This window comes from Bartonella sp. SL320, from assembly GCF_059687635.1.
In genome coordinates this window covers 288,357-346,027 of sequence record NZ_CM185143.1, presented here as the reverse complement: position 1 = coordinate 346,027, position 57,671 = coordinate 288,357, and the positions used below count along the sequence as shown (strand labels likewise).

The window sequence follows — 57,671 nt, the reverse complement described above, 5'->3', positions numbered from 1 at the left end:
ACTGTGGAAGAAGAGGTTTTTCTGGAAGTGCAATTTTAGGCTCTTGATGAACAACCTGCTCTGCTGGTTCCTTTTGTATCTTAGGCGCCTCTTCTGGCGCTGCCAAAGTCTCCTCAGGCGCGGGCTTAGGCGCCTCTTTCGGTGTTTCCAAAGTCTCCTCAAGCGCAGGCTTGGGCGCCTCTTTCGGTGTTTCCAAAGTCTCCTCAGGCGCAGGCTTAAGCGCCTCTTTCGGTGTTTCCAAAGTCTCCTCAAGCGCAGGCTTAAGCGCCTCTTCTGGCGTTTCCAAAGGCTCCTCAGGTGCAGGCTTGGGCGCCTTTTTCGGTGTTTCCAAAGGCTCCTCAGGTGCAGGCTTGGGCGCCTCTTCTGGTGTTTCCAAAGGTTCCTCAGGTGCAGGCTTGGGCGCCTCTTCTGTTTTTGTTTCCACTGGTTCTGTAAGTTTGGAGGTTTCTGACGTATTGCTTGGTGGCGATGATGTGGTCTCAACAAGACGCGGCTTTTCCTTTGGTTGAAAAGGTGCAAGACTATCTATTTTGCCCTCTCCAACATGGCGTGCATCCTCTATCTCTTGGGGGGCAGTCGTTGGTTTAACGGCAGGGATTGCACGAAGCGGCGCTTTCACAGCACCTTGTTGAGAAGAAAACTCTTCCATCAAAGGAGCAAGAGTGATGGGAATTGCTTCCAAGGGTTGTGGTAAAGAAACAGAGTTTGTAAACTGAACAGCACCCCAACTGAGAAAAATGACATGGACCACAAGGGATAAAGCCAAGCCTCGTTTCATGCTATGATAGGAGTCTTTGTTCATTCTTTATGCCTTAATTTATACCTTACATTTTTTCATTTTTAATCACTCTGTGCTATTAAAAAAACATAAAAAACAATAACTTATGAAAAAGTTTGTTATTGCGCAAGACTTGCCAACGCAACTTGAGAAAAGCCTGCTTTTTGAATATCTGCGAGCAATTTTAAGACTTGTTGATATTCAACAGTTTTAGCAACCCGCACAAAAATCCGTTGATCTTTTTGTGTTGCATCCGCTTCCAGAAGCGCTTTAAGCTGTGCAATTAGCTCTTGTGAAGTTTCATAATACTCTTGATGAATAGCAAAGCGTCCTTGTGCGTCAAGTGAAACCGTAAGAGGTGTTTTTTGCGCACGCACAGGGCCGGCTTGACTCCGTGGCAAATCCAGAGGAACACCATTCACCAAAAGGGGCGCAGAGACCATAAAAATAATAAGCAACACCAGCATGACATCCACAAAAGGAGTCACATTGATCTCACTCATCAGCTGTTTTTGTGAACGATTCCGTCTACGGGTATTTTTTCGAGAAGAAGAAGCAACAGAAATGCCCATAGGACAAGCTCCTTTTTATAAAGAGGACGTTGCAGCGTGTGTTTCATCAATACGCCGCGATACAATTGTTGAAAATTCATCAGCAAAGTTTTCTATTTGTGCAATGATGCGGGCACTTTCATGGATCAACTTATTATAGGCAATAACGGCTGGAATTGCCGCAAACAAACCAATAGCGGTTGCCAAAAGTGCTTCTGCAATCCCTGGTGCTACAATGGCAAGAGATGTATTTTGAGAAGCTGAAATAGAAAGAAAAGACTCCATAATACCAACCACTGTTCCAAAAAGACCGATAAAGGGTCCTGCGGATCCAAGGGTTGCAAGAAAACTTAATTTTGATTCTATTTTTTCACTTTCACGTCCCAGCGTCAAATCCATCGCCTTATCAATTCTGCTTTGCAAACTTGCCGATGTATGGGTTCCTTTTTCAAGAGATTTTTTCCATTCAGTCATTGCCGCCATAAAAACAGCAGATATGCTGTTGGTGCGTTGACTTTTACACGCAGCATAAAGATCTTCTAACGCCTTGCCGGACCAAAATGTACGTTCAAATTGCTTTATTTCACGCCGTATTCTACGATACGTAAAAATTTTATCAAAAATAATGGCCCAACTCCAAACGGAAGCAAGCAGCAACCCAATCATAACAGCTTTAACAACGAAACTTGCTTGCATAAACAAATGCAACATTCCCATTGTTTCCGGATTTGTTAGTTCACCATGCAGCATAATTTTTATCCCTCTAAATGAAAGGTGCATTTCTTAAAATTCTATAAAACAGATTATTTTACAGTTTCTAAATTTAATTAAAAAACTTTAGTCTCACATAAATCCATACGCTAAAACAAGACCCGTTTTTTAAATTTCTTTTAAAAATGATCATCAAAGACATCCACACCTCCCCCATTTCGCACCGGCATTAACGACAAGATAACCATAAAGCCTCCCCCTCCATAACGACATATAAAGCATGATATAAAATCTTATTCCACCATCTTTACATTTATAACTTTACGTTTATGAAAAGAACGCTACACCACTCTGACTTCCGCCCCTCACCTTAAAGAACAAAAACTCCACCCAGCGCCAGTCTCGTGTGAACAGTCCGGCTTCTCTGAAGAAAATTCCACCTGCTGAGCACTCATGCGGTTTACTTGCATAAGGCTCTACAGGCAAATTCTGCCCAAAATATTTTTAATCTCTCCCTTTCAAAGAAAGAAAGTTTCTCCAATCCTATTTCTAAAGCCCCCACAACCTCACTAAAGCCCCCACAACCTCAAAAGACAAAGTTTCTAACCCCGCACCGTTTTGCCAAAAATAATCTATCAACACACCAGCTTTCCTTAAAGAAAATTCCCTCTATTGGTTTCAGATCCTCGCCTCTCAAACAGCACTATTTTACAGCATAAGAGCATAGCCAATGCTTTAATGGGTCTTGCTAAAATTGGTCTTGCCAATCTCCTTAAAGTACTTCACTAATGAGGTAACTTTGAGCGTCTACGCAGTGATCAAGAGGAAGCCCTAAACCCGAGCATATAATTATGCCCACTCTTGTGGCTATTTTGGAATTCCGGGAGATTTTGCCATATCCAGGTGCATCTCAGCACTAAAAGCAAAAAAGCTGACTAGGGTTCAGTACTTTACTACTCCCGGAATACGCATAAGAGGCGCTCGCAACCGGCGGGAGGGAAAAATGCAATCCCAAAATCTTAATATCGATCTTTGTGTGGGTAAAAAAATTCGCTTAAAAAGCTCTCTTCATTTTTATTGCCAATCCTCTCCAATTACTTTATGAGTAAAAGGGTATTTTTGATCGTATACGCAACGATCAACGGGGATTAAAAACCCTAAGGTCCGATACATAAAAATAAACCCATTGATGTGGGTATCCCGGAATTCCGGGAGTTTTTGCTATGTCCAGGTGCTCGACCGCACTAAAAGCAAAAGGCTGACTGAACTCAGTACTTTACTACTCCCGGAATACTCATGCGAGGGCGCTCGCAACCGGAGGGGGCATAAAGTGCAATCTCAAAATCTTAATATTGATCTTTGTGTTGGCAAAAAAATTCGCTTGAGACGAAAAATGCTCAAAATGTCGCAAACAACTTTAGGAAATGCTTTAGGAATAAGTTTCCAACAAATTCAAAAATATGAAAACGGCTTAAATCGTGTAAGCGCGGGGCGTTTAATGGAAATTGCTGATATTTTGCATGTTCCGATTGCCTTTTTTTATGCAGATATTTCAAAAAAAGAATTTCCCACAAAAGAACATTGCTTACACACTGAGCAAGAAACCTATAGCAAAAAAGAACACGCCCTTTTGAAAACTTTTAGAGAACTTCACCCTAAAAAGCAGGAGGCAATTTGGTGGTTAATTTCACATTAGGCAAAAGCATGAAAAAAACCAAAACTTCCGTTCATTTTACGGATTCACGTTTTGGCGCTTTTGCATCTTGAAAGAAAGCAGCAAATGAAACGATCCTCCGCACCATTCTATAAACACTGGTCTGTCAACACGCCGGTTTCTGATTCTAGCGGATTTCTCAGTTGATTATTTCACAAGGTAATCACTGTCTCTCAAAGAAGAGTAGTCTCCAGCCTGCAAATCCTTCCCTAAAATATTCATCCCTCACTTTCACAAGAAGCCCCTTACATTACCCAACGATCAGAGCAGTGTTTTACGGCATGATAGGATAAACGTTTTAACGCAAAATTTGCAATCAGTCTTGACACTTAAAAAGCTAGGCACTTTATGCCTTTCTCAATCCTTTTTGTATCCACCCATCAGCCCTGCCTATGACAAGAAAAAATATGACATGCAAGAAAATGATTTTGATGAATTCACAAAAGAGTTGGAAATGAGAAAATTCTATGACACTTAAGGGATCCCATTCAAGTTGAATAAGGCGATTATCAATCAAAATCATTCCCTTACACGTCAAAAGCGGGATGAATGTGTGGATAAATTTGTATAAGAAAAGACTAAAAATGGCTCTTATGAACCATCTTAATGCAAGATCTGTTGCAACATTGGGGGCTGACAAATATAACGATGATGCCCGGCTTTGCACAAAACTTTTAACCCAGCATTTTTGTAAAAAGCTCTTTGGGTAAACGTCGCGGTTTTGCCTCCTCATTAATCAAAGCAATTTCAACTTTTGCTGTTACCAACGTAGTCGCCTCATGCACAATAGATTGCTCCATAAAAAAGCGCGCCCCTTGGATATGATCAACACGTGTTTTAACCACTAAAAGATTATCAATTTTGGCTGGTCTTAAAAAACTAATTTCCATATGACGCACAACAAAAAATAGTTTTTCCCCCTCAACCCCTGCAGCTAACATCTTATTATTAAAACCAGTATCCCTTAAAAACTCTGAACGTCCCCGTTCAAAAAATTCTAAATAACGGGCATGATAAACCACCCCGGAAAAATCTGTATCAGCCACATAAACGCGCACCTGAAAATTATGAAAAGCACTTGTATTATTGCTCTTTAAAGGCGTTATTTCTGTCATTAACTTTATGTCCCATAAGATCACTTAAGATAGCAAATTGTTTATCAATAAAAATATTGAACACATTTTTGTGTTGAAGTTATGAAAAGCAAAAAATACAAAAGCCTCACGCGTTCTAAACCCTTTCGATCAGAACACAGAGATAAGAAAAATGCCTCTTGTATTTTATGACCTTGCTATAAAATATTCACATAGTTTCTTTAAAAAGATGCCTTAGTCCTCTTCCCCATCCCATAAAGACGTCTGAAGTGAAGCGTTATCTTGAGCATCAGAAAGTTGAGCACGCTTTTGTATAGACGTTGAAGCAGGCGCGACAAGTCCTAAATGGCTCCAAGCCTTTTCCGTGAGAATGCGTCCACGCGCCGTTCTTTGAATAAAGCCTTGTTGAAGAAGATATGGCTCAACGATATCTTCAATCGCATCACGGGGTTCTGATAAAGCAGCAGCAATCGTTTCAATGCCCACTGGTCCCCCTAAAAAAGTCTCCGCAATCAGGAATAAATAACGCCGGTCCAGTGGATCAAGCCCAAGATGATCCACCTCAAGGCGAGAAAGCGCTTCATCAGCAATTTTTCGGTCAATTTGTTTTGCCTGTTTTACCAAAGCAAAATCACAAACGCGCCGTAAAAGCCGTCCAGCAATGCGTGGTGTCCCACGGGCGCGGCGTGCAATTTCATGCGCACCATCATCACTAATATTAACGGCAAAAAGCCGTGCATTGCGCTGCACAATATATTCTAATTCTTCTATCGTATAAAAATTAAGACGAATGGGGATACCAAAACGGTCTCTCAGCGGTGTGGTCAAAAGCCCCAACCGTGTGGTTGCTGCCACCAAAGTAAATTTAGCCAGATCAATTTTAACCGAGCGCGCCGCCGGCCCCTCTCCAATGATCAAATCGAGTTGATAATCTTCCATGGCGGGATACAGAATTTCTTCAATGGCTGGATTTAAGCGATGAATTTCATCAATAAACAAAACATCGCGTTCTTCAAGATTGGTCAAGAGAGCGGCTAAATCGCCTGCTTTAGCAATAACCGGTCCTGAAGTAGAGCGAAAATTAACACCTAATTCTTTGGCCATAATCTGTGAAAGCGTTGTTTTTCCCAGTCCCGGTGGTCCCACAAACAAAACGTGATCCAACGCTTCCTGCCGCGTTTTTGCCGCTTCAATAAATATTTTTAAATTAGCCCGCGCCGCTTCTTGGCCAATAAAGTCATCAAGAACTTGTGGTCTTAAAGAACGATCTGGATCGTTAGGAAGGGGCGCAGCCCCCAAAAGGCGTTGATCTTCATCTTTATGCATTGTGACCTTTTATTCAAGTAGGAGAAGAAAGCAATTTGAGACTATGACGGATAAGTAGAGCAGACGAAACGGTTTCCCCCTCCAAAGCATTCATCGCAAGAGCAAGAGCCCGCGCGGCTTTCTCACGTTCAAAGCCTAGCGTCATCAATGCGGAAAGCGCATCTTGTGCAGGTTGATTGGTCCTCTCGTTCTGAGAAACCGAAACAGTCTTGACCGCCTGTTCAAAGGGAAGTGTTTTACTTTTTAACTCACCCACAATTCTTTCACTGACTTTTTTACCAACGCCTGGTGCTCGACTAATCATCGCCCCATCGTTTAAAGCAATGGCTTGTGCGAGTTCATCAGGTGATAAAGTGCCCAAGATTGCCAAAGCAACCTTTGCCCCTACCCCTGGAACATTTTGGAGCATACAAAACCACTCCTGTTCAGCTCTTGTCGCAAAACCAAAAAGGCGGATTGCCTCTTCTCGCACATGGGTTTCAATAAAAAGACTTAATGCCTCCCCAACTTCAGGTAAAGAAGGACGCAACCGATTGGAGATAAAAACAACATACCCCACACCATGAACGTCCAGAACAATATGATCCTCAAAGATATGCTCAAGCGTGCCCTTTAATTTACCGATCATGTTTTTACCCCGATCATATCACCATCCTTGCCTGATAAGACCAGCCAATCCTCTCACATTGTATAAAACATATAAAACCAATGTGACACAACACTATACCCCACACCGTCAACATCCAAAAGGCTATAATCATCAAAGATAAAGATATGGGAGTGTTCTTTAATTTATCCATCATGTTACCACCCCAATCATATCGCTATCCTGGCTCATATCACCATCCTTGCCTGATAAGATTGGTTAATACTCTTACGGTGCATGCTATGACAAAGAGCAAGCGCAAGAGCATCAGCTGCATCATTGCTATCAAATTCAGCCCGTGGGAGCAAAACTTTTACCATCATATGGATTTGTTCTTTAGCACCATGCCCAACACCAATAACTGATTTTTTCACTTTGTTGGGTGCATATTCAAAAACAGGAAGATTGGCTTGCGCAGGAACCAACAACGCGATTGCACGTGCTTGCCCAAGTTTTAAAGTTGCTGTCGCATCCTTGTTGACAAACACATGTTCCACCGCCGCTTCATGGGGCATAAATTGATGTACAACCTCTGAAAGACCTTTATGGATCTGACAGAGTCTGGAGGCTAAATCACACTGCACATCAGAAGAAACCGTCCCTGCAGCAACAAACTGAAGACGATTACCCGCAAGATCGATAACGCCCCATCCAGTATAGCGTAATCCGGGATCAATGCCTATAATACGAATCGTCTCTGCCATAAATTTCAGTTTATACACATTTCCCCCTTTTGAATAAAGGCTCGCCCCCAAAGAAAACAGCAGCAAAACTAAAACCAGGAATCAAGACAGCCACGCATCATGCATTTATACAGTATGATACACGAACAAACAGCACCTTTATAGAACATACTTGATAAGACACAAATGTACTCGAACAAAACCATTCGCACCTTATAAGATAAGCCAAATAAAGCATAAAATTTTTCCTTTTATTTCATCTTCACCTCCTATCTCATCTTCAATGTCATAACGCTTAAACCATCACCAGTAAGCAAAGAGAAGATACCTACATTCATAAGTATTAAAGATGCTTCTCTATGGATGATATATATTTCCCACGGGATTTTCATCATCTCAAGTACAAGCAGCAGCTGCTTCCCACCACCCCGCACACCATAGATTTTATACGTGCCTCTCAAACGAGAGTGAATGCGCAACAAATTAGCGAAAAATTTCTGGGTGCTCATTCCAATGCGGGGTTTCAAATTCCAATGTCGGTATCTGAAGAGAAACTTTTACGATTTCTTTTTGTATGTGTTCCGCTGACATTTCCCCTTCGCGCAAAACAGAGAAAATATCTCCCCCGAAAAGCTGTTTTTTAGTCATTCAATTTTCCTTCCCAGCCAATTATCATCGTTCAAGATAAAAGCTGCCCTATCTTAACCAAAACACATAAACCGCAGCATCAAGCGCATAAACCAAAGCCACATATCCTAAACGAAAATGTGCATGCCTCTAAAATTAAGAGCAAATAGGTAAAAAAGCCCAAGAAAATATTCTCTAAGAACGCCCAAAGGCTGTTTTCAGCAATTCAATTTGCTTTGCTCTCGGATTTTCATCATCTCAAGTACAAGCAGCAGCAGCTTCCCACCCCGCACACATAGATTTTATACGTGCCTCTCAAACGAGAGTGAATGCGCAACAAATTAGCGGAAAATTTCTGGGTGCTCATTCCAATGCGGGGTTTCAAATTCCAATGTCGGGGTATGAGACAAGACTTTTACAATTTCTTTTTTTATTTGTTCCGCTGACATTTCCCCTTCGCGCAAAGCAAGAAAATATCTCCCCCGAAAGGCTGTTTTTTAGTCATTCTATTTGCCTTTCCAGCCAATTATCATCGTTCAAGATAAAAGCTGCCCTATCTTAACCAAAACACATAAACCGCAGCATCAAGCGCATAAACCACAGCCACATATCCTAAACGAAAATGTGCATGCCTCTAAAATTAAGAGCAAATAGGTAAAAAAGCCCAAGAAAATATTCTCTAAGAACGTCCAAAGGCTGTTTTCAGCAATTCAATTTGTTTGCCCTCGGATTTTCATCATCTCAAGTACAAGCAGCAGCAGCTTCCCACCACCCCGCACACCATAGATTTTATGCGTGCCTCTCAAACGAGAGTGAATGCGCAACAAATTGGCGGAAAATTTCTGGGTGTTCGTTCCAATGCGGGGTTTCAAATTCCAATGTCGGAGTATGAAGAGATACTTTTACAATTTCTTTTTGTATGTGTTCCGCTGACATTTCCCCTTCGCGCAAAGCAAGAAAATATCTCCCCCGCAAAGCTGTTTTTTAGTCATTCGATTTGTCTTCCCAGCCAATTATCATCGTTCAAGATAAAAGCTGCCCTATCTTAACCAAAACACATAAACCGCAGCATCAAGCGCATAAACCACAGCAACATATCCTAAACGAAAATGTGCATACCTCTAAAATTAAGAGTGAATGAACAAAAACTAAGGAAATATTTTTTAAGAACGTCCAAAGGCTGTTTTCAGCAATTCAATTTGTTTTCCCACGGGATTTTCATCCTCTAAGGAACAAGCAGCAGCAGCTTCCCACCCTGCACACATATATTTTATACGTGCCTCTAAACGCAGTGAATGCGCAACAAATTGGCGAAAAATTTCTGGTAGTTCGTTCCAATGCGGGGTTTCAAATTCCAATGTCGGAGTATGAAGAGATACTTTTACGATTTCTTTTTTTATTTGTTCTGGTGACATTTCCCCTTCACGCTCTGCCCGAAGGAGAAGGAGTTGAGAGGCAATTTGCATAAGTCGTGTACTTAAATACATCGCCTCTTTTGCATAGATTGCAGAAATTTCTGCCGAAAGGGAACGTGCCACGACTTTCCCTTCTGAATCGATATAGGCTGCTGTTTTTTCAATCAGTGCCATTGTCTCTTCATAAAGACGATTAAAAGCATTTTCAAAAGCATTATGCTCAATCATGATAATGGGTTCATCATAGGGACGTTTATGTACGCTCACGCTTTTATACTCCAAATATCAGCACAAAACCACACCACTCAACACTACCCCACTCAACGAATAGAGTCCTAAAAAGTTTCTTTTGTTACTGTATAGAATGCTTTTTTTAATTGACTACCTCTTTTACATTTTTTGCGCAACGCACTTTTTATACTAAGGTTAACGCAGCACAATAGCCACCATGAAACCGTTTTTTTACAAACGGATCAGTTTCCTTGGAAACGAGCCCTGCAAAAATCGACGTTTTTCACAATAATAAGCGACGCCAAATTGCAAAACAATACCCGTTATTATTAAGAGGCTATCGGAAAAAAACGTTCCTGTCATCACTGTTTTTACAACTTGTCCAAACATCGCAAAAATAGTTCCCGTTATAAAGACCGGTAAACTATGTTTTCCTAAGATTGCTAAAGGATGTTGCTCTGAAACATAAAACCATTTATTGACACGCGGCAAGCATACAATAAGAAAAGCTAATGCAAGAACATGGAGCAAACGTGGTAAGCTTAAAAAAGTTTTATTAAAATTGATCAACGGAGAAGACCAGCCCAACCACCCCAAAATGCCCCACCAGTTTAAGCGAACCCATAACAGTGCTAACAAGAGATATCCTGCCGCACAAACCACCCAAAAGGACTGAAAAGCGATTGTTTTTCCTTGTTTATGCGCTAAAGTGCTGGTCAAGCCTATGACAAATAAAAGTTGCCAAGACAAAGGGTTAAAAAACCATTTTCCCTCTATAGGATAAGAAGGAGGAGCAATTTTATAAACTCCGCAAATAAGATAAAGTATCAATGAACCTAAAAGCAACCACTTTGTCTGTTTACAACTCCAATATAGGATAAAAGGTGCAAAAAACATCAAAACCATATAAAGCGGAAGAATATTATTATAGCCTAGTTGATGCCCCAAGCTAAAACTATGCAAAAATGCCGTAAGTGGCTGTGTGACAAAAAGCCCCACATTGTTCATCATTAACAGTTTTTCTGTTTTCCATAAGAAAAAGGCGCCTAAAAAAAGGCTTAAAGTTACAAAGGTTGTAAAAAGATAGGCCCCATAAAGTTGCAAAGCCCTATACCAAAGTTTTTGGATAATAAAAATAAAAGGCTTGTTCTGTAACTGCCCCTGAAAGCTTAGGCCCAGCGAAACACCTGAAAGCAAAACAAAAATTTCAGCAGAATCAGAAAAACCAAAATTTTTATGGGTTATATGCTCATAGAGCGTTCCAGGAATATGGTTGATGAAAATTGTCAATAAGGCTAAAGCACGAAAAACGTCAATGCGTGTATCACGATGGAAATGTTGTGTATTATGCTCAAGAATACTTTGGTGCTTCATCAGCTGACTCCCACACACCCTACCCCTTTAAATTACCTAAAAACGGTGGTGATCCTCATCGCAAAAAAAACAATAAAAACAATGTAAGAATAAACTTTAATTTTGAAGAGTCAAGTTGCTTTATAAGCATCATTTTTTTAAAGAAAAAGAATAAAAAACCACCCTGCATCGCGCACAACAAAAGGCAACATTTTATACTCAAATTATACTCAAAAAAACGCTCATTACTCAATTAAATGGATTTATTCATAAATGGATTTCCACGCACCACAAATTTCCACGCACCATAAAAAGTTAGATAAAATGATGGTGCCCTTTATCGCAAACAAGATAGGATGAAATTTTAATTTTTAAATGTTATTTAAAAAGAAACAGGAATTTGACATGACACAACAAAAAAACAAACCGATTGAATCGCCTTTGTTTCCTCAGTTGGTTTTAACACTTGATGTTCGACGCAATACCCCAGACAGTTTTTTGCGTCCGATTTTGCAAACCAAATCTTTTGCCTGTGTCATTCTTTATGATTCTGAAAAGCAAAAAGATGATGGTTCTTTTTTACAACGACAAGCTCAAACTTACGCAGAAGATATTCAAAACAATGATGCTGCTCTTGTTATTGCTGGTGACAGCCGCATTGCCGGACGCATAAAAGCTGATGGTTTGCACATAGAAGATGATCTGAACACCCTTGAAAGCTTTAAAAATCAGCAAAAGGAACAAAAAATCATCGGCTTTGGCAATTTACGCAATCGCCATAGTGCTATGCTTGCCGCAGAAACAGGGGTTGATTATCTTCTCTTTGGCAAATTAGGAGCTGATAAAAAACCCCAACCGCACCCCCGCAATCTTCAGTTAGCCACATGGTGGGCAGAGATTATGGAAACCCCCGCCATTATTCAAGCAGGAAGCGATTTTGCAACCTTTGATGAAGCCTTAAAGACGGGATGCGAGTTCGTTGCCGTAGAAGAAATTATTTTTGCCAACGACACCCCCTTAGCTTTGCTTGAAATTTGCCAAGAAAAATGTAAAAATTTCCCCTTGTAAAGCTCTTCTTTTTTTCATTGACTCTTGTAAAGGAAAAAACAAACTAAAGCATACTCTTGAACACGCACCCCACCCCGCCACATCTTGCAGACACACACATTCTATAGTCTAAAAAGAAACAATTACTCTTCTTCAATCATCAAATGTTTGTGCAACATTTGATGAAGAGACCGCCTGTAAATTCATTGCCGTTAAAGATATCATCTTTGCCAACGACATCCCCTTTCCCCTGCTTAAAACAACGCAAAAGCGCCCCCCTTTTAATACGGGAAGAATTTATAAAGAAAGCGTTAAAAACAACACTACAGCGACCACTATATTACCTATGGTGGACACACGGTAACAGATAAAGAGAATAAAAATACGTTTTGCGTACCTTAAAACTCAATAAAATTGCTTCATAATTCCAATCAAACGAGCTGAAAAAGCTAGCGAATTTTTTTGACATAATATCATAATATATAGAAAGAAGGATCATAAAAGCTTTCTAATTCAATGCTTATAAAAAAAACCATTACGATTGGGGGATAATCATCATTTTCTCATATCAATAGTGAATACAAACAACTGATGATAAAAATATAAAGGGGATATAAAAATGGAATATAAATACAGAGGAACGTTTGAAGATCTTCAAAAGATAGTTTGCAATGCTGGATATTGCATTCTAGACGCTAAACCTCTCTTACATAATTCTTCTGGAAGATATCAGATCAAAACCTCGTGTGGAGGAATTATTAATTGGTATGAAAGTACAGGAACACTTAACTTTCAAGGTAAAGCATCCGCTGCAAGAAAGTTAAAAGAAGATTTAACTCCAAAGATTGCTTCCAATACATCAAATAAAAAAATTTTTATCGTTCATGGTCATGATCATGTCTCCTTAACAAAGCTTGAAAATGCTCTTCTCAAACTTAGGCTCGATCCATACATTCTACAAAATACGAGTGGTAATGGTTTACCCATCATTGAAACTTTGAAACAAGAAATTTGTAATGGTTCTATAGGGTTTGGTATTGTACTGCTAACACCTGATGACGTGGGTTATGCGAAGACTGACGGTGAAACAAAGGCCAAAGATCGTGCACGACAAAACACTGTTTTCGAAATGGGTATGTTAGTCGGCGTGCTTCCTCTTGATAGAATTGCTATTTTATACAAAGAAGGTGTTGAAATACCTTCAGATGTTAATGGAGTTCACTACCTTTCTTTTAAAGAAGACATAAAAGAAACATTTCCTAAACTTATGAAGCGGTTAAAAAAAGCAGGCTTCTCTTTAGATGCAGATGCAATTGATGCATTATAAATTTAAACAACACTCATCTTTAATTTTGAAAGTATACTTTATTCACTCGTAATTTACTTTAAGCAAGCACTATCCCATACGCAAAATAACTCTATTTTTTTCCTGCTTTTTAACTCTCTCCACAAACACGGGGTTGATATCATGGCTTTGGTCATCGTTCCAGAGAAGTTGAGAAGCAAGAATAGCCTCTCATTCAATTAAAGAGAAGTAGGCAATTAAAGAGAAGTAGGAACTTCACGTCGCGCATGTACGACAGCGATAATTTCGCTTTGATTTGCAGCAACTCGATACAATATAAGGTAATTTGGATGCGCTATAATTTCTCGCAATCCGAGCACCTTCTCACTCTGTCTGTACAGGTAGGGATGTTCAGCCAATGGCAGTACAGATTCTTTCAATAACCTTTTCATTCAGCGTGCAGCGAAGGGATTCTCGCGAGCAATGTAAGTTAAAATCTAACGCAAATCATTACGAGCCGAAGGCAACCAAACAATCAGAAGCATCACTGTTTCTGTTCAGCTTCAAGTTGATCTATGATAACTTCCATTTCAGCCATAACCTCATCGTGCGGAATAGAAGGAGATGGATTTGCAAGACTTATCGCGACCTTATCATGCAACCATGTCGTGTAGCTTTTTTCCTGCTCAACGGTTTCGAACTCTGAAATGAACGGAGAAAGGGTGGTCTTCATAGCTCTATGTCCTTATCCTTTCCTTAATATTGAAGATAATGGCTATGGTTTATGGTATCAATATTAGAGTATTGAAAACGTTTAATTTTTTAAGCATCAAAAGTTTTTTTGATCTTAAAACTTAAGTTTTTTTATCCCTCTCCACAAACACGCGGCTGATATCATCATTTTGGTCATCGTTCTAGAAAAGTTGAGAAACCGATAACCTCTCATTAAAAAACAAATTTTGATCTTAAGAACTTATTTTTATTGTAAAATTTCTGAAATGGCTTTAGGGATTAAAAAGTGTTTTGATCGCATACGCAATAATCAAAAGAGCTCTGAAAAATCTAAGCTTTAGCGTAAAAGTACACCCGTTTTTCGAGTGTGTGAAATTCCGGGAGATTTTGCCATGTCCAAGTGCTTTTTAAGCACTAAAAGCAAAATGCTGAGTCAAGTCAGTGTTTTTAACTCCCGGAATACTTCATGCGAGAGTGCTCGAAATCCTAGCGGGAGAAGCCAAACCAGAAATTCTCAAAATCACGTTCCCATTGGCAAAAAAATTCGCTTAAAAAGCTCTCTTTATTTTTATTGTAAAGTTTCTGAAATGGCTTTAGGGATTAAAAAGTGTTTTGATCGCATACGCAATAATCAAGAGAACTCTGAAAAATCTAAGCTTTAGCGTAAAAATACACCCGCTTTTCGAGTGTGTGAAATTCCGGGAGATTTTGCTATGTCCAGGTGCTTACCAGCACTAAAAGCAAAATGCTGATTCGAGGTCAGTGTTTTTAACTCCCGGAATACGCATGGCGCTCGCACAAGGTAGGAGAAGCCAAACCAGAAACTCTCAAAATCACGTTCCCATTGGCAAAAAAATTCGCTTAAAAAGCTCTCTTCATTTTTATTGCCAATCCCCTCAAATTACTTTATGAATAAAAAGGTGTTTTGGTCGCATACGCAACGACCAAGAGGGCTCTAAAACCCTGAAACCTACGCGTGAATCTACCCTACTTTGTGGGTATCCCGGAATTCCGGGAGTTTTTGCTATGTCCAGGTGCGTTTTACGCACTAAAAGCAAAAAGGCTGATTAGGTTTCAGTATTTTAGACTCCCGGAATACTTATGCGAGGGCGCTCGCAACCGGCGGGAGGGAAAAATGCAATCCCAAAATCTTAATATCGATCTTTGTGTTGGCAAAAAAATTCGCTTGAGACGAAAAATGCTCAACATGTCTCAAACAACTTTAGGAAATGCTTTAGGAATAAGCTTCCAACAAATTCAAAAATATGAAAACGGCTTAAATCGTGTAAGCGCAGGGCGTTTAATGGAAATTGCTGATATTTTGAAGGTTCCGATTTCCTTTTTTTACGCGGATATCATCACAAAAAAACAGCCCCCCTACCATCACGATGAAATCATCTCGGATACAGAAGAATATCTGCTTCTTAAAAGATTTAGAACGCTCACTACTGTAAAAAAGAAAGCCTTTTTACAGCTCATCTCTGATGAGAATGCAAGCTAACATCATGCGATAGCGCACACCACGCTCTCCATAACGCGATACGCACTATAAGGCGTACCACGCGTTGTTCAAAGCCTCTCTCAATGTGGTTATTTTATTGCCTTCATGCAAAACACATCACCTCTCATTCAAAAAGCTGTTTTTTATTGTAAAGTTCCTCAAATTACTTTACACACTAAAAGGTGTTTTGGTCGCATACGCAACGACCAAGAGGGCTCTAAAACCCTGAAACCTACGCGTGAATCTACCCTACTTTGTGGGTATCCCGGAATTCCGGGAGTTTTTGCTATGTCCAGGTGCGTTTTACGCACTAAAAGCAAAAAGGCTGATTAGGTTTCAGTATTTTAGACTCCCGGAATACTTATGCGAGGGCGCTCGCAACCGGCGGGAGGGAAAAATGCAATCCCAAAATCTTAATATCGATCTTTGTGTTGGCAAAAAAATTCGCTTGAGACGAAAAATGCTCAACATGTCTCAAACAACTTTAGGAAATGCTTTAGGAATAAGCTTCCAACAAATTCAAAAATATGAAAACGGCTTAAATCGTGTAAGCGCAGGGCGTTTAATGGAAATTGCTGATATTTTGAAGGTTCCGATTTCCTTTTTTTACGCGGATATCATCACAAAAAAACAGCCCCCCTACCATCACGATGAAATCATCTCAAATACAGAAGAATACCTGCTGCTTCAAGATTTAGAATGCTCACTTCGATAAAACAAAAAGCTATTTTACAGCTCATCTCTGATGAACATGCAAACTAAAATGATGCGATAGCATACACCACACGCTCTATAACGCGATACGCACGCATAAAGCCTACACACTCTCTAATATTCTGCTCTCTTCATTGAATCAAAATGAAACCCAGCATCATGATATAGAGCGCTATACGCTCTCACACGCTCCGTTATTGACGTACCATCACAAGCCGGCACCATCGTTATATTTGCCAACCTTTGAGTGTTGCGGACCAACCCTTGGGCTTGTAAGACGGTTCATGAAAAACCATTTTTAGTCCTTTCTTTAGCAATTTTTACCGACACACTAGCCGCACTTTTGACGTACAAGCAAGTGATATGAATTGATTTAATATAAGAGGGATTGTGATGAGAAAATCTTACAATATTCAGAGTTATGATTCAAACTAAAAAAAGATAGTTTATCATTATAAATCAATGCATTAAATATACATAAAAAGGAAAAGTCTCCTACAATTTTTCAATCTGTAAAAAGTTTAATATCTTTTGGAGCTCGTTTCCACTACTTGACCACTCATGCGGTTCACTTGCATCAGCTCTAGGAACAAGTGCTTCCTTAAAGACTAACCACACACACTAAAAACACTTCAATATGGCTTACTTTGTCAGTTTACGATGCTTGTATTACTGCCCTAAATAACCCGTGTTTTGACGAAAAAATAGGCTATGCAGCCTCTTAAACCTTAATTAAATCATGGGAATAAAGCGCATTAAAAAAAACCACACGCTTACCACCACAATTTTCAGTGAGCCAAATATTGCCATAAGCATGGGTGGAGACAGAAATTATAAAAGTCCATACTGTTGTTCAAGCAGGGAATAATTTTGCAACCTTTTAAAACTTTTGATGCGAAAGAAAAAAACACATATAAATCTATACCCTTGAAGAGAAGTATTTTGACGCAAGATAATTCTTTTTCTCATACTTGATATCATAAAAGAAAAATGTGAAAATCCCGATTGGTAATGAGGAGGAGACATTGATGATCAAGAAAAGCGTTAAAGTGCTGATGGTCGCCCTGATAGGATTGACAAGTTCTGTTGTCAATTCTGCTGGCAACACTGAAGAACTCTCAAATTTTGAACGCTCTTTCAATACGATTCAAGAATCTTCACCCCCAGAAGAACCTTTTCAACCCTTAAAAGCTGGAGATTATGACCAAGCCTATGACTATTACATTCAAGGCTATTATTTAAAAGCTTTTCGAGAAGCCCTCCGGCGTGCTGAAAAAAATGATCCTTTTGCTCAAACGCTTCTTGCGCGAATTTATATGGAAGGATGCGCTGTTCCTATTGACGGTGCGCGGGCTGCTTTATGGTTTGAACGCGCTGCAAAACAAGGGGAACCCCAAGCCCAGCTTCGCTATGGACTGATGTTATTTGATGGCCATTTTGTAAAACAAAACCAAGAACTTGGTGAACAATTTATTCGAAAAGCTGTCAACGCAGGCGTTAAGGAAGCCTATTTTTATTATGGACAACTGCTTCTTTATAAAGCCTCACAGGAAAAACAAAATCTCCCCGGCGTCTCTTCCTCAAGCCGTGAAAATAAAGCCATTGAACAAGCCTTAAAATGGCATTTAAAAGGAGCTGCTCTTGGAGATGCTGAAGCGGCTTTTGCAGCGGCAAAAATTCTTTCCTTAGGCACTTTAAATCAACCAAAAGATGATCGTAACGCCCGCAGGCTCATGGAAGTCGCTGCTCAAAACAACCACTTAAAAGCTCAACTTCATTTAGCACAATGGCTTATACAAGGCCGTGGAGGAAAAAAAGACTTTAACCGTGCTTTTCATTTACTGCTTCACAATGCGACCAAAATGATCGCCCCAGCACAAATTTCTCTTGCAAGACTTTACCGCGACGGCATCGGAACAAAAGGCGATATGATCATGGCAGCAGCATGGTATATGCTTGCAAAGGAGGCAAAAATGCAAGCCCCTGATCTTGAAATAATGCTCCAAGGCATGAACAAAAAACAACAAGAAAAAGCGCGCAAAGAAGCCATAAAGCTCCTTCCTGTTTTTTAAAACACACTGAACAAGACTTAAAATTTTGCTTGGCACAAATTTTCTTCGAAAGGCTTTAGCCAAAGAATAAACAAAATGATGCTTCAAAGCGTATAATAAATTGATTTATAATGATAATCTAGCGTTATTCATATTGAATGAGAGTCCCGAATAATGTAACATTCCTTTATTTCAAACCTGCTTATATTGAATCAATCAAAACCACTCATTTGCACATAACAAGCGGGATGAGTGTGTGGATAAAATTTGTATAAGACAAGGATTTTAAATGGTTTTTCATGAACCGTCTTACGTGCCAAGATCTGTCGCAACATTGGGGGCATAGTGTGATAGTGCCGGCTTATTACTTCATAAGCATGAAAGACAGCACAATAACAACGCGCCACGCTCTAACAGGCCCCGTGCGCTCTATTGGCTAAAACAGACAGAAAGCGCCTGATCTAAAATGCCCCCCCTCCCATAATTGACCAGCCATTCTCATCAAAACATCACATGTGCAAAGTCTTATGCCTTACAACACAACAATTCAAACGATAACATTTTACAGCAAACAGCATAAGTACTTATGTATATTTTAAAAAAGGTAACCTTCAAAAAGCCGTGTTTAAAAATTTATTTGGTCAATCTAGAGCAACACCGAACACATCATTTTATCATGGTGCATTTTATCATGGTGCCAAAAGACACACTCTTAACATGCAAACGCAAAAGATTGCTTTCGTATCGCAATCCCCAACGCAGCAGTTTATTTAAAAGACACGCTGCAAAAAGCATTTCAAACAACTTTAAATTAAAGTAAAAACCATTATTCATGAATGAATTACCGCTTGATTGAAAATCAATATATTGTTAACGTAAGTTATGAGCGAAGTTATTCTTATTCCTAATGGAGGAGCTTCGCAGGAAAGCTTGATAATCAAGGTATAGAACTAAAAGAGGGGGAATAAGCGTGTTAAAATATTTATTTCTGTCGCCTATTGTGGTGGTGGCCGGCTGCGCATCTGTAGGGGTTTATTCATCAAATTATGTGGATCAAAATCTTACAAATAAACAGGCAAAATTCGTCGCTAACGATTTTATTAGCAGTATCAAAAGACCTTTACCACCAGCAACAACAACAATTCTTATAAAGAAAAGTAATACAGTAGACAACTTTACACCTTTATTTATCAAGCTATTGCGGCGGAATGGATATCGCGTGATTTATACAGATCAACCCCAAAAGTTGCAAAACATGGGGGTGAGTTTGAGTTATAGAATACAATTAAATAGTACAACTATAGTGTCTTTACTTCAGTATAATGTGAACGGAGAGCCGCGTGCTCGTATAAGTACGCATCCTAAATAAACCCGCTCTTTGAGGACATTATTTTAAACGGAAAGACTTAAAAGTTCTTGCGAAAAACGAAGAGATTTGCACCTCAATAAAAACCTTTGTTTTTTAGCAAGAATAGATGAGTTTTATTCCATATAAATTTCATTCCATATTGTAACGATACAAAATAGTGTAAGTTATAGCTTTAGGATTTAAGGACAGTAGAGGACTAAAAACAATGAAAAGTGCTCTACACCCTAGCAAATGATTACACGAAGATATTAATGCAAAGCTCGGCTTATCTGTGATTGAAGCACCTCAATAGCTTGCTATAGCTCGTGTAGCGCTTTCTAAAGTATCGGTAAAAATCTTCATAACGACATTTTCCCTCATAACAATATTTTTATTGACACATTCATTGGCAAGAAAACGTCCTGTATCATTTTCTTTAAGCAAGCGCTGTTCAATAAACAAGCATTCTCCAACAAACAAGAGAGCGAGGCTATCCGCGACACTATATTGTCCTTAAAGATATGGAAAGATCAGAGGGATCAAAAGAGCGATACTTTCTTGATCAATGGCATGAAAAACACCCCGCCTCTCGTTAAAAAACTTATTTTTATTGCCAATCTTTTGAAAGAGCTTTAGGAATTAACAAGTGTTTTGATCGCATACTCAATCATCAAGAGAGCTCTGAAAAATCTAAGCTTTAACGTAAAAATAAACCCGCTTTTCGAGTATGTGGAATTCTGGGAGATTTTGCCATGTCCAAGTGTTCCCAAGCACTAAAAGAAAAATGCTGATTTGAGTTCAGTGTTTTAGACTCCCAGAATACGCATGGCGCTCGCACGAGGTGGGAGAAGCCAAACCAGAAATTCTCAAGCTCACGTTCCCATTGGCACAAAAAATCGCTTAAAAAGCTCTCTTCATTTTTATTGCCAATCCTCTCAAATTACTTTATGAATAAAAAGGTGTCTTGGTCGCACACGCAACGACCAATAGGGATTAAAAGCCTGAAACCTAAACATGAATTTATCCCACTGATGTGGGTATCCCGGAATTCCGGGAGATTTTGCTATGTCCAAGTGCGTCTTCGCACTAAAAGCAGAATGCTGATTTAGGTTCAGTACTTTTAACTCCCGGAATACTTCATGCGAGGGCGCTCGCAACCGGAGGGGGAGGAGAAAATGCAATCCCAAAATCTTAATATTGATCTTTGTGTGGGCAAAAAAATTCGCTTGAGACGAAAAATGCTCAAAATGTCTCAAACAACTTTAGGGCATGCTTTAGGAATAAGCTTCCAACAAATTCAAAAATATGAAAACGGCTTAAATCGTGTAAGCGCAGGGCGTTTAATGCACATTGCTCATATTTTGCATGTTCCGATTTCCTTTTTTTACGCGGAGGTCATGTCAAAACAACAGCCCCCCTACTCTCACGATGAAATCATCTCCAGCACAGAGGAATATCTGCTGCTTCAAAGATTCAGAACGCTCACCACAGTGAAACAAAGGGCTATTTTACAACTCATCATGGATGAACATGCAAACTAAAATGATGCAGATAACATGACACGCTCTCTAAACATAACAGGCACTCATAGAGCTTACATGCACTGTTCATCAACAGCCCGCTCTCTTCATCTAATCAAAATGAAAGCTTTTAACACCACACGCGCCCCCACAATCTCTATGCACAGCAGTCATACCTATAGCTCTTTCCTGACCTGTGCTCTTATAATTTGAGACAATCAACACTCAAAAAAACGCGGCTCAAAACCCAACTTTTTATTATGTATTAAAGCCCAAAACACAAAAAGAAGATATAGAAAAAAACTCAAGCTCCCCACATGCTCTTCTCTTTTATACAACCTTCAAGATTATTTTTATTCATCGTTTGGAAGATTTTCTTGAGACGCAGATAATTTTAGTTCATATGTTCGTATGAATGCGACAGATTGATCACCTTTGAAAAAAAGTGCAGGATTAACCCAATACTGATTACGCAATTTTGGTTGTAAAAAACCTTTAGCTATAAGTTCTTTTAAGCCATTGTGAAATGTTCTGTCAGTCATATCAGACTTTTCACCATTTAAACCACCATTAAGCCAAGCTAAAGTAATGCTATCTGTTAATTGAGTAGATCGGTATATTTGAAAAACCTCTATGAAAATACGATATCCCGTACGGGTTAGGTTAAAAGTTTTTCGAACATTTTCAATAAATGTTTCCACAAAATATTTCTCATCTGTTTTTATAATTTCTTCAGCTTCTTCCTCAGCAATATGAGACAAATGTATGCGAACAACTTCATGTGTATTGGGATTGTTAAATTCTTGGTGTTTAACATTTGTTGTAACAGTTTTACCACAAATGCGTATTTGATGTTTATTAAGAAATGGATTTTTTATAGGTGAGTACTCTAACTTTCGCAAATTAATATTGTTCATTATAACTGTCCACCAAGAATTTTTAGGCAGCAATTTCACTCTTGTAACAAGTCATTAAATACAAAAGAAATAATTTCTATATTTTTTCTTCTTTTTAAAGAAGAAAATATTTGACATAACTTTCGCTAAATGTTACATCTTATTAAAACTCACTACCAAACTGACAATTGTATTATCATAAATGACAATTCATACATTAGCTCCACAAAGAAAGCAAACCATCAGGTGTGCAAAAAATCCATTTGAACGACAAAAACCATTTGAAGATGCGCATCCTTCTATTAAAAGAGAATCCATACTGACAGAAAAACCCCATAATTCAGCAGATGAAAAAACTGTTCCTACGATTCAAGAAGATCTTGAATATAGACAATTTACAAAACAACGCATTTCTCACATTGGGCTATTTTATAAGCTTGGTTCATCTGGTGTGAAGGTTTTTGAAATATTAGCATGGATATTTAAAAATAAGACTATCTGTAAAAACCCCATACCTTTGGATCGTTTTGTTTTGCGTGATTTTCTCAACCAGAAAAAAGTTGACCTTCAAAAGCACGCCCCTCAAAAACATGCCTCTCAAAAGAACACATTATCCCTATCATCATCAACATTTTCACGCGGCTTGGCAGAGTTAGAAGAAGCTAAGATAATTGCCAAACATATCCGCAAAGGTTGGTATTTTATCATCCAAATTTTGTTTTTAATGGACAATATGTGATATTCTCACACCACGTTAATCATAAAGAAAAAGCTAACAAAAGCGCTGTTTCATACAGCGAATAATATTTTCTTCAACGATGTATGTCTCTTTTTGCACTGAGATGAATTTGAAATAAACTATTGTAAGAGAAAAAAGCACACCATGACAAGAAAAATATCCCCCATGCTGTTCTTTAAATTTCATGCTATTCATTAAATTTAAAGAACATTGATCAATGCAACATTTGGCTTGCCGCCCCACGCTTTAAAGGACACAAGCCCCTTCCCAATCCAATGGATCAACACTCCAGCGTCTTCAAACAAGACTGAACTTTCCATTTCATGGGGTTCATATCACGAAGATTATAAGGACAATCACCCTCTCCCATATTCACCACTCATTCTCATAAAAAAGATCTCATGATTTTACATGAATTTTTACCATCAACCTTAAGAAGGTTTTATGACACAATAGAATGATTTTCTCCCAAAATCCCCAAAAAATTTCCCCAAAGTCCTAAAAAATTTTGTGCAAATTTTTAAAAAGCTTGCGTCTTTGTCCTTTTTATGGTCTTGCAAAGAACTGAAAAGTAAAAATACATCAAGGTCCTTGTTTGTACTTAAGCCTTTCTCTGCAAAGCTCATGAGAAAATTTATGAGAAAACGCCATGAACCAATCCATGGCAAGACAGATGAAAAGCACACAAAGAGACCATGAAAGAGCAGCAAGACTAACAAGAGAGTTTGAACCCAAACACAAGATAAAGAGTTTATTGTTAAAGGCAGCAAAGAAAAGCGCCATCAAAGCGACAAGAGAGCTCTTTTTGCAAGAATAGAATTGGATAGAAACGATGAAAATTAATGGCAATGAAATTCGTCCTGGTAATGTGATTGAGCATCAAGGAAGTTTGTGGGTTGCAGTCAAATGCAACGCTGTAAAACCTGGAAAAGGTGGGGCATTTAATCAAGTTGAACTGAAAAACCTCATTGATGGAACAAAACTCAATGAACGCTTTCGTGCCGCTGAAACGGTAGAGCGCGTACGCTTAGAACAAAAAGATTTCACTTTTCTCTATCAACAAGGGGATGCTTTGGTCTTTATGGATTCAGAGTCATATGAACAACTTGAACTTCAAAAAGATTTTGTTGGTGAACGGGCTGCTTTCTTGCAAGATGGGATGACAGTTACCGTTGAACTTTATCAAGAAAAGCCTATTGGCATTTCCCTTCCTGATCAAGTTGCTGTCACGATTGTGGAAGCCGATCCGGCTCTTAAAGGACAAACGGTGACCTCCTCTTATAAACCTGCCATTCTTGAAAACGGTATTCGTATTCTTGTTCCCCCCTTTATGAATGCCGGTGAACGGATCATTGTTGACACCAACGAGTTGATTTATTTGCGTCGTGCAAATGAAAAAGATAAATAAAGGAATAAAAAGATGGCCCATTCTGCAGTCATGAATGTTATGGTGCAAGCCGCCATGAAAGCAGGACGCTCGCTGGTGCGTGATTACGGTGAAGTACAAAATTTGCAAGTGTCTTTGAAAGGGCCAGCCGATTACGTCAGCCAAGCCGATCGCAAAGCAGAAAAAATTATTTTCACTGAACTAAGCAAAGCACGTCCCAAATTTGGTTTTCTGATGGAAGAATCTGAAGAAATCGTTGGAGAAGATTCACAACATCGTTTTATTGTTGACCCTTTAGATGGTACCACAAATTTTCTTCATGGCATTCCTTTTTTTGCCGTTTCCATTGCTTTAGAAAGCCAAGGAAAAATCGTTGCAGGCGTTATTTACAACCCCGTAAGTGATGAACTTTTCACCGCAGAACGCGGCAATGGTGCTTTTTTTAACGACCGCCGCTGTCGCGTTTCTGCACGACGCAGACTAGAAGATTGTGTCATTGCTACAGGCATGCCGCATTTTGGGCGTCCAGGTCATGGAACCTATCTGATTGAATTGCGCAATGTAATGATGGAAGTTGCTGGACTTCGCCGTTTTGGCGCAGCATCCCTTGATTTAGCTTATGTTGCCGCTGGTCGAACCGATGGCTATTGGGAAGACAATTTGCAAATTTGGGATATGGCTGCTGGAATCTTGATGGTTCGCGAAGCTGGTGGTTTTGTCACCGATAAAGAAGGTGGTGATAACATTTTCCGCAAAAAAAATATCCTCGCCGGCAATGAACACATCCGTAATAAGCTAGAAAAAGTTCTCAAAAAAGGCATTTAAACCTCACATTCACCCCTCAAAAAATGTCTTTCTAAAAAGCAATACGCCCCCTGCTCTTAATCTAAATATCCCTCATCACACAGCCGATCTTATAAAATTGGCAATGTGATGAGAAAAGCCATAACCCCTCCCCATTTTGATACTACTGCTCTTGATTGAGCACACCTTGCCACTAGCCAAAACAATAGCTTTTTGGAAGACAACCTGCAAATTTGGGATATGGCCGCTGGAATATTGATGATTCACGAAACTACCGATTTTGTCACCGATAAAGAAGGCGGCAACGATATCTTCTGCCAAAAAACATCCTCGCCGGCAATGAACACATCCGTAATAAGCTAGAAAAAGTTCTCAAAAAAGGCATTTAAACCTCACATTCACCCCTCAAAAAGTGTCTTTCTAAAAAGCAATACGCCCCCCCCCGCTCTCATCTAAATATCCCTCATCACACAGCCGATCTTATAAAATTGGCAATGTGATGAGAAAAGCCATAACCCCTCCCCATTTTGATACTGCTGCTCTTGATTGAGCACACATTGCCACTAGCCAAACCAATGGTTTTTGGAAGACAACCTGCAAATTTGGGATATGGTCGCTGGAATATTGATGATTCACAAAACCGGTGGTTTTGTCACCGATAAAGAAGGCGGCAACGATATCTTCTACCAAGAAACATCCTCGCCGGCAATAAACATATCCGCCTGAAATTAGAAAGCCCCCTCAAAAAAGGCTTAATCCTATAGTCTTTTAAAAAGCCCATTTAAAAAAAATCTTAAAATCGGCCCCCTCCTTAGCATCTTATAAAATCAGAAAAAAATAACGTGGAAGCAAACTTTTCAACTTTCTTTACAGACATAAAAGAAAATGATGAATGAAACACTATCACCAACCACCAATGCCCCCACCTCCCCCCTCAAAGAGGCAATGACAGCTTAGCCAATATTATTACGTTGTTGTTTCTTCAATTCTCTCACAAACGCGCTCACAAACGAAAAAAAACCAACACAGCAAACGCTTCAAGAAGCACCAATCATACCAAAAACAAGCCCCCTCCTTCTCTTAAGAAATTATCCTTCACAGCGCAAAATATTGGCTCCAAACGCCTCTCCCCTTTGCTAAAAGCTGCCACATATGCATCTCAAGAGTTTTCCCTACAGAGTGCCAGAGATTTCAGCAAATTCATTGCACGTCCCATCCCCTTCTAATCATCTTGTAAATAGCCTATGAAATGCGCACGGGGTTTGTAATAATCAAAATCCTTGTTCTCAAAAATCGCTTCCTGCATTTTTCTCTTAACTTGTTCTCGATCCTTTTTAACAGCCTCTTCCAGTGCCTTAAATTTCTCATCACCAAAGATAAATCTCAATTTTTCTTGTGAATTTCCTATTCCAACGAGATTTTTCCAAAAGATCAACCGGTTATCACATTTCTCATTTGACACCTTCATCCATTCCTTTACGCCTAATTTGTAAGCTTTTTCAAATGTTGGCATCTCTTCAGAAATACTAAGACCTTTTTTCTCTTCTTTATCTCTCTTTCTACAAATCTTCATTGCCTCTTCAACCGTGGAGTAACAACAATCTTCATCAAAGGCAGTATAGCCCTCTTTCACCGTATCAATAAGCTGCTTATAGTAAATGAAAGTTTCTATTGCTTCTTTATAACCATCGGAAATATCATACAATAATGATAATGTACGATATTTATAACATATAAGAGACTTATATTTTGAGGAAAATGATAATATGAACTTTTTAATACCTCTTCGATCTCTTCATACTCTGTATCTGTAGATATATCATCATAATAGATTTCCATAGATGCTAGCTCTTCATAGCACCCTGAAGCCTTATCTTTTTGTTGCTGTTCATATTCAGCTGTAATCATATTATCAACCACATATAAACACCAATGAAGCGACAGCATTGTATGTTTATAGCGTTTTTTTTCGTGAGTGGATCTACAAACTTTTGCAGAGAAATCCCATTCTTTCTCATCAATCGCACTGCTTTTAGATAATTTTCCTTAAAAGTTATAATGAATGCATTTATTTTTTTGATATGCTCAGCAGTGAGTTCTTTTGTCAGCGCCTCACCATACAAAAACCATGCTTTTCCATATCCTTGCATACAAATATCTTCTACCATCAAAGGCCATTGTCCGCTGGATTTAGAAGGTGGCCAATGTCTAGGACTTTTTATCTCCAGTAAATCCCTTTCCCAATGTCTTACTTCTTCATCCTATTGTTTAATCCATTCTTGTGATATTTTTTGCATTTTTTCAAAAAGCCTTTGCTCTCACTGTATAATAACTCTTTTATATTACTGTACTTTTATAATCGTGTAATTTTTCAATTTCTTTAAGTCTTTCATTTAATTGTTTATTATGCCTCTTTACCACAACAAGCATAATACTCTCTACTAAATAGGCTATAATTACCACACTCAACAAAATATTCGTTGAAGCTTCAAAGTACCAAAGCCCCCCCAAAATTATGACAAATAGCACCGTATCTTCAAATCCTGCATGGCAACCTTTCTTCATTGCCTTCCAAATGTAGTAGAGTATAACTCCTAATATGAATATTCCCCCTATGACAAAGATAGTATTACTCATTATTGCCCTCTTTAATGTGCTCATGATTATTTTTAGAGTTCTCTCATCGATCCCTCTTGATTGTATCAATATGTGTTATACTAGTCTTTAAACTACTAAATGCTCTGAGAGAAATGAATAATATGAAATTTAGCTTTATACACAAGTAAATTTACAACATTTTGTATTTAATTAGACTGCTCTCGTGATTGATGCGCTTTTAAAAAATATTATCAGCTCTCAAAACCCATAACTCTCTTATGTTTCAAACAAAGGAAATTTTCCCCCTTAAAAAGAAACAAATTACGTACGCTATAGGCTCTTTTTTACATAAAAAAGCGGTCTCTGCCTATTGATCAACTCTTTTTCTGCAATCCAGCACCATTATACACGCACCATTATACATTTCCCCCAATGTTGCCTTTATAGCCATTAATTCGAGACAATTCATGAAGACGTATTGTCCTTTCTCAAAGTGTTTTATGTACAAAAACTTCCTCACTTATTACACACGTAACATGGTGTTGATTGATGCACTATAAATAAATTTGAAAGGAAAAAATCTTATGCTGTCATTTAACATAATAAACATTTAACATAATAAACAATGTGTTATCCTAATCAACGTTCTGCCATGAAGAGAGCTCTTTGCACAAAATCTCATAATCCATAGAAAATGAGCTTAGCATCGCGTTACATTCTCCCCACAAAAATGTTTTTATCAAAATGAGTAATCTCACGCATAATAAAGACAGAGTGCCTCAATTTTGATATTTCTCCTTCATGAGAGATCCAAATACTGCAAAATTCCTTCATTTCAAATCTCTCTCATATTGAATCAATCAAAATCACTTGCCTGCACATCACAAGCGAGATGAATGTGTAGAGTAAAATTGTATAAAATAGCTTTTCATGAATCGTCTGACAAACACAAGGGGTGGTCCACAACACTCAAAGGCTGGCACAAGTGTGTGATGATGTCGGCTTCTTCTGATCAAGCGTAAAAATGACAGTGCTCAATATTTATAATGTATAATTGACATTTATAATTGATGAGACTTTATCATTATACCATTCACAAACCGCCGTCGCAAAATGGGTATGACGGGCGTTGGAAAATGTTTCTTTAAAAAAGCCCGTGAATGTGCAAACCAATAGCGTTCTATTTTCTCCAATACCCATAAATGCTTATTGAAGAGAGCGGGATATTGATGCAAAGAGGGTCGTAGGCTCTATGAGTGCGTATCACGTTATAGAGAGTGCGTCACGTTATCCGCACCATTTTAGCTTGCATTTTCATCCATGATGAGTTGTAAAATGGCTTTTTGTTTTATTGCGGTGAGCGTTCTAAATCTTTTAAGCAGCAGGTATTCTTCTGTGCTGGAGATGATTTCATCGTGCTGGTATGGAGGCGGCTGTTTTTTGATGATATCTGCATAAAAAAAGGAAATTGGAACATGCAAAATATCAGCAATTTCCATTAAACGTCCCGCGCTTACACGATTTAAGCCGTTTTCATATTTTTGAATTTGTTGAAAGCTTATTCCTAAAGCATTTCCTAAAGTTGTTTGAGACATTTTGAGCATTTTTCGTCTTAAGCGAATTTTTTTGCCCACACAAAGATCGATATTAAGATTTTGGGATTGCATTTGCCCCCTCCGGTTGCGAGCGCCCTCGCATAAGTATTCCGGGAGCTTGAAAGTACTGAAACCTAATCAGCTTTTTTTGCTTTTAGTGCATAGAGATGCACCTGGACATAGCAAAAACTCCCGGAATTCCGGGATACCCACAAAGTGGGATAAATTCATGCTTAGATTTTCGGGCTTTCAAGACCCTCTTGGTCGTTGCGTATGCGACCAAAACACCCTGTTATTCATAAAGTAATTTGAGAGGATTGGCAATAAAAATGAAGAGAGCTTTTTAAGCGCATTTTTTGCCAATGGGAACGTGATCTTGAGAATTTCTGATTTTCCTTCACCCGCCGGTTGCGAGCGTCTCTTATGCGTATTCCGAGAGCTTAAAAGTACTGAAACCTAATCAGCCTTTTTTGCTTTTAGTGCGAAGATGTACCTAGACAGTGCAAAAACTCTCGGAATTCCGAGATACCCACAAAGTGGGATAAATTCATGCTTAGATTTTCGGGCTTTCAAGACCCTATTGGTCGCCATGCATGCGACCAAAACACCTTTTAATCTGTAAAGTAATTTCAGAAAATTGGCAATAAAAAACAGCTTTTTAATAAGAGGTGGGGTGTATTTTCAAGTCATAAAGCGCTTACAACGAAGGCTGTTCTTTTTCCCATGAGGGGCGCGACCCCAAAAAACACGAGGAGAAACAAAAACGTAAGGCAATGCATCACCTCCATTAGAATACTGATAATTATATTCTTATTCGGGTGAAAATTGCAATTTTGCGAGGTAAGCATAAACACCATTTTTTGCCACAAGTTCGGCGTGGGTTCCTTCTTCCACAAGGGCGCCTTTATCCATCACGAGAATACGATCCGCTTTTAAAATGGTTGCCAAACGGTGCGCAATCACCAATGTTGTGCGATTTTGCATCAGCCCTTCTAAGGCTTCTTGCACAAGCTTTTCACTGTTAGCATCAAGCGCAGATGTTGCTTCATCCAGCAGCAAGAGAGGTGCATTTCTTAAAATCGCCCGTGCAATACCAATGCGCTGCTTTTGCCCCCCAGAAAGCATGGTCCCACGTTCTCCTACCTGCGTATCCAAACCATCGGGTAAAGATTCAATAAATTCAAGTGCATTGGCTGCTTTAGCGGCAGAAAGAATATCCTCTTCCGTAGCATTTTCAGTCCCGAAAACAATATTATCACGCAATGTACCATCAAAAATAGCAACCTCTTGCGGAACATAAGAAATTGCTCCCCGTAAATCCTGTAAAGAGAGGTGATCAATTTCCATACCATCTAACCGAATTTTGCCGCTTATTGGGTCATAAAAACGTAAGATCAAAGAAAAAATAGTGCTTTTTCCTGCCCCTGAAGCACCAACAAAAGCAACGGTTTCGCCGGCTTTGATAGAAAAGGAAAGCGCATGTAAAATCTTCTCTTGTGGTCTAGAAGGATAGGTAAAATCAACCTGATCAAAAACAAGTTCGCCTCGAACCGGTTTTACTAAAGAAGCAGGTTTTTTGGGCGTTAAAATCATCGGCTTTTCTTGCAACAATTCGGCCAATCGTTCAGCAGCACCGGCAGCTTGGATTAATTCTGCCCCCAGTTCCGATAATTGCGCAAAGGTTGAAGCTCCAAAAACAGCATAAAGGACAAATTGCCCTAAGGTTCCCCCTGTCATCGTTCCATTCAAAACATCACGCGATCCAATCCACAAAACAGCAACCACACTGCTAAACACAAGAAAAATGGCAAATCCGGTAAAAAAGGATCGCAAAATTACAGAAGCCCGCGCTGTCTGAAAAGCACGTTCTATCAACTGAGAAAAACGTGTCGAAACAAGTTTTTCAGCCGTAAAAGCTTGCACCGTACGAATAGCACTGACCTGTTCTGTTGCAACAGCATTCGCATCTGCAAGACGATCTTGCGCCGCACGCGTACGTGCACGAACTTTACGTCCAAAAACCACCAAAGGAATTGCCACAACAGGAATAGCAGCCAGAACCAACAAAGATAATTTAGCATTGGTGATCACCATCATCACAACGGCACCGACCACGATAATCAGCTGACGCAAAGCGGTAGAAGCCGTCGAGCCCACAGCTAATTTTATTTGTGTCGTATCTGTTAACAGCCTTGAAACAATCTCTCCGGAATGCGACCGATCAAAAAAAGCAGAAGAAAGTTTCATAATATGAACAAACACATCACGGCGTAAATCGGCAACAATCCGTTCTCCCAATGTGATCACACAATAATAACGACAAGCGGAAGAAAATGCCAAAACCAAGGCTAATAAAAACAAAACGCTAAAGTAAAAATTGATATGTCCATGACTTGAAGCAGAAAATCCATGATCAAACATTTGGCGGATTGCTATGGGTAAAGTTAATGTGACAAGGGCAGCAACAGACAAAGCCACAAAGGCCAAGATAAACAACCAGCGATAACGCAAAAGATAAGGAATAAAAATTGCAAGCGAAGAGAAGGGAGATTTTTTAGGAAAAGATTTTGTAGTTTTTTCTGAATGACGATATAATTTCATAAAACTCCGCTCACTTTATTCAATGATTTATAACACGTGATACAATGATGCATCTTGAACACTTGTTTTTTAGTGCGTGCTCAGCTATAGGAATAAATACTTTAATCAATGTATCAAAAAGACAAAGGAAGCGCACTTAAAAAATCAAGCAAGTGTTCTTTCATTCTATAAACGCAAAAGGTTTTACGCATGAAAGCGAATATTCATCCTAACTATCACAAAATTACCGTTGTTATGACGGATGGAACCCAATATACAACGCGCTCCACTTGGGGAAAAGAAGGGGATACCCTTAATCTCGATATTGATCCAAAAACGCATCCAGCATGGACAGGTGGGTCCCAGACACTCGTAGACCGTGGCGGTCGCCTTTCTAAGTTCAAAAACCGTTTTGGTAATATTGGAATGTAAAAGCCTCCTTCTCGTGGAGCAAATTTTTAAACAAAACGATTGCCTCGTTAAACGACGAGGTTTTTCTTGTGCTGTAAAAAATGCACTTTAAAGGTTAGTTCAAAAACGCACCAGTAGAAACAGATGGGTCTCAAGGCTTATCAACCATAGTGGCTGCGTTTTTTTTAATTCAAAGATCATTTTGAAATATCAGCATAGTCTCTCTTCTCATGGGGCATAAAGATTTCAAAGAACTCTTTAAACACCGTGCCCGTCTGTATCACCGCAAAGCAACGCACAATGGAGTATTTTGACAGGCATGCAATAGAATGCTGACACGATACTCCCTCCATCAGCACTCACCATTCAACAATCGGCACAATCTAATCACGAAATTCTTGAGAAAAAAAGAACTGTATCCCTTATCGAGGAGCAGAATGTGCAAAGAGCTTATGCATTTTGATTGCCCTCGCCTGAGCTCTGCATCAAGGACAATCACCGCACATCCTTATGAAAAATTCAAGTCTATGGCGCTTCAAGCAGACGCCTCTTCTTGGCTCTTTGTCCATTGCCCTAAAGCCGCAAGATGGTTCATGCGCGCACGATGACAAAACGCCTTTTGTGCAACGGCAATATTCTCATCTTTGCCATCCCATGCTTTTAAAGCAGCCGCTTGCAATGCACGTCCGTAGGAAAAAGTCAATTTCCAAGGCAATGCCCCTAAAGAATTCATGGCAGACAAATGCGCCGTTGCTTCCTCATCTGATTGTCCTCCAGAGAGAAAAGCAATTCCTGGAACAGCAGAAGGAACGGTTTGTTTAAGCACACGAACAGTTTTTTCAGCCACTTCTTCAACAGAAGCCTTGCGCGCATCCTTGCCATCAATCACCATATTAGGCTTTAAAATCATCCCTTCTAAAACAACACGGGCTTCAAATAATTCTTTAAAGACAGTTGTCAAAACAGCGCGTGTCACTTCAAAGCAACGCGCAATGGAATGCTGACACGACGGTCCATCCATCAACACTTCCGGCTCAACAATCGGCACAATATTGAGTTCCTGACATAAAGCAGCGTAACGTGCAAGAGCTTGTGCATTTTGATTGATAGCGCCTCTTGTTGGTAAAGTATCTGCATTAATGGCAATCACCGCCCGCCATTTAGCAAAACGCGCACCCAAAGCATAATAGTCTTTTAGCCGTTCACGAAGACCATCCAACCCTTCGGTAATGGTCTCTTGAGGAAAAGCAGCCAAGGGCTTAGCACCCGTATCCACTTTAATGCCTGGTAACGCCCCTGCATCACGAATAAGATCGGTTAACATTTGCCCCGTTGAAGCTTTTTGTCGAATGGTTTCATCAAATAAAATCACCCCAGAGATAGCACTTTCCATTGCTTCTTTTGCGCTAAAAAGCATTTCACGATAAGCACGGCGTCTCTCTTCATTGGATTCAACACCAATGCTTGTAAAACGCTTGCCTATTGTCGCCGTACTTTCATCCGCCGCTAAAATACCTTTCCCCACTTGGACAAGAGAAAGTGCAATATCTTCAAGCCGTTCAGTCATAAAAAATTCCTCTTTATTTTCTCTACTTTATCTGATCTTAAAATTTTCCAAAAGTGCACAATACGCTTAACATACCACGACATACAGCTTTAAAGCTGCTTTTTAAATAATCCCTTTAATCCTGCGTAAGAGCAAGAATTCCAGGTAGAACCTTCCCTTCCATCCATTCTAAAAAAGCCCCTCCTGCCGTTGAAAGATAAGTAAAATCATTGGCAACACCAGCATGATTAAGCGCAAAAACCGTATCGCCTCCTCCTGCAATTGAAACCAACTTTCCCGTTAAACTGCGTTCTGCGGCATGGCGTGCAACGGCAATTGTTCCCTTATCAAAGGGGGGCATCTCAAAAACACCAAGCGGACCATTCCATACAAGGGTAGCAGCCTTATCTATTACGCCCTTGATATGGGCAATAGAGCGCGTGCCAATATCCAATATCATGCCATCTTCAGGAATATCACCAATATCATAAAGACGATGCGGCGCCTCTTTTTCAAAGCGAAACCCAACAACAGCATCCACAGGAAGCAGAATTGTGCACTGACATTCTTGTGCTTTTTTAATGATTTTTTTGATCGTTTCCATCAACGCATGTTCACACAGCGATTTTCCCACATGGACACCTTGTGCAGCCAAAAAACTGTTGGCCATTCCTCCCCCAATAACCAAGGTATCGACTTTTTCCACCAAATGATTAAGAACAAAAAGCTTACTGGAAACTTTCGCTCCTCCTACAAGAGCAACCACAGGATGCGTTGGATTTCCAAGTCCTTTTTCTAAAGCCTGCAATTCACCTTGCAGTGATCGCCCCGCATAAGAAGGCAACAAATGGGTTATCCCCTCCACCGAAGCATGCGCACGATGCGAAACTGAAAAAGCATCATTGACATAAAGGTCCCCATTATGCGCGAGAGCTTCCGCAAAAGAACAATCATTTTTTTCTTCACCGGCATAAAAACGAACATTTTCGAGCAATAAAATATCCCCGTTTTGCAATGCCTCCACCGCAACCTGCACCACCGAACCGATACAGTCAGGAACAAAAGCAACCGGCTGTTTCATGATTTTTTCCAGCACTGGCACAACAGGTCGAAGTGAAAATTCTGGCTCTACCTTTCCTTTAGGACGACCACAATGAGAAAGCAGAATAAGCTTAGCGCCCCGCTTTTGTAGCTCAACGAGAGTCTCTTTATGTCGCTGAAGACGTGTCTCATCACAAACTTTTCCCTGCGCCATAGGAACATTAAAGTCCACGCGCACAAGAACACGTTTTCCAGTGACATCAATATCATCAAGCGTACGAAATCCCATCACGGCTTCCTCTTCACTTTCCATTGTTTCAAATCAAAACACATCGAACAAACCCGCTTAATTTTCTCTCCATTAAAGCCCCCTCCTGGCTTTTGCCTGCCCCCTCCTGACCTTTACATGAAAAGAATCCACGACAATCCTCTTCTCTCAACGCTTGTGCCTAGAAAATCTAAAGCTTCCATCATCAAGTGTACCAAAGCCGCTCATCGCTCTTAATTTTCTAAATTTCATTGTTGCAAATCCATGCCCCATTGTTACAAATAAATGCATTGGCTCCATTTTCTTTTCACTAAAACGCCCCTTTACTTTTATGCAAATACGCAAAAGGGATTACATTTTTCGTTTTCTAAACCTTTGCTTAAACGTTATCTCGTGATGTTGTTTTTTCAAAATTTACTCTTTCATACGGCTTTTAACGGCACATATTGCCTCGTATTAAAAATATCATCAATCTGTCAATCACATTGTCTCTCGCGCGCATCAAAACAACAATCTCTCTTTATTTTCTCAAAAGAATGCACCTTAATTTGTACAAAAACGAGGCTTTTTCCTATAAAAAGAGGACCCTGAGGTCCTCCTTAGAGTGTTTATATTGTCTTGGCAAAAGCCACAGCCGTATCACTCATACGGTTAGAAAAGCCCCATTCATTATCATACCAAACGAGAACACGACAAAGCTTACCATCAATAACTTTGGTTTGATCATTATGAAAAATGGCTGAATGCGGATTATGATTAAAATCACAACTCACGAGTTTTTCTTCTGTCGTATCCAAAATGCCTTTTAGGGGTCCTCTTGCAGCAGCCTCAATCGCTGTATTAATTTCTTCAATTGTTGTGGAACGCAGAGCAGTAAATGTCAAATCAACCACAGAAACATTAGGGGTTGGAACACGAATCGATACGCCATCAAGCAATCCCTTTAATTCTGGCAAGACCAATCCCACAGCTTTTGCCGCGCCTGTTGAGGTAGGAATCATCGAAAGAGCCGCCGCACGCGCACGGTAAAGATCACGATGCATTGTATCCAACACCGGCTGATCACCCGTATAAGAATGGATTGTTGTCATAAAGCCTTTTTCAATGCCCACGGTATTGTGTAAGACTTGTGCAACAGGTGCTAAACAATTGGTTGTACACGAAGCATTTGAAACAATGCGATGCTCTTTGCTTAAAGATTGATGATTAACCCCATAGACAACCGTAAGATCTGCGCCTTCAGAAGGTGCAGAAACAAGAACACGCTTTGCCCCCGCATCTAAATGAGCCTTTGCTTTATCACGTGCGGTAAAAATGCCCGTACATTCCAACGCGATATCGATATCCAACTCTTTCCAAGGCAACTGTGCAGGATCACGCTCTGCGCATACCTTTATTAAACCACCCCCTACATCAATGGCATCTCCCACCACCTTAACATCCCCAGGAAAACGCCCATGAACTGAATCATAGCGCAACAAATGGGCATTTGTTTCCACCGATCCTAAATCATTAATTGCGACCACTTCAATATCTTTTCGTCCACTTTCCATAAGTGCCCGTAAAATATTGCGTCCAATACGACCAAACCCATTAATTGCAACACGAACTGTCATTTCACATGTTTCCTTATCTAATTTTTAAAGCACAACATTTAAAACACAACAAATGGACATTTTCCAATCCCAAACCATGAGTTCCCAAGACGTCAATATCTCGATTAATCACTCACTTATCCACAATAATGCACAATACTATCCACAACACTGAACAAAATATAATCCCCTATCCCCTACTTACGACAACACAAGTTGTCATTTTGTCTTTTCCTTTTTAATCTTTTCCAGCTTTCCTTCAGCGGTAGCCACAACATTTTCAGAAGTAATACCAAAATGCGCATAAAGAGCATCTATTGTTCCACTTGCCCCAAAGCCCTCCATACCAATAAACACACCATCACAGCCAATAAAACGTTCCCATCCTTGACAAACAGCCGCTTCAATCGCGATTTTAATCGGTGCATCACCAATGAGAGCCCGTTGATAAGAACCAGACTGTTGAGAAAAGAGTTCAAAACAAGGAACAGAAACCACACGGGTTGGGATACCTTTTTCTTCTAAGACTTCACGTGCTTTGACCGCAATTTGCAATTCTGAACCGGAAGCAAACAGAGTCACTTGCGCGTCATCACTGGCCGTTAACAATTCATAAGCACCAAGCATACAGAGGTTTTCTTTTTCATACTCTTGACGCAAAAGCGGTAAATTTTGTCGGCTCAAGGCCAAGGTAGAAGGCGTGTTGCGTGCTTTCAAAGCCAATTGCCAACACTCGAGTGTCTCTATAGCATCAGCAGGACGGAACACAAAATGATTAGGCATGGCGCGCAGGCTAGCCAAATGCTCCACAGGTTGATGAGTAGGACCATCCTCCCCAAGCCCAATAGAATCATGAGTCATGACATAAACCACCCGCAATCCCATGAGAGAAGACAAACGCATGGCAGGACGCATATAGTCAGAAAAGCATAAAAATGTTCCCCCATAAGGAATAAAGCCCCCATGAAGAGCCAGCCCATTCATGATAGCGCCCATGGCATGTTCACGAATGCCATAATGGAGATAACGTCCTGAAAAATCATCCGCCGCGATACTTTTCATCTGACTGCTTTTTGTATTATTAGATCCCGTTAAGTCGGCAGAACCACCAATGGTCTCCACCACGACTTCATTAATCACTTCAAGCGCCATTTCTGAAGCCTTACGCGTCGCAACAACAGGACGCTCTTCAACGAGTTTCTGTTTATAATCATCTACAGCGTTATCAAATCCCCCCACCAAATCACCCCGCATCAATCTTTCAAACTCCACCCGTTCTGAAACAGGAAGATCAGCCAATTTTTCTTCCCACTTTTGGCGCTTTTTAGCGGCATTAAGCCCTGCCAAGCGCCAGTTATCAAGAATATCAGCTGGAATAACGAAAGGTTCCGCCTCCCATCCCAAAGCGATACGGGTCTCAGCAATTTCGCGTGCTCCTAAAGGGGCTCCATGAACTTTATTACTTCCCGCTTTATTGGGCGCTCCAAAACCAATCGTTGTTTTACAAGCAATCAAGGTTGGTTTATCAGCATTGCGTGCTGCTTCAATCGCCCGTGCAATAGCGGCTTGGTCATGTCCATCCACTTTGAGTGTGTTCCAACCAGACGCTTGAAAACGGGTTATCTGATCTGTACTGTCGGCAAGAGAGATCTCTCCATCGATAGAAATATTATTATCATCCCACAACACGATAAGCTTATTGAGTTTCAAATGCCCAGCCAAGGAAAGTGCTTCTTGAGAAATCCCTTCCATCAGACAGCCATCTCCCACCAACGCATAAGTATAATGGTTGATCAGATCGCCAAAACGAGCATTGTGCAACCGTTCTGCAAGAGCCATCCCCACGGCATTTGCCAACCCTTGTCCCAGAGGTCCAGTCGTCGTTTCGATTCCTGCCGCATGCCCATATTCTGGATGCCCCGCAAGCTTTCCCCCTAATTGGCGGAAATTTTTGATGTCCTCAATACCAATATCTTCATAACCAGAAAGATAAAGCAGAGCATAAAGCAACATAGAGCCATGTCCTGCGGATAACACAAAACGATCACGATTAGGCCAATGCGGCTTTTTAGGATCATGTGCAAGGAATTGTGTATAAAGAACCGTAGCAATATCGGCAGCCCCCATTGGCAAACCCGGATGACCAGAATTTGCTTTTTCAATCGCATCAATAGCTAGAAAACGGATAGCATTAGCCATCTGATTCTGTTGGTGGGTATTTGTCATGAATGATCGACCATTTCATTAATACGTTATTTTGTTACTTTGTCTGTATTGTCTTAAAGTCTCTTAAGAAATACTCTTTTTAACCGTCAGCGTAAGACTTCTTGTTCCTACCTTAATAACACTAATAACACATTCCCCTCACGCATCCTGTATATCCATGTCATTTATGACAATACGCGCAAAAAATCCAGCTTTTAATTTATATCTATTCTCTGCTTTGCTTGCTAAAATATCCTACATACTTAAAAATAAAATACACACAATATTAAAATGTAAGTGATTCGTTTTTGCATAAGGCATTGATAAAGGATACAATTACTCAAAGGACAAAAGCAATGAACCAAGAGACTACGGTTCTACAAGATGCTCTAGAGCACCTAGAAAAAGCACTTAGAACCTTAGAGATCACCATAATAAACCGCAATGCCGTTATTGATAAAAATAACGAATGGGAAGAAGAAATTCAACGAATGAATGCAGACCGCAGCCATCTTGCCCAAGCGCTTGACAAAGCTGAAGCCCAAATTGAACGCTTAGAATCTGTTAACAAAGAAGTTTCCAAACGTCTTATTAAAGCAATGGAAACGATTCGCGTCGTCATTGATAGATAAAGGTTTGAATGTATGGAAACTGTTTCCGTTACCATTGATGGTAAAAATTATCGCATGGCTTGTAATAAAGGACAAGAACGTCATCTTATGGCGCTTGCAGCTCAATTAGATCAATATATTAGCCATTTAAAGAAGAATTTTGGTGAAATTGGCGATCATCGTTTATCGGTGATGGCCGGCATCATGATTATCGATGAAATGGAAGAAATAAAACGAGAAAATAAAAAGTTACAAGAAGACTACGATGCGCTTTTACGACTCCACAATGAAAGAGACCGTACCATGGGAGAAATTATGCGTGATACCACACAACGCATTGAAAAACTCACCAACCAATTGCTCAAAGATGATCAAAACAGCACAAACACTCAAGAACAAGAACAGGAAGACCTCTAAACACATATTAAACCGTAACAAACCAGCAATATGTGACGTATCTCCCACACGATTACAGGACAAAAATTCTTAAATTGACCTCCATAAACAGTCCGGTTTATTGAGGAGATTAATGTGCCTCACAAAAAAATAAGGCGCCGCCCAGTTGCAGTTTCACGGACTTATTTTAAAGAGATATCTTAGCACCCAAACTTATTTTACGATAGCACCCATGAATGCTATAAAGGCAAATCCATTAAAGCTCCCCCTCTTTACACTTGTAAAGGAAAAGAAGAAAATAAAGGAAAAAGCCGTCGCTCTTGCATACTATCCCCAATATTGCAACAGCTCTTGGCTCTTGAAATGTTTCGTACAAAGACGTGGCCTTTTGTAAGCGTTTTTATCTACAGAAGCCTTCTTGCTTATAACATAAAAGCAAATAGGGTTAATTGACACAAAATGGAACAAGTTTAAAATGATAAATATGATCTTGGGAAACGATCATTCCAGTTGAAGAACGTTCAATTATTATCAATCAATATATTGTCAACGCACTAACAATTCATACAACTCAATGCATAGAACTCATGATTTTTGCAAAAGACAGTGCACAAAAAATATATTTTAAAACGTCTTGACCCGTCATTTTTTTCCATAACATACGAATATAACTTTTTAAGTACACGATGTTTTGGGTATATAATTTTATTCAATTCTGTTTGCAAAAATTTCATCCGTTCGCAAAAATTTAAAATGAAAACAATTTTAAAGGTCTTGTTCAGACATCAAAAGAATAAACACTCATGATGAATGAACACCGCGCTCATAAGACAACATTTATCAAGCGATCCAAAACATACCTCAACAAGATAAAAAGATAAAAAAAGCCCCTCTTTAAATTCTAAACGACTGTTTCGTGATAACAACCAACACCCCAGAACACCATCCCCGCATCTGCGTCTGCCCCCAAACGAGTGCCAAACGCCGTGCTGTTTCCACAATGGAAGATCAAAGCAATAATGAGTCTATTGGGCCGCTCACAAGAAGCACGCACACCCGTGGTTCCTGAAGCCTTTTCAAAGGCACATGAAAAAAGATCATGTGTAAACGGATCAAAGCCCCTTCGTTCCATCTTGAGAGACAGAAGCAATACGCAAAAGATTTGTTGCACCAGGGGTTCCAAGAGGAACACCGGCTGTCACAAGGAAACGATCTCCCGCTTGGCAAAAACCTTCCTGAAAGGCAATGGCGGCTGCGCGATCAACCATATCCTCTAAACTCTTTGCATCCTCGCTCACCACACAATGAAGCCCCCAAACGAGTGCCAAACGCCGTGCTGTTTCCACAACGGGTGATAAAGCAATAATCGGTCTATTGGGCCGCTCACGAGAAGCACGCACACCTGTGGTTCCCGAAGCCGTATAGGCAACGATAGCCGCAAGTGAAAGTGTTTCAGCAATCTGACGCGCTGCAAGAGAAATCGCATCCGTTCCTGTTGATTCTGGTGCTGGATGTTGCGCTCCAACCTGAGCGGCATAAGTATGATCTTGTTCAATTTGCCGTGCGATCTTATCCATCATAAGCACCGCTTCTTCCGGATAACGACCAGAAGCAGATTCAGCAGATAACATCACCGCATCTGTTCCCGCATAAACCGCAGTAGCCACATCTGACACCTCTGCACGCGTAGGAACAGGAGATGTAATCATTGATTCGAGCATTTGTGTCGCCACCACAACAGGCTTTCCAGCTAAACGGCAAGCTTTTATCAGCTCCATTTGAAGTGCAGGGACCCTTTCTAAAGGCATCTCCACACCCAGATCGCCGCGTGCAATCATAATACCATCACAAACTTCAATAATCTTCTCTATATGCTCTAAAGCTTGTGGCTTTTCAATTTTAGCCATCAAAGATACCTTACTTTTCGTCAACCGACGCACTGCCATAATATCTTCTGGACGTTGAATAAAAGAAAGAGCAACCCAATCAACAGGCTGTTGCAAAAGAGCTTGAAGATCAGCCTTATCTTTTGACGTTATCGAATCAAAAGGCAAAGTGGTATCAGGAAAACTCACACCTTTTCGATCAGAAATACGGGTACCTGCAACCACACGACACTGAACAAAATGATCATCACAAACTTCAGCACAAAGCTCTAATCTTCCATCATCAATGAGCAACCGATCCCCTGGCTTAATCGCCGAAAAGACATCCCTATGTGGGAAAAAAACACGCTGTGCATCACCAAGTACATCGCGACTATCTAAGGTAAAGCTTTGCCCAACACGTAAATCTTCTTGACCGTTGTCAAAACGACCAATACGCAGTTTGGGCCCCTGAAGATCCACTAAAATACCAATGGGTCGTTGAACGATTTTTTCAACCTCCCGGATAGACTTGACCAAGTCACTCATTGTATCACGATCTGTATGGCTCATATTAAGGCGAAAAACATCTGCTCCTGCCCTAAAAAGCTTCTCAATCATTTCACGAGAAAAAGAAGCTGGACCAAGAGTCGCAATAACTTTTACTTTACGGGCACGTTTCACGGTGGAGAATTTCCTGAAAGAGATGGGACAACGGAATTATTGAACAAAGTTTCATCCGTCAACTGCACCATCCAACTGGTTTGATTACCGGTATCGATTTCCTTAAACTCAGCCTTTTGATATCCACGAGGAAAACAATCATGAACCCCTTGAATGGTAAACTGGCTATCTTGCACACACATGGTTATAGAACCTGCCCAGTTTCCTTTTTTTTGTGCCCCTTCCGCATAAAAATAATAAAACCGTGAAGCAAGGGGCCCTTCGATTAAGGTTTTACATTCTGTAACGGGAACCACCCACCAACCTTCGCTCACCCACCCTGAAAACGTACGATATCCAAGAGCAACCCCCACAGACTGTTGCGTTGTATTACACACCCTAAAGTCAGCTTTTGCACAAACAACAAGGGGGAACAAGAGCAAAATGCCCAAGAAAAAAACCTTTAATCCTTTTCTCAACGCCCAATATCGTTTTTTTACAATCACAAAACTTCCTCTATAATGTCAATATAATGTCAACTTTCAACAATTATAAATCTCTTTTTTCAAAAGTCTTTCAAGTCTAAAAACATATTTTCACATTTTTCTTTTTATAGCCCTTTTATGAAAGCATATATCTTAAAAATTTTACAAAATATTTAAAGTCAATTTGTAAAAAAATGATGGAGCTTGATTGACTGTTTGTTTTTCAAGCTTTTTCAACATAAATTCGGCATCGAAAAAAAACAACTTAAAATATATAACCTGGAGAATAATACCATGAGTGATACAGTAACCGATCAAACACACGCTATATCCGTCAATCAATTACGCTCTTTTATCGAACGGATTGAACGGCTAGAAGAAGAGAAAAAAACCATTTCTGATGATATTAAAGATGTCTACACGGAACTTAAAGGTTCTGGTTTTGATAGTAAAGCTGTTCGAAGCATTATACGGTTGCGCAAAAAAGAAGAGCATGAACGCATGGAAGAAGAAGCCATCATTGAGCTTTATAAAAATGCGCTTGGAATGAGTTAATATCTTTAACACCAATGGAAATTTTTTTAAGAAAGTAAAAATGGGAGAAAAACGCATGAATGCACAAAAATTCTGCTCCCCATGAGCAATTTGTGCAAAATAACAAAAAACGCATGTAACTTGTGACGAGATATCTGGTCACAAGGCTGCATAAGATGACAACAGCCCTCATATTTAAAAGGATTCATGAAAAGCGCATTTTTATTATGATTCTCCAATTATTTTTATTTATATGGGCATTTTATCCATAATAGCATTTCTTATCCATATGAGCTCCGCCTCTTTTGTAAAGCAACCGCACTTGTGCGTAAAAGCAAGGCATTTTGAGTGCTTCAACCTAAAAACAGAGGTAAAATGGAAAAAATTCTGCGATTTTGCGATATTCAAGGATTCTTCTTAAACTTGAAAAACAATGAATGATGATGATCAATCAATGCATTATCTAGGATAAAAAACATTTAAAGGAAGCGGCTCAAAGGAGGCCGCAACTGAAATCCACTCAACAAGGGGTATTTACAAAGGGGGATTTACAAAGGGGTATTTACAAAAAGAGAGATTTAAGGGGCTTTGTCTTTTAGAACAGTGAAGAATTCAGCATATTGATACATCTCATCAAAAGCCCCTTAAGAGAGCTTTATGCAGATCTATTGGCGGGTTCATAAAGATCATTTATTCGAGAAGTTAGAATATGATCTCTCCATTTTCCAGAAATCATCAAATAATCCTTGGCATAGCCTTCTTTTTCAAAATGAAGACGCTTTAATAACAGTCCGCTTTTTATATTCTCAGGTCTATAATTTGCCATGATCCTATGCAGGTGATAAACATGAAAGATATGACATATGAGCGCCGATAAACTCTCAGACATGAGACCTTTGCCTTGTTGTTTTTCATCAAGAGAAAAACCAAGATGACAGGCTTGAAAAACACCACGAACTACATTTGTGAAGTTCACAACACCAATGATTGTATTTTCATCTTTTAAGCGTACTGCATATCAATAGGCTTGTCCTTGTGCGCTTTCTAAAAAATAAGCATTGGCGCGTGCTTCCCAAGCAGCTAGAAAGTGATAATCATCAGATCTTAACGGTTCAAAAGGGCGCAGATGATTCGCATTACGCAAGTAATAAGAGGACAATTCAGCCGCATCTTCTAAACCAATCAATGTGGAAATTGTTCGCTTTGTTTTAATTGCCATCATTTTCTCCTCCTAGAAATATTGCAATTAATACGTTGATTAAACACAATAAATTATCATTTTTTTAAACTTAAATCATTAACGTCAAATACAACACGCTTTTCGCATCAAAACAGCTGCTTACATAAGAGTCAATGAGAACTATTTACTTTTCCGTCATAAGCAGAATTGGTGTGTTTAGGGTATAGGGTAAAGATTAAGAAAATGCCTTTTATGAAGGCTTTCAAATGCCAAGGGCTCTAACAACATTCAAAGGCTGGCATAAATTTGTGATGATACCGGCTGCTGTTTCACGAAACTTCAAAGATGAAAGTAGCTTGAATAAATTTACCGTTATACCATTCACGCGGGCACTATCGTGAAATATGAAACAGGTGTGACATGCTCTTTGAGAAATGTTTCTTTCATGTAAAGAATACTGTCGTCGTTCTTCAATATATCCAAGTGCTCTACAGAAAACAATGATGCAAAATCTCTTAAAATACTTTAATATTCATCTTTGAGACCTTAACATGAACAAGCTTCTATTTCTTCGCGTAAGATTTCAAGTTCTAGCCATTCTTCTTGCTTTTGTGTGCACATATTTTGTTTTTTTTCCAACGCTGTTGTTAAACGCTCAAAACGCTCTTTATCACTGCGATAAAGCGCTGGATCAGAGAGCTCTTGTTCAATTTTTTTGATTTCATTTTGCAACACAGCGATTTCTTCAGGCAACTTTTCCAATGCATAGACCTGCTTATAGGACAATTTGTTGCGTGTTTTTTTCTCTTCCGTGCTCTTCAAACGAGGATCTGTTGATAAAGCACGTTTTCCGTACTCACCCGTATGAGATTTTGAAGATGCTTTACGGTGCGATAATTCTATCCCCTTACGTTGTAACTTCAGGGCCTGCTTATTTTGTGCGATCATATCGCTATAGCCGCCCGCATACAAAACCCAATGACCATCACCCTCCGGTGCCAACATATGCGTTACAGTACGATCTAGAAAGTCTCTGTCATGACTTACCAACAAGACTGTTCCGGCAAAATCCGCAATAAATTCTTGCAACAAATCCAAAGTCTCCATATCCAAATCATTGGTTGGTTCATCAAGAATTAAAAAGTTTGCAGGACGCGAAAGAAGACGTGCAAGCATAAGGCGCGCTCTTTCTCCCCCAGAAAATTCTTTAAGGGGGGTGCGCGCTTGTTCCGGTAAAAATAAAAAGTCTTTCATATAAGAAACCACATGGCGTTCCTGCCCATTGATCACAAGAGTATCACCCCGCCCCCCTGTGAGATAATGCGCCAAAGTTTCTTCTTCATTGATAATCCGTTGCTGATCAAGCAATGCCATAGATAGGTTATAGCCATGCCGTACTGTTCCACTATCCACGGCTTCTTTCCCAATCAATGCGGAAAGGAGCGTCGTCTTTCCAATACCATTAGGCCCGACCAAACCAATGCGATCACCCCGCTGAATGCGTAAGGAAAAATCTTTCACAATCACACGATCACCATAAGATTTTGAAATTTTCTTTGCTTCGAGCACCAATTGACCAGAATCATGACTTTTCGCAGCGCTCAACAGTGCACTTCCCGGCGGCCCTTTATAGGTCTGATGACGTTGTCTTAAGTCTTTTAATTCCCCCAAGCGCCTTACATTACGCTTACGCCGTGCACTTACACCATAACGCAACCATTGCTCTTCACGAGCAATTTGGCGCCCCAATTTATGCTGCTCGAGAGCTTCTTCTTCCAATGCTTTATCACGCCAACTTTCAAATTCTGAAAAACGCTTTTCCAGTCTTTTCGTTGTCCCACGATCAAGCCACACGGTTGAACGCGTGACATTTTCTAAAAATCGTCGATCATGGGAAATCACCACAATCGCTGAACGCAAAGAAGATAAAACCCCCTCCAACCATTCAATAGTTGGTAGATCAAGATGATTGGTTGGTTCATCTAAGAACAAAATATCGGGTTTTGCTGCAATAGCCCGGAGCAATGAAACACGTCTCTTTTCACCCCCCGATAATGTTTCTAATTTTTCTTCCCCCGAAAAACCTAGCTTTGTGCGAAGCGTATTAATCCACTGAACATCCGATGTCGCGTCCAGTCCTGCTTCCATATAAGCATTAATATCTTCAAAACCTGAGCAATCCGGATTTTGAGAAACATAACGCAGGAGTACCCGAGGGTGGCGAAAAATTTCGCCACCATGCGGCTCTAATATTCCTGCGGCAATTTTTAATAGGGTCGATTTTCCACAACCATTACGGCCCACCAATGCAATACGCGCCCCCTGCTCAACCGATAAACACGCTTGGTTGAGCAAAGGCGTTGTCCCAAAGTTTAGGAAAATGCGGTCAAGCCGCAGCAATGGCACGACCATTAACGAATGCGGCGCGGACAAGATGCTTGATACGTTACCCCTCTTGCATCACGATAAGTACATAATTGCCGTACTGGGACTCTTTGCGCACAAGGTGCTTGGTAAATATACCCTCTACGACCACGATACGTGCACAACTGTGATGCCTGTTTTTGTTGTCTTCTTTGATTTACAGCCTCACCTGTTACTGTTCCAGCCAAAGCACCAAATGCCGCACCGGTAAGCGCTGCTCCAGGCCTGCTTCCACCAATAGCCGTTCCAGCCAAAGCACCAATTGCTGCTCCCCCGACACCATAACGTGCAACACGCTCATCATTTGTCGTACAAGCCACCGAACTGAAACCAATCGCAGAAACGACGGCCACTTTTAAAATTGATTTTAACATATCAAAACCTTTCCTTCTCAAGATCAATACATAATATATCGTTTATGTCAGCACTTAATCACTAAGCCCCCCCCTGCCTTATTCAAAATATTATTGGAAGAGCTTTATGGCATAGGCACAGACGCTAACAATATAGCTTTTCCAGAACCTAAATGGCAAGAAAAGGTTCCACAAATACGGTTAGAAAGTGTCAAAGATGAGCCAAATGACACATTTTTATCACAAATTGGCCATTTTACTCCTTTAAGTGTTAAGCCTTTTAAGTCAGAAAAACCGATAAGACTAAACAAACACCCCTTCGGCAAATCATAGGGCACAAGATTTGGTAAAACCGGCCAACCTTCTTCTAGGCCGCTTGTTAACAACACTGAAATGCCTTTCTCGGCCATCATCACGGCTTGCGTCATATGAGAAAGGCTATGATCACTTCGCTCCCCTCCCAAAGCCCCACATAAAATAAGCTTTTTAGCCCCATTTTGTAGCGCTCTTTCACAGGCCAAAGCGCTATCGGTCATATCTTTATCAGAGGGAAAAACCTCACGCGGAACATGGTTATATTTGTCGATCAGGGTCTGATCAGACGAGTCAAAATCCCCTAACCACAACTCAGGCTTTACATTAAGTGCTGCCGCATGACGCATCCCACCATCCGCAGCAATCACCCGACTGTTTTGAATTTGATTCAATAAACGATCAGTGATAGAAAGATCTCCATTTAACAATATCGTAAATGTTGTCATGCCATATTTTGCCTTTCACAAAACCTTATTCTCTAGCATCTTCTTATAAATCTAAGAGCCATTTTTTATAAACAAAAACCGTCATATAGCCAAACTAATCCTTACCCCTAAGGCTTCTCTTTAAAAACGTACGATACAAAGATATACATGAAATTTGCCACGATACACCCCACAAACAACATGTTCCGTGACTTAACACATCTCATTTCTCAATGGCGTTTTCTTTGTCGCGCGCCTCTTTATAGAGCAGCTTTCATCAGTTTAACGCTTCTCCTTTCAGCGTGTCATACACCCTCTTCTCAAAATGATAAGCTTTCTTCCATTTCTTCTAAAACAATCAAACGGACCAACCATAACAATATTTATGTCACATTAAGCGCTCTGCAACACCCCCGTATTGTGCAAATGTATGGTGGTGCCTATCATGATATAAAACTTGAACGCCTTTTAGCAAAGATTGTCCGTAAACTGATAATGGCCTCACACCATTCTTATCAAAGCTATTCTGTCACAATTCTAAACTCAGAAAGTGTTAATGCATTTGCGCTCCCCAATGGTTCAATCTACATCACCCGTGGTATGCTGGCACTTGCCAATGATTCTTCAGAAGTTGCCGCCATTTTAGCCCATGAGATGGCCCATATCAGAGCCAATCATGGCATTTTACGCCTACAAAAAGAAGCAGAGTTAAAGAAGATGACAAATCCTATGTCTCCACGTCTTCTTTCTTCTATGGATACAAAACTTCATAATCCCATGCAAAATAAGCAACAACTCGCACAATTTTCCCGCAATCAAGAGCTGGAAGCCGATTCCATTGCCCTCGAAATGCTCCAACAAGCAGGATATGATCCATTTGCCTCACCACGCTTTCTCCAAACAATGGAAGCCTATAGTGCTTTTCAGAATATCTCTGGCACTCAAAATACCTCGTTAGACTTTCTAGCCTCTCACCCAACGACCCCCCAACGCATTCGGCTTGCAATAGAAAAAGCCCGTAAAATCAGTAAACAAAACAAGGGACACACGGATCGCGATTCTTTTCTCAAAAACATTGATGGTATGACTTTTGGAGGAAGTTTTTATACAGGATTTGTACGAGGAAACCAATTTATTCACCCACAATGGCGCATCGCTTTTTCTATTCCCAATAATTTTACAATAGAACATTCAGCCCACACAGTTTGGGCAAGCGGACCCAATAAAATTGCGATTCGTTTGGATGCTGTTCCCCATCCTATTGGAATGTCTGCAAGCGATTATTTGAAAAGCGGGTGGATTATTGGGTTAGACCCATCCTCTATCCACCCCCTCACAATCCAAGGATACCCCCATCAAGAACACTTAAGCCAAAATTTACTTGGAGCGCAAGCCCGTGCAACCCATGAGCAATGGCAATTTGATGTGGTTGTCATTCTTTTTAATAATCATATTTTTCGTTTTCTGACAGCCGCCCCCTATAATTCTCAAAATTTTGCAGAAATTGCCCAAAAAACAATCCAAAGCTTTCATCCTCTTTCAACGTCGCAGCTAAAAAAATTGAAGCCCCTAAAAATCCGTGTTGTCCGCGTAAAACAAGGAGAAAACGTTGCAGACCTTGCCAATAAAATGCAACACACACCAAACAAAGAAAAACTCTTTCGCATTCTCAATGCCCTCTCACCAACTCAAACTTTACATGCCGGCACAAAAGTGAAAATTATTACAGACTAAGACTCCTTTTTCATCGGCTATCATCTTGATTCTTTTTTGTCTTTAATCACTCCCTCCTAAAACCTATTCGCAAATGAAGCAGGTCAATCCCTCAAACCAGCTTCATCACGCCCCCCGCACCTATACTCCCCTAAAAAGCCTTTATAGCGTGAAGATCTTCTAAATGATCTGTCAAGAGAACAAAGCGTTAATTTCCGCACAAGCCTCCTCAAACAAACCGCACCCTCCAATATTCCTCTGCTCATAAAGACAACTCAACACCACCCGCAAAGAGAGACGTATTATTTGATAAAGCAAACAAAACCCTCAAATCAGCTTCATCATGCCCTACGCCTCCTATGCACTCTCCTTTCCCTTAAAAGTCCTTCACGATTTATATATCGTAAGCATCTTCTGAATGAACCGTAAGGAGAGCAGAACGCAATTTCTGCAAAGCCCGTGCTTCAATTTGGCGCACACGCTCTTTCGAAATTCCTAATTTTTCACCCAAGACTTCTAGAGTGGCTCCCTCTTCATTTAAGCGACGAAAGCGAATAATTTCCAACTCCCGCTCGTTGAGAATTTGCAACGCATCGTAAAGCCATTGCGTACGCCGTTGACCATCAATCACTTGCTCAATTAAAGCGTCAGGAAGAGGATTCTCATCAACCAAAACATCCATCTTAGCAATGGGATTATCACTGTTTTCAGACACAGAAACGCTCAAGGAGTTATCTGAACTCGAAAAACGAAAATCCATTGTTTCAACATCGCGTACAGAAACACCGAGTTTTTCAGCAATTGTGCGAAAAATATCCTGTTTTGACAAAGCACTATCATCTTGCACCAATTTTGCGCGCAAACGCCGCAGATTAAAGAAAAGTGCTTTTTGGGAAGAGCTGGTTCCTCCTCGAACGATTGACCAATTTCGCAAAATATAATCTTGGATAGAAGCCCGTATCCACCACGTCGCATAGGTTGAAAAACGCACTTCCCGATCTGGCTCAAAACGTGCAGCAGCTTCCAACAAGCCCACATACCCTTCTTGTACCAAATCCCCTAAGGGCATTTTGAAACGTTTAAAACGGTTTGCAATAGCAATCACCAAACGCATATGAGCCGCTGCAATTTGATGCATGGCATCATCATCGTGTTTATCTTTCCATCGCAGAGCCAAATCATGCTCTTTTTGTCGTTCAAGATAAGGTGCTTGCATAGCAGAACGCATCATATTACGCCCTAAGCTTTTGTCTGCATCGCTATAATTTTTGCTGCTTTTATAAACAGCATTTGAAAGATTACCCATAATAACCCCTTGCGATTAAAATTATCAAAATTGATTTGGCAACGACATCATTGTTCTTCTTAAAAAGAACGCAAAAGTTGTCTATTTATGCCCCACTACTTTAGCGTGTAATTTTATAATCGCAATTGTTTTTTTAGTGTTATGGTAAAACTTTTTATCATACGATATCATTTCACCTGCAAAACACCCCTGCAATACGCCTTTTTGCCTATGAAATGTTTGAAAAAAAAATCTCTTCACTTTTCATGACAAAACAGTAAAAAAAATAAAATGATCAGACAAAATACATGCTGCTTTTTGGATGACCGATTCTGCTTCCTTTTAAATTTGAAAGAATCTATTTTTTGTGCTTTTAGCTTTACATTACAACTAATAAGTGTAATTTACAAATATAAAACATCCTAACTGAATGAAAACTGAATAAAAAAGCAGCATCTAAGTTTTAAAGGCACAAAAAGAAACCTCAAAAAACGACAAGAGTGATTGAAGCAAGCGCAACAAACGTGTTAAAGAAAAAGCAGCATTATGGAGTTGTCGCAAAAAGGTTTTTACCAGTGTTGCACTGAGAAAGAAAATGATCATGGATAGCAAGATTGTTCAACACAATGAGATTTTTCAAGATGATATTCTCATTGAAAAATACGGAAAGGGTAAATTTGAAGGTTTTCGTTTTTATGCCAACAAAAACGATACGGATCAAACAGCTGAGAAGCAGGACTCAATAGAGAATGAAGATTTGATTCTTGCGTTTTCCAAACGCGCAACACGTTTTTGTGCTTGTGCCAATGGCGATTTTACCCTCAGTTCTGATGGCATTGTACGCTGGATTGGTCAACCCGTAGGACAGCTTGTAGCAACAGAGGATTTTTTCAAACCCAAACTAATTGTTTTAGCAGACACACAACTCATCGAAGAATCCCGCGATAACGTCGTGCAAAGACTAGAGCGTTTTGTAACATTTCATTTTGAAACGGCTTTAAAGCCTCTATTTGATTTGCGCAATGCCGATAATTTGACGGATTCAACCAATAATCTTGCCTTAAAACTGGTTAACGCTTTAGGGGTTTTACCCCGCCGCGAAGTTTTAGACCTTGTCAAAAACCTTGCACAAGAATCACGTGCTGTGCTTCGGCGTCTAGGGGTGCGTTTTGGTGCTTTTTATATCTATGTTACCGGAATACTTAAACCCGCTCCAGTTCAAGCCATTACTCTTTTGTGGAATCTTCAAAATGCAGGAGAAGAGCAAACAGGTTTGGGTGAAATTTTCACAGCGTTATCAGCTGGTCGCACCTCTTTAATTGTTGAACCTACCTATAACCGCCAATTTTATCAATTGGCCGGTTACCGCATCTTAGGACAAAGAGCCGTACGGGTTGATATTTTAGAGCGTCTTGCCAATCTCATCCGCCCCGCTCTTCATTGGAAACAAGGAATGACCCCAAAACCCGATGGCGCCTATGACGGTAAAAGTTTTTTTGTAACTCCAGCCATGATGTCCATTCTTGGAGCCAATGGAAATGATATGGAAGAAATCCTCAAGGGACTCGGCTACCAATCCTGCAGTATAAGCCATGCTGTTTTTGAGCAAAATCTCCTTGCACACCAAGCCGCTTCCCCTGCCAATGTGACAACACAAGGTGTTCCTGAAGCAGAATGTGTAGGCAGTTACTGGCAAACAATCAGTATTTTAGAGAAAACACGAGAAGAAAAAAACACTTCACCCCTGAATAGTTTATCTTCTCATATTGAAAAACATCCCCATAAAAACAATGATTTACCAGCAGCTGAACCCGTTGGAAATTTTGCCAAACCCACTCCCCCTATCGCAGAAGATAAAGTTATTTTATTATGGCATTATAGGCATCAATCTCACCACGATACACAAAAAAAACGTGATAAATCCGGACATAAATGGAAAAATAAATCCAAAAGCGCTGTAAAAAGAGGGAACAATGCAAATGGAAATTGCCCTCAAGAAACCTCCTCACAAACAAAACGTTCTCATAAGTTTTACAAATCCCAAGACAAGCGTGTAAATCATAAACCCTTTCAAAAAGAAAAGCGTCTTAACCCTGATTCACCTTTTGCAAAACTCGCTGTACTACGCGATCAACTCACCAATCATAAAAATACGCACACCGTTGCCTCTAAAGAGCATTAAAATAACAAATGGAGTTTGATCTTGACCCACGTCGTAACCGACAACTGCATTCACTGCAAATATACGGATTGCGTTGAAGTTTGCCCTGTTGATTGTTTTTATGAAGGTGAAAATATGTTGGTCATTCATCCTGATGAATGCATCGATTGCGGCGTTTGTGTTCCAGAATGCCCAGCAGAAGCCATTATACCCGATACAGAACCAGGACTCGAGCAGTGGTTGGAACTTAATCTTCATTATGCCAATAAATGGCCTAATCTGACAACCCGAAAAGAACCTCTTCCTCAAGCAAAAGAAATGGATGGCGTTCCCAATAAACTAGAAAAGTATTTTTCAGAAAATCCAGGAAGTGGCGAAGAGTAATGATACAGTGTACAGCCCCTTCTTCAACAAGTAAAAGACTTCTCTTGTAGAAATAAAAAAATCCTTAAGCGAAATGATTGATTCTTTTAAAGTTTGATGTTAGTGTTATTCTAACATGATCATCTTTCTAAGTATTTTTCTTTGCTTTTTGTAATAAAGCAACGTATTTTTTTTGGATTTAAAAGTACTCAACTTTTATGCTCACTTAATTGGTACAATATACTTGGTTAAAGAAAACTCAACCCTCAGGTTTATAGCCTGTTTTCCGATACATTTGTTGATCATAAGGGAGTAAACTAAAATTATGGCATCCCAACATGGAACATCTTCCAAGATTAAAGAATTTGCAACCTCTGAATATATTGTCTACCCTACGCATGGAGTAGGACAAATTATAGCGATTGAAGATCAAGAAGTTGCAGGACACAAATTAAAACTCTTTGTCATTCATTTTGCAAAAGATAAAATGGATGTCAAAGTTCCCATTGCAAAAGCCCTTTCCGTTGGAATGCGAAAGTTATCTGCAGGTGATTCCGTCGAACGCGCCTTAAAAATCTTACGTGGAAAAGCACGCGTTAAACGAACCATGTGGTCTCGCCGTGCTCAAGAGTATGATGCTAAAATAAACTCTGGAGATCTTATTTGTATAGCCGAAGTGGTCCGTGATCTTTTTCGCTCTGACTTACAGCCCGAACAATCCTACTCTGAGCGTCAACTTTATACTGCTGCTCTTGAAAGAATGGCCCGCGAAATTGCAGTTATTAATAGCCTTTCTGAAACAGAAGCGATCAATCTCATCGAGATGCATCTCTCCAACAAACCAAAGCGTGAATTTAAAGCTGAGAGAGAAGAGACAACTGAAAATAGCAAAGCTGTCTACGCTGCATAATACACTCTTCATAAAAAACAGAATACTTTGATAAAACCAGCAAATGCTGGTTTTATTTTTTTATCATCCGCTGGCTGCGTCCTTAAAAACAAAATTTCTTGAAGCACCAATAAACCATCTAACTTTTCGACAAATTCCCTCCACCTTTACCTCCTGCGCCTTACTTCACAGATAATCTATTGATTAATCATCATAATAATTATTTTCATATTTAATCGTAAGTCTAAATCTAAGAAGATTACATTAAACCATTAAAATAACTTTCTTACATGTTTTATTCAATATATTGATTTATAAAGATAATTTATCTTTTTTATATTAAATAAAATCTCATAAAATTCTTTTATTCTAAACCTACTCCATGTTGAATCAATTAAAAACACTCTCTTCCCCGTTACAAACGGAAAGGTTATATGAATAAAAACTTTACAAAAAAGACAGGCCTTTTATGAAAAATTTCAAAAGTTAAAAGCTATTTGCAACACCCACGAGCCAGCAAAATGTATGACAGTGCTCGCTTGCACGTTTATAAAGCTTAAAGAGAGAATAAATAAATTTTTTATTATTTCATGAAGCTTTATCGTTCTACCCTTCATAAAATATCATCACGAAATGCACTTAGGGATACGTTGAAAAATGTTTTTTAAAAAAAACGCGTATATGTATAGAATGAGTATATTCCGTTTGGAGCTTTCTATTTTACGTGATGATTATGATTCCATAAAAAACGATAATTTTCATTTTTTAAAAAACATTACCGTAGAGGCTTTTGAAAATCATAAAACTTAATTTTAAAATGATGATCAAGATGGAAAGCTAATTTGCATCTTTACAGCTTTATATTTTTCCTCCATTAGCCGATCTTCCTATTTTTAAAATTATACAAACAGAAATACGCAAATACCCTCACCGCAATTGAGCATATAAAAGCTTACACAGCGACACTTATCCGTTTCAGTCTCACACATGCTATGGCATTAGGGTCGGATGCTAATTTTCAAGCAATAAAAAAAGCCTACACTCTCTTAGGAAAAAAAGAATCATAAGATCATAACCATACCAACAATGAATTAAAGAAATGTTCCAGTTTTTGATCAAATATTTTGTAAAAAACAATGACAAAAAAATGGGCTGTACATCTCCTTATTCTTTTGGACATATATATATCCTTTATATCATATACATAAAAACCAGATTGATGATGTTATCTGGATAACCCTTGGTCAGAAACTATGAAAAGAAAGCGTAATGCTAGAAAAGCCTCATGTGCTTTTATTATCAAAAGCACGAAAGATTATTGAATAAATCCCCTTCTATCTTACAATAGGTTTCTTTTTCTGCTTATACACCAGTAACACCAGCAACCATTGAGCCTCCAATGTTATAACAGCTCTTCCATTTGAGAACATCCATTATAGGTATTTTTCTTTCTTATACAATTTTTCACCCATAGGCCATCCCCACTGAGAACACGTAAGCAAATAACTCATCCTCGCTTCAGCATGGAACAGATTTGAAATAAAAAAATCAAAATCTTTCATTTAAAACACTAAAAAATAAATAATCTTTATAAAATCAATGTGGTGTGGATATGCATCACACGCCTTTTATTGAAAACTGCATGTTACACGATAAACTCCATGGATAAACCATTGGCCATTCATCACACATTCTCAATAAAAGTACCTCATGCTTTAAAGTCTTGAGTTAACCACCCTCAATGATGATATTTTATGGTCTCATAGAGTGAGAAAGAAATACCCCCTCAAAGTTATAGAACTAAATGCATGACGAACAGAATATAAAGTTTTATAGTTATAACAACATTGATTATTTTTATATCTGCCTTTAACCTTTTCTAGCAAATGACTCTTTAAAAATTTTTTCAAAAAATGATTCTATGCGTGCGCTAACTTTGGATAGCCAAGCTCTTAACGAAATCATCATAAAAAACTCTGCACACAAGCAATCCTTATATTGCCTCTCAAGAAAACAAGAAAATCATCCCCTACAGTAGAATCATTTTTCTACGGCAAAACCTCACCCTCTATCCAAGAAAAGTAGACAATGCACGGCTTAAAAACGTGCATCAACCGATGAATCAAAGGAAATCTACCACCGCAGAAAGAAATAAACCGCTAAAGTCTTAACCACTAAAACGGAACGTCCACGATACATTCCCGTCTTTAAATCAATCTCATGAAGGGGATACAAAGATTCCTCAACAGACATCTCAAATCAGAAAATGCACGGCTTAAAAACGTGCATCAACCGATGAATCAAAGGAAATCTACCACCGCAGAAAGAAATAAACCGCTCAGTCCTTAACCACTAAAACGGAACGTCCACGATACATTCCCGTTTTTAAATCAATATGATGAGGGCGACGCAATTCACCTGAATTTTTATCTTCGATATAAGTCGGCGCCTTCAGAGCATCAGCCGAACGGCGCATGCCCCTCTTCGCTGGAGAGGTTTTTCGTTTAGGTACAGCCATAAAAAGACACTCCAAATCCATTAAAACAGAAAAAGCAATGCCAAAAATGACAATGCTTCATTTAAAAACACCATAAAATTTTGAAAGCACTATACACTGATAAAAAAGAAGAGGCAATGTCAAAATGATCCTCCTCGTACCAAAAATAATCTTCTTGTTATCAAAAATGATATCCCAATAATTCAGTCAATATCAAAAATACCGAAAAATTTGAAAGTTTTATACAGCAATAAAAGCATTTTTATAAGACGAATATTTAATTTTTATTTGGCTTTAAAAGGGATTTGCACATACAATAGAGATACGCATAATAAAGGGACGTTTATTTTTAATAAAAAGCGACACCAATTGATGAAAACAAGAAAAAGCACCAACCTTTCTCTTTAAACTTCATAATTTCATTTTTGTAAAAACAGAAGGAAGCAAGAATGCACGAATTTACCACCCTTCTTGCAAGACATGGCCACACCGTTGAAAGGCGACTAAGCACACTGTTAAG

At 39.6% G+C, this 57,671-nt stretch carries 50 protein-coding genes and 5 pseudogenes (2 of these 55 cut by a window edge); 21 read left to right on the top strand and 34 right to left on the bottom strand.

Annotated features, from left to right (window positions below):
• From tolA to tolQ, 3 genes are all read right to left on the bottom strand, one after another.
• Positions 1–802, bottom strand: partial view of a cell envelope integrity protein TolA gene (gene tolA / locus AC6ER8_RS01390; protein WP_497078722.1) — the 5' portion only. The gene continues 539 nt to the left of window position 1, outside the view; 802 of the gene's 1,341 nt are visible here — the first part of the coding sequence; the start codon lies at positions 800–802; its stop codon lies off the left edge, out of view.
• Positions 803–897: 95 nt separating this feature from the next.
• Positions 898–1,350, bottom strand: coding sequence for a protein TolR (gene tolR, locus AC6ER8_RS01385; RefSeq protein ID WP_497078720.1), 453 nt, complete (start codon positions 1,348–1,350; stop codon positions 898–900).
• 15 nt (positions 1,351–1,365) lie between these two features.
• On the bottom strand, positions 1,366–2,079 hold the full coding sequence (gene tolQ, locus AC6ER8_RS01380) for a protein TolQ (RefSeq protein WP_497078718.1): 714 nt from the start codon (positions 2,077–2,079) through the stop codon (positions 1,366–1,368).
• A 1,291-nt stretch (positions 2,080–3,370) separates the two neighbouring features.
• On the opposite strand from tolQ, the gene AC6ER8_RS01375 reads away from it, so the two are divergent.
• The gene (locus AC6ER8_RS01375) at positions 3,371–3,736 is read left to right on the top strand and encodes a helix-turn-helix domain-containing protein (protein WP_497078716.1); all 366 of its coding nucleotides are present in this window, start codon (positions 3,371–3,373) and stop codon (positions 3,734–3,736) included.
• Between the two features lie 692 nt (positions 3,737–4,428).
• On the opposite strand, the gene ybgC is transcribed toward AC6ER8_RS01375, so the two are convergent.
• The 8 genes and pseudogenes from ybgC to AC6ER8_RS01335 all read right to left on the bottom strand — a co-directional run bounded on the left by ybgC (position 4,429) and on the right by AC6ER8_RS01335 (position 11,150).
• A complete protein-coding gene (ybgC, locus tag AC6ER8_RS01370; RefSeq protein ID WP_497078714.1) occupies positions 4,429–4,869 on the bottom strand; it encodes a tol-pal system-associated acyl-CoA thioesterase in 441 nt (146 codons plus the stop codon).
• Positions 4,870–5,082: 213 nt separating this feature from the next.
• Positions 5,083–6,174, bottom strand: coding sequence for a Holliday junction branch migration DNA helicase RuvB (ruvB, locus tag AC6ER8_RS01365; RefSeq protein ID WP_497078712.1), 1,092 nt, complete (start codon positions 6,172–6,174; stop codon positions 5,083–5,085).
• A 13-nt stretch (positions 6,175–6,187) separates the two neighbouring features.
• Positions 6,188–6,802 carry a Holliday junction branch migration protein RuvA gene (gene ruvA, locus AC6ER8_RS01360; protein ID WP_497078710.1) on the bottom strand — a complete coding sequence of 205 codons (615 nt, stop codon included), beginning with the start codon at positions 6,800–6,802 and terminating at the stop codon, positions 6,188–6,190.
• Positions 6,803–7,008: 206 nt separating this feature from the next.
• Positions 7,009–7,524 carry a crossover junction endodeoxyribonuclease RuvC gene (gene ruvC, locus AC6ER8_RS01355; protein ID WP_497079705.1) on the bottom strand — a complete coding sequence of 172 codons (516 nt, stop codon included), beginning with the start codon at positions 7,522–7,524 and terminating at the stop codon, positions 7,009–7,011.
• A gap of 465 nt (positions 7,525–7,989) precedes the next feature.
• Positions 7,990–8,106: pseudogene (locus AC6ER8_RS01350) on the bottom strand (DUF1465 family protein); the annotation flags it as partial.
• A 703-nt stretch (positions 8,107–8,809) separates the two neighbouring features.
• Positions 8,810–9,084: pseudogene (locus AC6ER8_RS01345) on the bottom strand (DUF1465 family protein); the annotation flags it as partial.
• 209 nt (positions 9,085–9,293) lie between these two features.
• On the bottom strand, positions 9,294–9,812 hold the full coding sequence (locus AC6ER8_RS01340; protein ID WP_497078708.1) for a DUF1465 family protein: 519 nt from the start codon (positions 9,810–9,812) through the stop codon (positions 9,294–9,296).
• Positions 9,813–10,007: 195 nt separating this feature from the next.
• Positions 10,008–11,150: an OpgC family protein gene (locus AC6ER8_RS01335; RefSeq protein WP_497078707.1), complete on the bottom strand. Its 1,143-nt coding sequence runs from the start codon at positions 11,148–11,150 to the stop codon at positions 10,008–10,010.
• A gap of 384 nt (positions 11,151–11,534) precedes the next feature.
• Between AC6ER8_RS01335 and AC6ER8_RS01330 the strand changes: the two genes are divergently transcribed.
• Together AC6ER8_RS01330 and AC6ER8_RS01325 are read left to right on the top strand one after the other, a co-directional pair.
• Entirely contained in the window at positions 11,535–12,197 is a 663-nt protein-coding gene (locus tag AC6ER8_RS01330; protein WP_497078705.1) for a thiamine phosphate synthase, read from the top strand.
• 598 nt (positions 12,198–12,795) lie between these two features.
• Positions 12,796–13,503 carry a TIR domain-containing protein gene (locus AC6ER8_RS01325; RefSeq protein ID WP_497078703.1) on the top strand — a complete coding sequence of 236 codons (708 nt, stop codon included), beginning with the start codon at positions 12,796–12,798 and terminating at the stop codon, positions 13,501–13,503.
• A 215-nt stretch (positions 13,504–13,718) separates the two neighbouring features.
• Here AC6ER8_RS01325 and AC6ER8_RS01320 read toward each other — a convergent pair whose 3' ends face one another.
• Positions 13,719–13,913: a type II toxin-antitoxin system RelE/ParE family toxin gene (locus AC6ER8_RS01320; RefSeq protein ID WP_497078701.1), complete on the bottom strand. Its 195-nt coding sequence runs from the start codon at positions 13,911–13,913 to the stop codon at positions 13,719–13,721.
• A 92-nt stretch (positions 13,914–14,005) separates the two neighbouring features.
• Positions 14,006–14,194 (bottom strand): type II toxin-antitoxin system RelB family antitoxin, encoded by a 189-nt coding sequence (gene relB, locus AC6ER8_RS01315; protein WP_497078699.1) that lies wholly within the window; start codon positions 14,192–14,194, stop codon positions 14,006–14,008.
• Positions 14,195–15,328: 1,134 nt separating this feature from the next.
• Between relB and AC6ER8_RS01310 the strand changes: the two genes are divergently transcribed.
• The 4 genes and pseudogenes from AC6ER8_RS01310 (at position 15,329) to AC6ER8_RS01295 (ending at position 19,828) form a co-directional block, all read left to right on the top strand.
• Positions 15,329–15,694, top strand: a complete 366-nt coding sequence (locus AC6ER8_RS01310) for a helix-turn-helix domain-containing protein (protein ID WP_497078697.1) — start codon at positions 15,329–15,331, stop codon at positions 15,692–15,694.
• A gap of 363 nt (positions 15,695–16,057) precedes the next feature.
• Positions 16,058–16,456 (top strand): annotated as a pseudogene (locus tag AC6ER8_RS01305) (helix-turn-helix domain-containing protein).
• Between the two features lie 980 nt (positions 16,457–17,436).
• Complete coding sequence (locus tag AC6ER8_RS01300; protein WP_497078695.1) at positions 17,437–18,480, top strand: tetratricopeptide repeat protein; 1,044 nt, start codon at positions 17,437–17,439, stop codon at positions 18,478–18,480.
• Positions 18,481–19,429: 949 nt separating this feature from the next.
• Complete coding sequence (locus AC6ER8_RS01295; RefSeq protein WP_497078693.1) at positions 19,430–19,828, top strand: conjugal transfer lipoprotein TrbH; 399 nt, start codon at positions 19,430–19,432, stop codon at positions 19,826–19,828.
• 285 nt (positions 19,829–20,113) lie between these two features.
• Here the strand turns inward: AC6ER8_RS01295 and AC6ER8_RS01290 are convergent, their stop codons facing one another.
• A complete protein-coding gene (locus AC6ER8_RS01290; protein WP_497078691.1) occupies positions 20,114–20,269 on the bottom strand; it encodes a hypothetical protein in 156 nt (51 codons plus the stop codon).
• 713 nt (positions 20,270–20,982) lie between these two features.
• Here AC6ER8_RS01290 and AC6ER8_RS01285 point away from each other — a divergent pair.
• Positions 20,983–21,348 carry a helix-turn-helix domain-containing protein gene (locus AC6ER8_RS01285; RefSeq protein ID WP_497078689.1) on the top strand — a complete coding sequence of 122 codons (366 nt, stop codon included), beginning with the start codon at positions 20,983–20,985 and terminating at the stop codon, positions 21,346–21,348.
• 332 nt (positions 21,349–21,680) lie between these two features.
• Here AC6ER8_RS01285 and AC6ER8_RS01280 read toward each other — a convergent pair whose 3' ends face one another.
• Positions 21,681–22,244: a hypothetical protein gene (locus AC6ER8_RS01280; protein WP_497078687.1), complete on the bottom strand. Its 564-nt coding sequence runs from the start codon at positions 22,242–22,244 to the stop codon at positions 21,681–21,683.
• A 181-nt stretch (positions 22,245–22,425) separates the two neighbouring features.
• On the opposite strand from AC6ER8_RS01280, the gene AC6ER8_RS01275 reads away from it, so the two are divergent.
• From AC6ER8_RS01275 to AC6ER8_RS01260, 4 genes and pseudogenes are all read left to right on the top strand, one after another.
• Positions 22,426–22,962 carry a hypothetical protein gene (locus AC6ER8_RS01275; protein ID WP_497078685.1) on the top strand — a complete coding sequence of 179 codons (537 nt, stop codon included), beginning with the start codon at positions 22,426–22,428 and terminating at the stop codon, positions 22,960–22,962.
• Between the two features lie 832 nt (positions 22,963–23,794).
• Positions 23,795–24,370 carry an elongation factor P gene (efp, locus tag AC6ER8_RS01270; protein ID WP_497074940.1) on the top strand — a complete coding sequence of 192 codons (576 nt, stop codon included), beginning with the start codon at positions 23,795–23,797 and terminating at the stop codon, positions 24,368–24,370.
• A gap of 12 nt (positions 24,371–24,382) precedes the next feature.
• Positions 24,383–25,174, top strand: coding sequence for an inositol monophosphatase family protein (locus tag AC6ER8_RS01265; protein ID WP_497078683.1), 792 nt, complete (start codon positions 24,383–24,385; stop codon positions 25,172–25,174).
• 192 nt (positions 25,175–25,366) lie between these two features.
• A pseudogene (locus tag AC6ER8_RS01260) lies at positions 25,367–25,542 on the top strand (inositol monophosphatase); the annotation flags it as partial.
• Between the two features lie 91 nt (positions 25,543–25,633).
• On the opposite strand, the gene AC6ER8_RS01255 reads toward AC6ER8_RS01260, so the two are convergent.
• The 6 genes from AC6ER8_RS01255 to AC6ER8_RS01230 form a co-directional block, all read right to left on the bottom strand.
• Entirely contained in the window at positions 25,634–25,843 is a 210-nt protein-coding gene (locus AC6ER8_RS01255; protein ID WP_497078681.1) for a hypothetical protein, read from the bottom strand.
• A gap of 532 nt (positions 25,844–26,375) precedes the next feature.
• On the bottom strand, positions 26,376–26,858 hold the full coding sequence (locus AC6ER8_RS01250; RefSeq protein ID WP_497078680.1) for a hypothetical protein: 483 nt from the start codon (positions 26,856–26,858) through the stop codon (positions 26,376–26,378).
• Positions 26,859–27,057: 199 nt separating this feature from the next.
• Complete coding sequence (locus AC6ER8_RS01245) at positions 27,058–27,321, bottom strand: hypothetical protein (RefSeq protein WP_497078679.1); 264 nt, start codon at positions 27,319–27,321, stop codon at positions 27,058–27,060.
• 169 nt (positions 27,322–27,490) lie between these two features.
• Complete coding sequence (locus AC6ER8_RS01240) at positions 27,491–27,790, bottom strand: hypothetical protein (protein WP_497078677.1); 300 nt, start codon at positions 27,788–27,790, stop codon at positions 27,491–27,493.
• A 1,262-nt stretch (positions 27,791–29,052) separates the two neighbouring features.
• A complete protein-coding gene (locus AC6ER8_RS01235) occupies positions 29,053–29,418 on the bottom strand; it encodes a helix-turn-helix domain-containing protein (RefSeq protein ID WP_497074945.1) in 366 nt (121 codons plus the stop codon).
• A 738-nt stretch (positions 29,419–30,156) separates the two neighbouring features.
• Positions 30,157–31,947 carry an ABC transporter transmembrane domain-containing protein gene (locus AC6ER8_RS01230; RefSeq protein WP_497078675.1) on the bottom strand — a complete coding sequence of 597 codons (1,791 nt, stop codon included), beginning with the start codon at positions 31,945–31,947 and terminating at the stop codon, positions 30,157–30,159.
• 189 nt (positions 31,948–32,136) lie between these two features.
• On the opposite strand from AC6ER8_RS01230, the gene rpmE reads away from it, so the two are divergent.
• Complete coding sequence (gene rpmE / locus AC6ER8_RS01225; protein ID WP_497078673.1) at positions 32,137–32,358, top strand: 50S ribosomal protein L31; 222 nt, start codon at positions 32,137–32,139, stop codon at positions 32,356–32,358.
• Positions 32,359–32,872: 514 nt separating this feature from the next.
• Here rpmE and AC6ER8_RS01220 read toward each other — a convergent pair.
• From AC6ER8_RS01220 to tkt, 4 genes are all read right to left on the bottom strand, one after another.
• Positions 32,873–33,904, bottom strand: a complete 1,032-nt coding sequence (locus tag AC6ER8_RS01220; protein ID WP_497078671.1) for a class I fructose-bisphosphate aldolase — start codon at positions 33,902–33,904, stop codon at positions 32,873–32,875.
• 115 nt (positions 33,905–34,019) lie between these two features.
• A complete protein-coding gene (locus tag AC6ER8_RS01215) occupies positions 34,020–35,213 on the bottom strand; it encodes a phosphoglycerate kinase (RefSeq protein ID WP_497078669.1) in 1,194 nt (397 codons plus the stop codon).
• A 587-nt stretch (positions 35,214–35,800) separates the two neighbouring features.
• Positions 35,801–36,808 carry a type I glyceraldehyde-3-phosphate dehydrogenase gene (gene gap / locus AC6ER8_RS01210; RefSeq protein ID WP_497078667.1) on the bottom strand — a complete coding sequence of 336 codons (1,008 nt, stop codon included), beginning with the start codon at positions 36,806–36,808 and terminating at the stop codon, positions 35,801–35,803.
• 198 nt (positions 36,809–37,006) lie between these two features.
• Complete coding sequence (gene tkt / locus AC6ER8_RS01205; protein ID WP_497078665.1) at positions 37,007–39,013, bottom strand: transketolase; 2,007 nt, start codon at positions 39,011–39,013, stop codon at positions 37,007–37,009.
• Between the two features lie 335 nt (positions 39,014–39,348).
• Here tkt and AC6ER8_RS01200 point away from each other — a divergent pair, with 335 nt between their 5' ends.
• Both AC6ER8_RS01200 and AC6ER8_RS01195 read left to right on the top strand, forming a co-directional pair.
• Positions 39,349–39,624 carry a DUF4164 domain-containing protein gene (locus tag AC6ER8_RS01200; RefSeq protein ID WP_005774573.1) on the top strand — a complete coding sequence of 92 codons (276 nt, stop codon included), beginning with the start codon at positions 39,349–39,351 and terminating at the stop codon, positions 39,622–39,624.
• A gap of 12 nt (positions 39,625–39,636) precedes the next feature.
• Positions 39,637–40,020: a cell division protein ZapA gene (locus AC6ER8_RS01195; protein ID WP_497074952.1), complete on the top strand. Its 384-nt coding sequence runs from the start codon at positions 39,637–39,639 to the stop codon at positions 40,018–40,020.
• An 880-nt stretch (positions 40,021–40,900) separates the two neighbouring features.
• Here the strand turns inward: AC6ER8_RS01195 and AC6ER8_RS01190 are convergent.
• From AC6ER8_RS01190 to AC6ER8_RS01180, 3 genes are read right to left on the bottom strand one after another with little or no spacing between them, the layout of a single operon-like run.
• Positions 40,901–41,053, bottom strand: a complete 153-nt coding sequence (locus AC6ER8_RS01190) for a hypothetical protein (RefSeq protein ID WP_497078663.1) — start codon at positions 41,051–41,053, stop codon at positions 40,901–40,903.
• 58 nt (positions 41,054–41,111) lie between these two features.
• Positions 41,112–42,548: a pyruvate kinase gene (gene pyk / locus AC6ER8_RS01185; RefSeq protein ID WP_497078661.1), complete on the bottom strand. Its 1,437-nt coding sequence runs from the start codon at positions 42,546–42,548 to the stop codon at positions 41,112–41,114.
• Positions 42,545–43,033, bottom strand: coding sequence for a DUF1036 domain-containing protein (locus AC6ER8_RS01180; protein WP_497078659.1), 489 nt, complete (start codon positions 43,031–43,033; stop codon positions 42,545–42,547). Before AC6ER8_RS01180 ends, pyk begins: the two co-directional genes overlap by 4 nt.
• Before the next feature lie 273 nt (positions 43,034–43,306).
• Between AC6ER8_RS01180 and AC6ER8_RS01175 the strand changes: the two genes are divergently transcribed.
• Positions 43,307–43,567, top strand: coding sequence for a DUF2312 domain-containing protein (locus AC6ER8_RS01175; RefSeq protein WP_497078657.1), 261 nt, complete (start codon positions 43,307–43,309; stop codon positions 43,565–43,567).
• Positions 43,568–44,201: 634 nt separating this feature from the next.
• Here AC6ER8_RS01175 and rimJ read toward each other — a convergent pair.
• The 4 genes and pseudogenes from rimJ to AC6ER8_RS01155 all read right to left on the bottom strand — a co-directional run bounded on the left by rimJ (position 44,202) and on the right by AC6ER8_RS01155 (position 48,264).
• A pseudogene (gene rimJ, locus AC6ER8_RS01170) lies at positions 44,202–44,765 on the bottom strand (ribosomal protein S5-alanine N-acetyltransferase).
• A 507-nt stretch (positions 44,766–45,272) separates the two neighbouring features.
• Positions 45,273–47,138: an ABC-F family ATP-binding cassette domain-containing protein gene (locus AC6ER8_RS01165; protein ID WP_497079703.1), complete on the bottom strand. Its 1,866-nt coding sequence runs from the start codon at positions 47,136–47,138 to the stop codon at positions 45,273–45,275.
• Complete coding sequence (locus tag AC6ER8_RS01160; RefSeq protein WP_497078655.1) at positions 47,138–47,524, bottom strand: YMGG-like glycine zipper-containing protein; 387 nt, start codon at positions 47,522–47,524, stop codon at positions 47,138–47,140. The genes AC6ER8_RS01165 and AC6ER8_RS01160 overlap by 1 nt, the downstream gene beginning before the upstream one ends.
• Positions 47,525–47,628: 104 nt before the next feature.
• Positions 47,629–48,264 (bottom strand): thiamine diphosphokinase, encoded by a 636-nt coding sequence (locus AC6ER8_RS01155; protein WP_497078653.1) that lies wholly within the window; start codon positions 48,262–48,264, stop codon positions 47,629–47,631.
• 147 nt (positions 48,265–48,411) lie between these two features.
• On the opposite strand from AC6ER8_RS01155, the gene AC6ER8_RS01150 reads away from it, so the two are divergent.
• Positions 48,412–49,977, top strand: a complete 1,566-nt coding sequence (locus tag AC6ER8_RS01150) for a M48 family metalloprotease (protein ID WP_497078651.1) — start codon at positions 48,412–48,414, stop codon at positions 49,975–49,977.
• Positions 49,978–50,350: 373 nt separating this feature from the next.
• Here the strand turns inward: AC6ER8_RS01150 and AC6ER8_RS01145 are convergent, their stop codons facing one another.
• Positions 50,351–51,262, bottom strand: coding sequence for an RNA polymerase factor sigma-32 (locus tag AC6ER8_RS01145; RefSeq protein ID WP_497078649.1), 912 nt, complete (start codon positions 51,260–51,262; stop codon positions 50,351–50,353).
• Between the two features lie 580 nt (positions 51,263–51,842).
• On the opposite strand from AC6ER8_RS01145, the gene AC6ER8_RS01140 reads away from it, so the two are divergent.
• The 3 genes from AC6ER8_RS01140 (at position 51,843) to AC6ER8_RS01130 (ending at position 54,675) form a co-directional block, all read left to right on the top strand.
• Positions 51,843–53,423, top strand: coding sequence for a hypothetical protein (locus AC6ER8_RS01140; protein ID WP_497078647.1), 1,581 nt, complete (start codon positions 51,843–51,845; stop codon positions 53,421–53,423).
• Between the two features lie 21 nt (positions 53,424–53,444).
• Positions 53,445–53,786 (top strand): ferredoxin FdxA, encoded by a 342-nt coding sequence (fdxA, locus tag AC6ER8_RS01135; RefSeq protein ID WP_273754949.1) that lies wholly within the window; start codon positions 53,445–53,447, stop codon positions 53,784–53,786.
• Positions 53,787–54,090: 304 nt separating this feature from the next.
• Positions 54,091–54,675 (top strand): CarD family transcriptional regulator, encoded by a 585-nt coding sequence (locus tag AC6ER8_RS01130; RefSeq protein ID WP_497078645.1) that lies wholly within the window; start codon positions 54,091–54,093, stop codon positions 54,673–54,675.
• Positions 54,676–56,992: 2,317 nt separating this feature from the next.
• Here AC6ER8_RS01130 and rpmF read toward each other — a convergent pair.
• Entirely contained in the window at positions 56,993–57,172 is a 180-nt protein-coding gene (rpmF, locus tag AC6ER8_RS01125) for a 50S ribosomal protein L32 (RefSeq protein WP_005774555.1), read from the bottom strand.
• A gap of 428 nt (positions 57,173–57,600) precedes the next feature.
• Here rpmF and AC6ER8_RS01120 point away from each other — a divergent pair, with 428 nt between their 5' ends.
• Positions 57,601–57,671, top strand: the beginning of a protein-coding gene (locus tag AC6ER8_RS01120; RefSeq protein ID WP_497078643.1) for a polyprenyl synthetase family protein. The gene runs 832 nt beyond the window's last position; 71 of the gene's 903 nt are visible here — the first part of the coding sequence; it begins with the start codon at positions 57,601–57,603; the stop codon falls past the right edge of the window.

Bases quoted from the DNA above. Each gene is read 5' to 3' on its own strand.
- relB (WP_497078699.1), bottom strand. From the start codon at position 14,194: ATGAAGACCACCCTTTCTCCGTTCATTTCAGAGTTCGAAACCGTTGAG.
- AC6ER8_RS01130 (WP_497078645.1), top strand. From the start codon at position 54,091: ATGGCATCCCAACATGGAACATCTTCCAAGATTAAAGAATTTGCAACC.
- efp (WP_497074940.1), top strand. From the start codon at position 23,795: ATGAAAATTAATGGCAATGAAATTCGTCCTGGTAATGTGATTGAGCAT.
- ybgC (WP_497078714.1), bottom strand. From the start codon at position 4,869: ATGACAGAAATAACGCCTTTAAAGAGCAATAATACAAGTGCTTTTCAT.
- AC6ER8_RS01240 (WP_497078677.1), bottom strand. From the start codon at position 27,790: ATGAGTAATACTATCTTTGTCATAGGGGGAATATTCATATTAGGAGTT.
- AC6ER8_RS01160 (WP_497078655.1), bottom strand. From the start codon at position 47,524: ATGTTAAAATCAATTTTAAAAGTGGCCGTCGTTTCTGCGATTGGTTTC.
- AC6ER8_RS01265 (WP_497078683.1), top strand. From the start codon at position 24,383: ATGGCCCATTCTGCAGTCATGAATGTTATGGTGCAAGCCGCCATGAAA.
- AC6ER8_RS01325 (WP_497078703.1), top strand. From the start codon at position 12,796: ATGGAATATAAATACAGAGGAACGTTTGAAGATCTTCAAAAGATAGTT.
- AC6ER8_RS01320 (WP_497078701.1), bottom strand. From the start codon at position 13,913: ATGAAAAGGTTATTGAAAGAATCTGTACTGCCATTGGCTGAACATCCC.
- AC6ER8_RS01310 (WP_497078697.1), top strand. From the start codon at position 15,329: ATGCAATCCCAAAATCTTAATATCGATCTTTGTGTTGGCAAAAAAATT.
- AC6ER8_RS01165 (WP_497079703.1), bottom strand. From the start codon at position 47,138: ATGGTCGTGCCATTGCTGCGGCTTGACCGCATTTTCCTAAACTTTGGG.
- AC6ER8_RS01285 (WP_497078689.1), top strand. From the start codon at position 20,983: ATGCAATCCCAAAATCTTAATATTGATCTTTGTGTGGGCAAAAAAATT.
- AC6ER8_RS01200 (WP_005774573.1), top strand. From the start codon at position 39,349: ATGAACCAAGAGACTACGGTTCTACAAGATGCTCTAGAGCACCTAGAA.
- AC6ER8_RS01275 (WP_497078685.1), top strand. From the start codon at position 22,426: ATGACAATTCATACATTAGCTCCACAAAGAAAGCAAACCATCAGGTGT.
- AC6ER8_RS01155 (WP_497078653.1), bottom strand. From the start codon at position 48,264: ATGACAACATTTACGATATTGTTAAATGGAGATCTTTCTATCACTGAT.
- AC6ER8_RS01140 (WP_497078647.1), top strand. From the start codon at position 51,843: ATGGATAGCAAGATTGTTCAACACAATGAGATTTTTCAAGATGATATT.
- ruvB (WP_497078712.1), bottom strand. From the start codon at position 6,174: ATGCATAAAGATGAAGATCAACGCCTTTTGGGGGCTGCGCCCCTTCCT.
- AC6ER8_RS01150 (WP_497078651.1), top strand. From the start codon at position 48,412: ATGAAATTTGCCACGATACACCCCACAAACAACATGTTCCGTGACTTA.
- AC6ER8_RS01220 (WP_497078671.1), bottom strand. From the start codon at position 33,904: ATGACTGAACGGCTTGAAGATATTGCACTTTCTCTTGTCCAAGTGGGG.
- AC6ER8_RS01230 (WP_497078675.1), bottom strand. From the start codon at position 31,947: ATGAAATTATATCGTCATTCAGAAAAAACTACAAAATCTTTTCCTAAA.
- AC6ER8_RS01335 (WP_497078707.1), bottom strand. From the start codon at position 11,150: ATGAAGCACCAAAGTATTCTTGAGCATAATACACAACATTTCCATCGT.
- ruvA (WP_497078710.1), bottom strand. From the start codon at position 6,802: ATGATCGGTAAATTAAAGGGCACGCTTGAGCATATCTTTGAGGATCAT.
- AC6ER8_RS01195 (WP_497074952.1), top strand. From the start codon at position 39,637: ATGGAAACTGTTTCCGTTACCATTGATGGTAAAAATTATCGCATGGCT.
- AC6ER8_RS01145 (WP_497078649.1), bottom strand. From the start codon at position 51,262: ATGGGTAATCTTTCAAATGCTGTTTATAAAAGCAGCAAAAATTATAGC.
- tolR (WP_497078720.1), bottom strand. From the start codon at position 1,350: ATGGGCATTTCTGTTGCTTCTTCTTCTCGAAAAAATACCCGTAGACGG.
- AC6ER8_RS01235 (WP_497074945.1), bottom strand. From the start codon at position 29,418: ATGCAATCCCAAAATCTTAATATCGATCTTTGTGTGGGCAAAAAAATT.
- AC6ER8_RS01280 (WP_497078687.1), bottom strand. From the start codon at position 22,244: ATGAACAATATTAATTTGCGAAAGTTAGAGTACTCACCTATAAAAAAT.
- tkt (WP_497078665.1), bottom strand. From the start codon at position 39,013: ATGACAAATACCCACCAACAGAATCAGATGGCTAATGCTATCCGTTTT.
- AC6ER8_RS01300 (WP_497078695.1), top strand. From the start codon at position 17,437: ATGATCAAGAAAAGCGTTAAAGTGCTGATGGTCGCCCTGATAGGATTG.
- AC6ER8_RS01215 (WP_497078669.1), bottom strand. From the start codon at position 35,213: ATGGGATTTCGTACGCTTGATGATATTGATGTCACTGGAAAACGTGTT.
- tolQ (WP_497078718.1), bottom strand. From the start codon at position 2,079: ATGCTGCATGGTGAACTAACAAATCCGGAAACAATGGGAATGTTGCAT.
- AC6ER8_RS01175 (WP_497078657.1), top strand. From the start codon at position 43,307: ATGAGTGATACAGTAACCGATCAAACACACGCTATATCCGTCAATCAA.
- gap (WP_497078667.1), bottom strand. From the start codon at position 36,808: ATGACAGTTCGTGTTGCAATTAATGGGTTTGGTCGTATTGGACGCAAT.
- AC6ER8_RS01245 (WP_497078679.1), bottom strand. From the start codon at position 27,321: ATGGTAGAAGATATTTGTATGCAAGGATATGGAAAAGCATGGTTTTTG.
- AC6ER8_RS01330 (WP_497078705.1), top strand. From the start codon at position 11,535: ATGACACAACAAAAAAACAAACCGATTGAATCGCCTTTGTTTCCTCAG.
- rpmF (WP_005774555.1), bottom strand. From the start codon at position 57,172: ATGGCTGTACCTAAACGAAAAACCTCTCCAGCGAAGAGGGGCATGCGC.
- ruvC (WP_497079705.1), bottom strand. From the start codon at position 7,524: ATGGCAGAGACGATTCGTATTATAGGCATTGATCCCGGATTACGCTAT.
- rpmE (WP_497078673.1), top strand. From the start codon at position 32,137: ATGAAAGCGAATATTCATCCTAACTATCACAAAATTACCGTTGTTATG.